General features: G+C 43.4%; 32 protein-coding genes, 1 tRNA gene and 1 other RNA gene. 9 read left to right on the forward strand and 25 right to left on the reverse strand.

All coding sequences use genetic code 11. The features are described 5' to 3' along the window. The 7 genes from CAN34_RS07665 to coaD form a co-directional block, all read right to left on the reverse strand. The coding region (locus CAN34_RS07665) for a GTP-binding protein (RefSeq protein WP_121509228.1) at positions 1–968 on the reverse strand (968 nt) is incomplete at its 3' end. Positions 969–1385: 417 nt separating this feature from the next. Continuing rightward, positions 1386–1462: transfer RNA gene (locus CAN34_RS07675), tRNA-Met, on the reverse strand. Between the two features lie 150 nt (positions 1463–1612). Beyond that, an RNA gene (rnpB, locus tag CAN34_RS07680) (RNase P RNA component class A) lies at positions 1613–1995 on the reverse strand. A 66-nt stretch (positions 1996–2061) separates the two neighbouring features. Next, a complete protein-coding gene (gene bioD, locus CAN34_RS07685; protein WP_089555150.1) occupies positions 2062–2781 on the reverse strand; it encodes a dethiobiotin synthase in 720 nt (239 codons plus the stop codon). Further along, the gene (bioA, locus tag CAN34_RS07690) at positions 2778–4115 is read right to left on the reverse strand and encodes an adenosylmethionine--8-amino-7-oxononanoate transaminase (RefSeq protein WP_089555151.1); all 1338 of its coding nucleotides are present in this window, start codon (positions 4113–4115) and stop codon (positions 2778–2780) included. Before bioA ends, bioD begins: the two co-directional genes overlap by 4 nt. A gap of 3 nt (positions 4116–4118) precedes the next feature. Further along, positions 4119–4367 (reverse strand): YfhL family 4Fe-4S dicluster ferredoxin, encoded by a 249-nt coding sequence (locus tag CAN34_RS07695; protein ID WP_011279634.1) that lies wholly within the window; start codon positions 4365–4367, stop codon positions 4119–4121. An 81-nt stretch (positions 4368–4448) separates the two neighbouring features. Further along, positions 4449–4958, reverse strand: a complete 510-nt coding sequence (gene coaD, locus CAN34_RS07700) for a pantetheine-phosphate adenylyltransferase (RefSeq protein WP_089555152.1) — start codon at positions 4956–4958, stop codon at positions 4449–4451. Between the two features lie 252 nt (positions 4959–5210). On the opposite strand from coaD, the gene smpB reads away from it, so the two are divergent. Continuing rightward, positions 5211–5684, forward strand: a complete 474-nt coding sequence (gene smpB / locus CAN34_RS07705) for an SsrA-binding protein SmpB (protein WP_079690859.1) — start codon at positions 5211–5213, stop codon at positions 5682–5684. Between the two features lie 122 nt (positions 5685–5806). Here the strand turns inward: smpB and rarD are convergent, their stop codons facing one another. After that, on the reverse strand, positions 5807–6829 hold the full coding sequence (gene rarD / locus CAN34_RS07710) for an EamA family transporter RarD (protein ID WP_089555153.1): 1023 nt from the start codon (positions 6827–6829) through the stop codon (positions 5807–5809). Between the two features lie 243 nt (positions 6830–7072). On the opposite strand from rarD, the gene CAN34_RS07715 reads away from it, so the two are divergent. From CAN34_RS07715 to CAN34_RS07735, 5 genes are all read left to right on the forward strand, one after another. Further along, positions 7073–7540, forward strand: a complete 468-nt coding sequence (locus CAN34_RS07715; protein ID WP_089555154.1) for an Lrp/AsnC family transcriptional regulator — start codon at positions 7073–7075, stop codon at positions 7538–7540. A gap of 358 nt (positions 7541–7898) precedes the next feature. After that, positions 7899–8657: a hypothetical protein gene (locus tag CAN34_RS07720; protein ID WP_089555155.1), complete on the forward strand. Its 759-nt coding sequence runs from the start codon at positions 7899–7901 to the stop codon at positions 8655–8657. Between the two features lie 231 nt (positions 8658–8888). Next, a complete protein-coding gene (locus CAN34_RS07725; RefSeq protein ID WP_089555156.1) occupies positions 8889–11330 on the forward strand; it encodes a YgiQ family radical SAM protein in 2442 nt (813 codons plus the stop codon). A 360-nt stretch (positions 11331–11690) separates the two neighbouring features. Further along, entirely contained in the window at positions 11691–12101 is a 411-nt protein-coding gene (locus CAN34_RS07730) for a hypothetical protein (protein ID WP_079690854.1), read from the forward strand. Between the two features lie 260 nt (positions 12102–12361). After that, positions 12362–12892: a hypothetical protein gene (locus CAN34_RS07735; protein WP_089555157.1), complete on the forward strand. Its 531-nt coding sequence runs from the start codon at positions 12362–12364 to the stop codon at positions 12890–12892. A 148-nt stretch (positions 12893–13040) separates the two neighbouring features. On the opposite strand, the gene CAN34_RS07740 is transcribed toward CAN34_RS07735, so the two are convergent. From CAN34_RS07740 to CAN34_RS07765, 6 genes are all read right to left on the reverse strand, one after another. Next, the gene (locus CAN34_RS07740; protein ID WP_089555158.1) at positions 13041–14462 is read right to left on the reverse strand and encodes a caspase family protein; all 1422 of its coding nucleotides are present in this window, start codon (positions 14460–14462) and stop codon (positions 13041–13043) included. A gap of 23 nt (positions 14463–14485) precedes the next feature. Beyond that, positions 14486–16588: an NAD-dependent DNA ligase LigA gene (ligA, locus tag CAN34_RS07745; RefSeq protein ID WP_302476514.1), complete on the reverse strand. Its 2103-nt coding sequence runs from the start codon at positions 16586–16588 to the stop codon at positions 14486–14488. Between the two features lie 329 nt (positions 16589–16917). Next, entirely contained in the window at positions 16918–17943 is a 1026-nt protein-coding gene (locus CAN34_RS07750; protein ID WP_089555159.1) for a cell division protein ZipA C-terminal FtsZ-binding domain-containing protein, read from the reverse strand. Between the two features lie 206 nt (positions 17944–18149). Then, positions 18150–22094 carry an AAA family ATPase gene (locus CAN34_RS07755; protein ID WP_089555160.1) on the reverse strand — a complete coding sequence of 1315 codons (3945 nt, stop codon included), beginning with the start codon at positions 22092–22094 and terminating at the stop codon, positions 18150–18152. A 72-nt stretch (positions 22095–22166) separates the two neighbouring features. Continuing rightward, positions 22167–23102 carry a hypothetical protein gene (locus CAN34_RS07760; RefSeq protein WP_089555161.1) on the reverse strand — a complete coding sequence of 312 codons (936 nt, stop codon included), beginning with the start codon at positions 23100–23102 and terminating at the stop codon, positions 22167–22169. Between the two features lie 52 nt (positions 23103–23154). Further along, a complete protein-coding gene (locus CAN34_RS07765; RefSeq protein ID WP_165767628.1) occupies positions 23155–23958 on the reverse strand; it encodes a sulfite exporter TauE/SafE family protein in 804 nt (267 codons plus the stop codon). Between the two features lie 204 nt (positions 23959–24162). On the opposite strand from CAN34_RS07765, the gene CAN34_RS07770 reads away from it, so the two are divergent. Together CAN34_RS07770 and CAN34_RS07775 are read left to right on the forward strand one after the other, a co-directional pair. Beyond that, positions 24163–25152, forward strand: coding sequence for a biotin--[acetyl-CoA-carboxylase] ligase (locus CAN34_RS07770; protein ID WP_089555163.1), 990 nt, complete (start codon positions 24163–24165; stop codon positions 25150–25152). A gap of 37 nt (positions 25153–25189) precedes the next feature. Next, positions 25190–25918 carry a pantothenate kinase gene (locus tag CAN34_RS07775; protein ID WP_089555164.1) on the forward strand — a complete coding sequence of 243 codons (729 nt, stop codon included), beginning with the start codon at positions 25190–25192 and terminating at the stop codon, positions 25916–25918. A gap of 87 nt (positions 25919–26005) precedes the next feature. Here the strand turns inward: CAN34_RS07775 and CAN34_RS07780 are convergent, their stop codons facing one another. The 11 genes from CAN34_RS07780 to CAN34_RS07830 form a co-directional block, all read right to left on the reverse strand. Next, positions 26006–27193 (reverse strand): isovaleryl-CoA dehydrogenase, encoded by a 1188-nt coding sequence (locus CAN34_RS07780; protein ID WP_089555165.1) that lies wholly within the window; start codon positions 27191–27193, stop codon positions 26006–26008. A gap of 224 nt (positions 27194–27417) precedes the next feature. After that, entirely contained in the window at positions 27418–28338 is a 921-nt protein-coding gene (locus CAN34_RS07785) for a hydroxymethylglutaryl-CoA lyase (protein ID WP_089555166.1), read from the reverse strand. Between the two features lie 80 nt (positions 28339–28418). Next, entirely contained in the window at positions 28419–30572 is a 2154-nt protein-coding gene (locus tag CAN34_RS07790) for an acetyl/propionyl/methylcrotonyl-CoA carboxylase subunit alpha (RefSeq protein ID WP_089555167.1), read from the reverse strand. Between the two features lie 202 nt (positions 30573–30774). Further along, positions 30775–31656, reverse strand: coding sequence for an enoyl-CoA hydratase/isomerase family protein (locus CAN34_RS07795; RefSeq protein ID WP_089555168.1), 882 nt, complete (start codon positions 31654–31656; stop codon positions 30775–30777). 92 nt (positions 31657–31748) lie between these two features. Beyond that, positions 31749–33359, reverse strand: coding sequence for a carboxyl transferase domain-containing protein (locus CAN34_RS07800; RefSeq protein ID WP_089555169.1), 1611 nt, complete (start codon positions 33357–33359; stop codon positions 31749–31751). Positions 33360–33468: 109 nt separating this feature from the next. Beyond that, complete coding sequence (locus CAN34_RS07805; protein ID WP_089555170.1) at positions 33469–35226, reverse strand: AMP-binding protein; 1758 nt, start codon at positions 35224–35226, stop codon at positions 33469–33471. 355 nt (positions 35227–35581) lie between these two features. Further along, positions 35582–36826: an FAD-dependent oxidoreductase gene (locus CAN34_RS07810; protein ID WP_089555171.1), complete on the reverse strand. Its 1245-nt coding sequence runs from the start codon at positions 36824–36826 to the stop codon at positions 35582–35584. Between the two features lie 185 nt (positions 36827–37011). Continuing rightward, entirely contained in the window at positions 37012–37731 is a 720-nt protein-coding gene (locus tag CAN34_RS07815) for an amino acid ABC transporter ATP-binding protein (protein ID WP_171996362.1), read from the reverse strand. Between the two features lie 181 nt (positions 37732–37912). Continuing rightward, positions 37913–38584, reverse strand: a complete 672-nt coding sequence (locus CAN34_RS07820) for an ABC transporter permease subunit (protein ID WP_079690836.1) — start codon at positions 38582–38584, stop codon at positions 37913–37915. Then, the gene (locus tag CAN34_RS07825; RefSeq protein ID WP_079690835.1) at positions 38581–39327 is read right to left on the reverse strand and encodes an amino acid ABC transporter permease; all 747 of its coding nucleotides are present in this window, start codon (positions 39325–39327) and stop codon (positions 38581–38583) included. The genes CAN34_RS07820 and CAN34_RS07825 overlap by 4 nt, the downstream gene beginning before the upstream one ends. Positions 39328–39435: 108 nt before the next feature. Then, positions 39436–40431, reverse strand: a complete 996-nt coding sequence (locus CAN34_RS07830; RefSeq protein WP_079690834.1) for a glutamate/aspartate ABC transporter substrate-binding protein — start codon at positions 40429–40431, stop codon at positions 39436–39438. Between the two features lie 379 nt (positions 40432–40810). Between CAN34_RS07830 and CAN34_RS07835 the strand changes: the two genes are divergently transcribed. After that, on the forward strand, positions 40811–41791 hold the full coding sequence (locus CAN34_RS07835) for an Hsp33 family molecular chaperone HslO (protein WP_089555172.1): 981 nt from the start codon (positions 40811–40813) through the stop codon (positions 41789–41791). The last annotated feature ends 55 nt before the right edge of the window (positions 41792–41846 follow it).

A 41846-nucleotide genomic window follows, 5' to 3' on the forward strand; every position in this document is an offset into this window, starting at 1 on the left:
TTAATCTGTAGCTTTTGAAGCGCTTCACGGAATTTTTCGAAATCAGTAGACTCAACAGGGAACATACCGGCATAAACTTGCGGGGTAATCTGTTTAAACCCAGGAATACGCTCAACATCAGGCGTACTGGCATGAGTAATCGTATCACCAACCGGTGCACCAGCAATGTCCTTGATACCCGCAATAATAAAGCCCACTTCACCCGCTTGTAAAATACCCGTATCTACCGGCTTCGGGGTAAAGACACCAATTGAGCCGACTAGATGCGCATCTTTGGTAGATTTAATATAAAGTTTATCGCCTTTTTTTATCGTACCTTGGCGCACACGTACTAATGATACGACGCCTAAATAATTATCAAACCACGAATCAATAATCAACGCTTGTAGCGGGGCGTCACGATCACCCGTTGGCGCAGGGATAAATTCAACCAACGCCTCAAGTAATTTATCAACGCCCAGACCAGATTTTGCTGAAACGCGTGGGGCATCAACGGCATCGATACCGATGATATCTTCAATCTCTTGGATGACACGCTCAGGCTCAACTTGTGGTAAGTCAATCTTATTTAAGACTGCCATTACCTCTAAACCTTGATCAACTGCGGTATAACAGTTGGCAACGGATTGTGCTTCAACGCCTTGCGCCGCATCAACGACCAATAGCGCGCCTTCACAAGCCGCTAGTGAACGCGATACTTCATAAGAAAAATCGACGTGTCCAGGCGTATCAATAAAGTTCAGCTGATAGCGCTCACCATTGGGATGGTCATAATACAGCGTCACCGATTGTGCTTTAATCGTGATACCGCGCTCACGCTCAATATCCATCGAATCAAGGACTTGCGCCTGCATCTCGCGATCTTGCAGCGCGCCACACATCTGAATAAAACGATCAGCAAGGGTCGACTTGCCATGATCAATGTGGGCAATAATAGAAAAGTTACGAATATTGGCTAATGCAGTCACAAAGCGCCTACTAAATAATGGAGGATGGAGTAATGAAAATAAATGCTGTTAGATGGAATCAATAGAATCTCCACTCATACTTAATATCAGCCAATACGCTAATACTACCGTATTAAGTTAAAAAACTATCTTATCAAATTAAAAGCCTATGGCGCTTATTACTAATTAATAGTACTTATTACTACGCGCAGGCATGTGAGAGTATTCTAGCAGTTTTCCACTGTAAAGTAAGGCGATTTTATCAGCAAGATTTTGATTGATAAATGAGTTTAATCAGACTGACTTCAAATACAGAACATTTACTAAGCTAGAACTGATAGATTTTGTGTATAGCCATTTATTATCAGCCATAAAACAGGCAAAAAAAAACCAATCACATAATGATTGGCTTTTTAAATTTGAGCAACTGCATATAAATGGTGGCGATGAAGAGACTTGAACTCTTGACCTCACGATTATGAGTCATGCGCTCTAACCAGCTGAGCTACATCGCCATTTAAGGCTCGGTATTATGCCGATATGAGTGACTTGCGTCAACCCCTAAAAAGCATTTTTTGCAAAAAATATTGAATTAAATTCAAAATAACAGCAATTTTAAAAACCAAGCCTGTACTACAATGTACTTTTAAAAAAAAGCACTAAAAAAAGTTGGTAGACCGATAAGCCGGGTTCTGTCGTGGACAATCATTCCTCTAGGCGTATCATCGCTAATACGCTCAAGCAACCTACCCGCATCGAACGCGGGCCGCGCCATGCCGATGCCTATTTGGTCTTGCTACGCGTGGAGTTTACCATGCCGTGAACTGTTGCCAGCCACGCGGTGCGCTCTTACCGCACCCTTTCACCCTTACCGATGACATGAATATCTTGCGATACCCATATAAGCCAAAGGCGGTCTTCTCTCTGCTGCACTGGTCGTCAAGTTACCCTGCCCAGCCGTTAGCTGGCACGCTGCCCTATGTAGCCCGGACTTTCCTCCCCTGCATGTCTGTTGCCAGTGTGCAGCGGCGATTGCCTAGTCTACCAAGCGCGCTATTATAGCAAAATAAATCCTGCTTTCGGAAAGTTTTTTTAGCTTATTTTTAGCGGTGATTTATATAAAGTCTTGAGGAAGTATATAATCTACATTATTAAAGCCATTATCCTCTTGCACCGGTAAAGACAACCAATGTGCACTTGGATAATGCTGCTGAAGATAACTTTGCAAAAATTCTATCGTACTAGCTGCTATCTGTTCATCCGTCTGAGCAGCATTGTCATGAATGTGGTTGTAAATAACACTATGAACGTTTAAACCACGTGACTTTATCGCTTCCAAACTCAGCAAGGTATGATTGATACTACCCAAGCGGCCGGAAGTAAGCAAAATAATTGGATAGCCTACTTCAGCAACATAATCTAAGGTTAATAACTGCTCAGTGATTGGGACTAACAACCCGCCCGCTCCTTCTAATAACACCACGTCATAATCCACTTGTAGACTTTTTGTGGCGCTCGTAATCACATCGGTATTAAGAAGTTCGTTAGCAAGTCTTGCAGATAAATGCGGTGACGCAGGCTTCTCATAACGATAAGGACACGTCGTGTTATCAAGGTCACATGGCTGTAGCGGAATGCCCATCAATTGGCGATGAGTAATAATATCGTCGGCAATATCCATTTCGCCAGTATGTGGATTAACTGTCACGCCCGTTTGTACCAGCTTTTGGGTGATGACATTAATACCTTGCTGCATCAGCGCTTTAGCAATCGTCCCAGTAGCATAAGTCTTGCCAATATCGGTATCTATACCAGAGATAAACAGCACACTCATAATTGACCTTTTTCAGTCAAAGAATTTTGCGCTAAATAAATACTGACCACTGTTAATAGCGCTTGGCAAAGGGTAATAAGTTCATCATCAGTAATCACATAAGGCGGCATGATATAAACTAATTTACCAAAGGGTCTAACCCAAATGCCATTTTCAATCAGCAAAGATTGAAAGATCGGCATATCGACAGCGTCGTTTAGTTCGATAACGGCAACTGCACCCAAACAACGCACTTCTTTAACACCTTCTAGCCTTGCAGCTGGGTTAAGTTGCTGCTCCATGACAGCTTGCATATTTGTGGTGCGCGCTTCGATATCATAAGACACTATCAAATCAATCGATGCACAAGCAACGGCACAAGCCAATGGATTACCCATAAAGGTTGGGCCATGCATAAGGGCTGGATAATCACTTTGGCTAATGGTATCAGCAATTTTTCGCGTACATAATGTCGCTGCAAAGGTCATATAACCGCCAGTCAGCGCTTTGCCTATCGTCATAATGTCAGGGCTAATACCTGCATGCTCACAAGCGAATAATTTACCACTACGACCAAAACCGGTGGCAATTTCATCGGCAATCAGTACTACGTCGTATTTATCACATAGCTGACGCAACAGTTGCAAATACTGAGGACTATAAAAGCGCATGCCACCTGCGCCTTGAATAATCGGCTCGATAATAAAGCCTGCCAGCTTATCGCTATTTTTGGCAAAAAACGCCGTTAATTCATCACGCTCGCTTTGGATCAGCTCACGCTCAAAACCCAGTGGCGGCGCTGCTACAAAATGCTGCATCGGCAATTGATTACCATATAAGCTGTGCATACCAGCAACTGGATCACAAACACTCATCGCATGCCAGGTATCGCCATAGTAGCCAGAATGAGTCGAGGCAAACTGCTGCTTGGTTGGACGCTTAGCCGCTATTTGATATTGCAGCGCCATCTTCAGAGCCACTTCCACTGCGATACTACCACTATCAGAATAAAAGATAGCATCAAGTCCAGCCGGAACGATTGACAGTAGTTTTTTACCCAAGTCTATCGCGGGCTGATGGGTCAAACCGCCAAACATGACATGCGCCATTTTGCCCAATTGCTCAATAATCGCCGCGTTTAATTTGGGATGATTATAACCATGCACGCTCGCCCACCATGACGACATGCCATCAATCAGGCGCGTACCATCTTCAGTGACGATATAAACACCTTCAGCGTGGTCAATTACGATATTGGGATAACTGGGCGGCAAGCTGGCATAAGGATGCCAGAGATGTTGCTGGTCAAAACTGTTGGCAGATGAAAGTTTCGTAGATAATAGTGATGTTGTCATGTTTTATTTACCGGTAATACGCTTATACTTTGACATTAAATCGCTTTCGGTTTCGACATGATTAGGATCGTGAGGGATACAATCGACGGGGCAAATGACCACGCATTGCGGCTCATCAAAGTGTCCGACACATTCGGTGCATAAATCAGGGTCAATCACATAAATATCATCGCCTTCTGAGATGGCTTCGTTTGGGCAGGCAGGCTCGCACACATCACAGTTGATGCATTCATCCGTAATTAATAACGCCATAAACTGCTCCTTGTTTTTCCATAAGGCATTTGTATCTATTATTTGTATAAAAAACCACGCAATCTAATACAGCTGCGCGACCTACTTACTACCGAGCTTTTGAATAAAAGCTTCAGAAACACAAGGTGGCACAAATTTGGTCACATCACCGCCAAGCTTGGCAATTTCACGAATCATAGTCGATGAGATAAAAGAGTAATTTTGCGATGGCGTTAAAAACACCGCTTCAAAATTTTCATCAAGCTCGCGATTCATATTGGCAAGTTGAAACTCATATTCAAAGTCTGACATCGCACGCAAACCACGTAAGACCGCTGTGGCATTCTTTTCACGCATAAAGTCTACCAGCAACCCTTCAAAGCCAATTACTGATACTTGCGGTAAATCGGCAAATACCGTTTCGACCAAAGTAACACGCTCTTCAAAGTCGAATAATGGCTTTTTATGATGACCAGATGCCACCGCAATCACCACCTCATCAAACAGTTTGGTCGCGCGCGTGACTAAGTCCACATGACCATTGGTAATCGGGTCAAAGGTGCCAGGATATAAAATTTTGGTATGCAATTTTGAAGAAGTAGGAAGGCTCATAGCAGGACCAATATGGTTGGTGATAACGTGGTTGGTAATAATAAGGTATATGCTAGCAAATTTTGCCCAAACTTAATACTTATCTGCTACATTTGTCCTAACAGCCGACTTACCTTTACACCGACTGCTTTGCTACAATAGTCGGTTCGACTCATCCCTCTTATTACTTAATAAAAGACAATCCATATTAAAGGGTTCGGATGAGGACTGTTAGACAAGGGCAATATGTTTTGAAGTCCTTATGGAGAAATTATGTCAAAAAAATCAAAAAAACCGGAAAATCAAATATGTGCCAATAAAAAAGCTCGTCACGAGTATTTTATTGAAGAGACTTTTGAGGCAGGACTGTCGTTACAAGGCTGGGAAGTGAAAGCCATTCGCGCGGGTAAAATGACCATTACCGAAGCGTATATTATTTTTCGTAATAATGAAGCTTTCATATTTGGCGCGCATATTCAGCCGTTGCTGAGTAGCTCAACGCACGTCAGTCCTGACAGTATCCGTACGCGTAAGCTATTGCTTAATCGCCGCGAAATCGAAAAGTTAATGGGTGCGGTCAATCAAAAAGGTTATGCTTGCGTGCCGTTATCCTGCTATTGGAAAAACTCGCTGGTGAAATGTCAGATTGCTTTAGCACTGGGTAAAAAGCAGCACGATAAACGCAAAACGCTTAAAGACCGTGATTGGGAACGTGATAAGCAGCGCGGCTTTAAAAATGCCGACTAAATTTATTGGTTTAATACTACTGTCTTAAGTTAATTATTTTTAGCGCAATAAAAAAGGACGATTCAACCAATTGGCTGAATCGTCCTTTTTTTATTTGCTTTACTCATCGCTTGTATAAACGCTTAAGCCGTGTGAGAAACTTTTATCATTTTCGATTGTTTATGAGAACGGCGCAATTGGCGAACCCCGTGCACGATTAGAAAGACAATCCCAAGCCAAATGAGCCCATAGCTATAGATCATCGCTGACTCAAATGGATTGCCAAGTACTGTGATTGCCAAAATAAATAATAACGCCGGTTCTATATAGCTCATCATGCCATAGACGTTGACGGGTAGCATTTGACTGGCATCGACGTTGGTTTTCATCGCTAGCACGCTCAATATGCCCAGTCCTGTCAGCATCATGATAAAAAAACCAGAGCCGCTGACCAAGCTTAAACTACTCGGTGCAATAAAGAATAGATACGCCAAAGCAAACGGTGCAAAAATGGTTAAATCGACCAATAAGCCAGTAATCGCACTGATACCTTGCAGACGACGTAAAATATAATAAATAGGATAGGTTCCGCAGACCCAAAGCGTCGCCCATGAAACGCTTTGCGTGCGTACAATCTCGCTGCCAACGCCTAGTGCGGCGAAGCCAACCGCCAACCATTGCAAACGACTTAACTTTTCGCCAAATAACACGCAACCAAACACCACCATCATCAGTGGGAATAAAAAATATCCCATTGCTGTCTGTACGCCTTGCCCATTTACTGGTGCCCACATGAATAACCAAAACTGACTTAAAAATATTGGTGTCGGCAATAATAACCAAGCCCATTGCTTAATAGAGCCTAAGGCTTTTAGTTTGTCGATATGAATGCCTAAACGCCCACTGATGAGCAAATATCCTATCAATGCCGCCCACATCGCTAGCATACGCCAGATAAATACTTGCGTACCGGATAACGGTGCTAAAAAGCTGCTGTAGGCATAAAGCACGCCAAATAAGACGTTTGATAATATCGCCAGCATCACACCCATGATTAAGGTGCGTTGCTGCGCGCTACCCGTTGTCCAAACTGTAGGCAACGGCAAACGCGAAACGGTGGTTGCTAGCGTATTCGTGAGTACAGTAGATAGGACTGAGGTTGACATAAAAAGCACCGTAAATAGTAGACCTTCAACAAACCAACTATTGATGGTTGTGTTTGTTGGTCAGCTTTGATTGATATGGTGTATTTTAATGTAGTGCTATGAGATATAATTTCTATATAATATTTATTATGAATATAATTATCATTACCTACATCAAATCTTAAATATTTTCTCATAAAATTATTTATAGTGATGATAGCGATAGATAAATATTTGACACCATACTATTTAGGAAAAAATACTGTGAGCCAGCTTTTAGATGATACTGATAAAGCAATTTTAAACTTGCTACAAGCAGATGCGACACTGCCACTGAAAACCGTGGCAGCACAAGTTCACGTCTCTATCGCGACCGCCCAGCGCCGCATTCAAGCATTAACTGACAACGGCGTGATTACCAAGCAAGTCGCTATCGTTGATCCAAATAAGGTGGGATATGGGCTAACAGCGGTGGTGATGATAGAGATGTTACGTTCTAATAATTCAATGCAGCATCGATTTGAGCGTTTGATGCACGACCAGCCGCGAGTAATGAGCTGTTATGAAGTGTCGGGTGATGCGGATTTTATGTTGATGGTCAATGCCAAGAATATGAATGATTATCATGAATTTACCCGTAATCTGCTGACGTACGAGAATAATGTGCGCAGCTTTAAAAGCCAGTTTGTGATGAACTTTACCAAGAGTGGCACTAAAATTTTACTGGATTAAGTTGGTTGAGGGAAATATCACTATAGTAGATTCATTTTAAAAACGATACAGTGCTATTGACTATAGATTTTTTGCAGCCTCTGTCACGCCTGCGAACAGCAAGCAAGAAAAAAATATAGCAATAGCACGTATTACAATCGTATCGCTTTTATTTTGAACTGAATATATAGGTTATTAATAACTGCTAATATAAATTATAAGTAGATATCTGCAAACCAAACAAGGTACGATATCAACGAATATTCAAGAAATTTACAAGCCTGAAATTTACAAGCCTAGAAATAGTCGTTAAAAAATCAAAGCTAACCCAAGTAACTGTATTAGCTCTCATGAATAACGTAGACAAGGAAGCCTTACCATGACTAAGCACACAGGTTATATCGATAAACAAAAAACGACTCACATATTGCTGAAACGAGTAAGCCCAAAAACTGTAATGTCAGGCGCTTTGTTTGCCGCCTTGCTAGCCAGCTCAGGCTGTGCCACCAGCTCATTATTAGAAAACAATAATCAGGTCAGCAGCACGCCTAGCAATAATGTCTTATCCGAAGATCAAATCGTCGCTTTTGGTCGTCCTGCACAAGCATTACCAAAGATGCCAAACGCTACGATGGTCATCGTCGGTGAAAAAAACAGCTATGTGCTGACTCAAGGGGGAACGGAGATGGTGAATTTATTGACCAATCTAACCCCAAAAAACATCCAAGTCGATAATGAGATGAAGTTTTATGTACCCAACAATGATGGTTATTTTCAAGGAGAAATGAAGCTTTCTTACGCCAAATTAAAGGATGAGTTTAAGCGTTCTGACTATCAGTTCTTTTTACAAAATAGCGGCAAAGAATGCACGTCAGCCAGCGATCAGCGCATCAATGCTCAGCGCTTTTGTTTTAGCGTTCCTGTGAAAGGCGCCATCTACCCACAAGTGAGTAACTTAAGCTTAATTCAGTCAAATTATCGCGCCTTAAGCAAACCTTATATGGTGAGCTTTTACACCCAAACCCAGCAGACTCAAGTCTCGCGTAATGGACCCAATAGCGCTCAAAAACTGGTTTTACTACCCTTTGCTCTTGCTTTTGACGTGATTACTTTCCCTTTCCAGCTACTAGAGCAATAAATTTACTCTACTAAAGACTGTTTAAAATAAGGAGTTTTCTAATTTTTTAGAAGCCTCCTTACTGGTATATTATCTTACGCTATCAATAACTTATCACCCATCCTTTATAATCGTTTATGACATCGTGAGTGCAATTCATGTTAAAATGAGCGCTTTTAATTTAGCCATTATTATCCTTTGTTAATAGGGGCTATATTTTCAGTGCAATTTTTCTAATTAACAGGTCCGCTCATGTCTGCCGATACCATCGCCCGCACCGCCTTTAAACAAGGTACTAAACCCCTTTACGACTACGACAAACATTGGGCGAGCTGCTACGAGCCTGCGCCTTATCTACCGATGAGCCGCGCTGAGATGGATGAGCTTGGCTGGGATGCCTGTGACGTCATTATCATCTCAGGCGATGCGTATGTCGATCATCCAAGCTTCGGCATGGCGATTATCGGTCGTTTGTTAGAAGCACAAGGCTTTCGCGTTGGTATCATTGCTCAGCCAGATTGGAAAAGTAAAGACGCCTTTATGGAGCTTGGTAAGCCGGTCTATGCTTACGGCGTGACTGCCGGTAATATGGACAGCATGATTAACCGTTATACCGCTGATCGTAAAATTCGTAGTGATGACGCTTATTCACCGGGTAACGTCGCTGACAAACGCCCTGATCGCGCCGCTATTGTCTATAGCCAGCGCTGCCGTGAAGCCTATCCTGATGTCCCTATTATCTTGGGCGGTATCGAAGGTAGTCTGCGCCGTATCGCGCATTATGACTACTGGTCGGATAAAGTGCGTCGTAGTATTTTGATGGATGCCCGTGCCGATGTTTTATTATATGGTAATGCCGAGCGCGCCATCGTCGATGTAGTACACGGTCTATCAAAAGGTTATAGCTTTGAGCAAATGAGTAGCTTACGTGGTACATCTTATTTATTGACCCCAACCCGTCGTCATTGGCAAGCAGGCATGACCGAAGTTGCTAGTAATGATGTCGATACCGTCGGTCGTGTTGATCCAATTATCAACCCATATGTGATGACTGAAGACGTTGATCAATGCTCAATTGAGCAAGATAAACCTTCTGATTCACCTGTTGGGCAAGCCATGTCGGGAATGACAGGAATGGCAGGGCAATATCCGGGCTTTGTGTCTGAGCCTGTGACCAATAAAATATTGAATGCTGACCAAGTTGACGAAGAAACCCAAGTGGTACAAATGCGCGGCTTTGATAAACCACAAACCGCTCGTAAGCATAAATTCAAAATGCCGCCGCGCGAGCAAACTGTTATTCGACTGCCCGATTACGAGCATGTCAAATCCGACCCTGTGCTTTATGCCCATGCCAGCCGTATTTTACACCTTGAGACCAATCCGGGTAATGCACGCGCGCTGGTACAACGTCATAGTAGCGGCGCGGGTAACTCGCACACCTCTATCGATGTATGGCTAAATCCGCCACCGATTCCACTCTCAACTGAAGAGATGGATTACGTGTTTGACTTACCGTACGCGCGACTGCCGCATCCAAGTTATGGCGATGCGCGTATTCCTGCTTATGACATGATCAAATTTTCGGTCAATATCATGCGCGGCTGTTTTGGTGGTTGTACTTTTTGCTCTATCACCGAGCACGAAGGGCGTATTATCCAAAACCGCTCAGAAGAATCCATCTTACGTGAAGTCGAAGCGATTCGTGATACTGCGCCAAACTTTACTGGGGTGATATCTGACCTCGGTGGGCCAACCGCTAATATGTATCGCCTAAACTGTAAAGACGAGACTATTGAAAAGAACTGCCGTAAGCCATCATGCGTTTATCCTGATGTTTGCGAAAATCTGATTACCGATCACAGTAATTTGACGAAGTTATACCGTAAAGCGCGTGATATCAAAGGCGTGAAAAAAATCCTTATCGCCTCAGGTCTGCGTTATGACTTGGCGATTAAAGACCCTGAATATGTCAAAGAATTGGTCAGTCATCATGTCGGCGGTTATCTAAAAATTGCCCCTGAGCATTCAGAAGAAAACGTGCTATCAAAAATGATGAAACCTGGCATGGGCAATTATGACAAGTTTAAAGCCATGTTTGAGCAGTACAGCCAAGAGGCGGGCAAAGAGCAGTATTTGATTCCTTACTTTATCGCCGCCCATCCGGGCACCAAAGATGAAGATATGATGAATCTAGCGCTATGGCTAAAAAGCAATGGCTACCGCGCTGACCAAGTACAAGCGTTTTACCCAAGTCCGATGGCGACCGCGACGACTATGTATCACACTCATAAAGACCCACTACATAAAATCAGCCGTGACGAAGGTGATATGGATATCGTCAAATCTGGTAAGCAGCGCAAATTGCATAAAGCCTTCTTACGCTATCACGATCCTAAAAACTGGGTAATGTTACGTAAAGCGCTGCAAGATATGGGCCGTGGTGATTTGATTGGTAAAAATCGTGGCTGCTTAATTCCACCATTTAATGCCAGCTTAGAAGGGCGTGAGGCCGCACAAGATAGCTATCAATCGGCACGTAAAAAGAACAGCCGCTTAGGTAATGATTCTGTAAAGCGCAATAATAATAGCGCGAGCGCGGCGAAAAACACTTCGGGTAGAAATGCTAAAAAAGTAACTAAAGGTAATTTCCAAACTCAGCATACCGGTCTACCGCCACGCAAAACTAAGTAGCTAATATGGTAGATCATACTGCCAAATTAAGTCGTTTTTAAAGCAGTCACAACGTCTTAAGTCCGTTCAATAATAAGCGTCTATCGGCTCTCCAGTCGATAGACGCTTTCTTATTTAAAATTAATTATGTTTGAACGCATTCATTGTTCAGGTTGTTAACACTTAGCGGTTTTTAAACACCTTAAATAATAAACATCTTAAATAAAGCGTTACATTATTCAGTCGTTAAGTAACTAAATGAACACGTAACAAACAATTTCTAACATTATTTAAGTGCTGTTTTCGTTAGTATATGCGCTATATGCTTAACGCATAGTTAATAACAAATACATGATAGCTTTTATACCTTTGGAGAAAACCATGAACACCCTCACTAAAATTGCTACTGCTCTACCTGCCCTCGCTCTACTAAGCGCCTGTGCCACTACTGCGCCTACTACGCCAAATACTCCTGCTTCAGAAAGCGTAACTGACGCATCTTATGACCGTATGGCACCAGCACCTTATACCTGTACTGATGGCAGCACTATCAACGCAAAACAGTCAATCAACAAAAAACAAGTAATGCTAAACGCCACATTGCCTAAAGTAAACTGGGCAAATCAGCCAGTTATCTTAAATGGCGCAGTACAAGGCGATACAGCAAGCTACGTGAATGAGTCAAACCCAGAAGTAGTCTATGCATGGCACATGAAAGGCGACAAAGGTATCTTTGCGATGAAATGGGCTGACGGTAAAGAATACCAAGTGAATTGCCAAGTGGGTAGATAATAATTTCGGTTTAATCGTGCATTTATAACGATAAACCTATAATTGTTACACTTAGCATTACTATAAACAGTCATCATTTGGTGGCTGTTTTTTTATGCCTACCATTTTAAATAGTCTTATAGATGACGATACGCATTATTTAATTTTACGATAATAAGAATCAGTATTCTGACGCATTTAGCTAGAGAAGCGCCAAGAAAGCTGTCAAAATAGCCCATGTATAAAAACATCTTATGATAAACAATAGAGAGAATACGTCGATGTCAAAGCGCCTAACGAATATAGTAATAATCGCTGCTGCAAGCATGTGGGCGCTAACCGGCTGCGATAATAGCGCTGATACTGCTAATAAAAACTCTGACGCAGCGGTAACGACGGCAGACGCAGCGGCGGCAAATACGGTTGACTGGTCAGCAATGGCAACTAGTGAACAGGCAGCCGATCTCGCTAACTATGAGTATCCGTTTGCGCTCGATAGCCAAAATGTCCGCGACTACGCCGATTACTTCAAGGTTGATAACGCCACTGCTCAGCATAACCTAACGGTAAGTATGGCAAGTAACGAGGCGCTGTCAAAAGCATTGGATCAGCTAAGTGAAAGCTATGTCTCACATCAGCTGACCGATGATAAAGACATGACGCTTATCATTCATACCACACCCGATGTCGCTGCCAGCAGCTATGATTATGTGTTGGCTGGTGCCTTTGCAAAAGGACTGGTATTACCTATCGTGATTCAGCCGGATGGTAAGAAAAGTGATGTGAAGGGGCATGGTGAGGTGCAGGAGTAGAATTTTTAATAACTTAACAACACGGGTAGAAAAAACAGATGTAATGCTTAGAAATAATTAAATTATTATATATCTATAGTAAGCTAGTTTTGCTTCTCTACGCACATTCCATCCGTTTATTCTGTCATTCTCTATAACTTGAGTTTAATCACTCTATGAGACCTTCAATATCAATGACTATTTCACGATCTAGTGTTAATAATAAGCCTTTAAAGAAAGTATATAAAGCCTCATCAGGCTTGAAAGACTTAGTATTTACCCACCAAGAGTTTTTGGATTCTAATTTATTATGATCCCAGCTCAAATCTTTATATTTTTCAAACTTACTAAAAGTTGTTATCTTACTTTTTGACACAACATAAGTGATAAACATGTCATATCTCGGTAAGAATTCCAATTTTGGCACCAAAGTAATTACTGTCACGTTATTACACTCAAGATAAGTTGAATCATAACTACTAAGTACATCCGCATAGTATTTTTCTTTTGCACCAGTACCTGTTATAGCTCCAATAGCATCTACAAACCTCTCTTTTTCTTTTCTAGAAAAATTTAAATGGATGAAATAATCATCATTTTCATCCTTGAGCCACTTTGCTATTTTTTGTTTATCAGGGATTTTACTTAAATCATTAGAGTGTATGATATTTATGTCAAAAAGCTCGTTAAGCTCTTTGCTAAATTCAAAGTTATTAGTGATATTATCTAAGTTATTAAGAATCGATGTCGCTTCATCTCTAGAACAATAATTTTTATTTGCCTCTCTAACTCTATCAATCAAACTTGAATCTACACTATCTATTACAGCAACATCTTCAGTATTATCTACGAAATATGGAAACTCATTCTTTATACTAGGAATATCAATATTATTAACATCAATGAATATTTCCGTTTGATTAGCCTGAGTTACAAAATAAGGGTTCTGATTGACTTTTGGACTGCTAAGATCATCTGTTATAAAGTTCACTAAATCCTGATATCGAATACTAGATTTTTCAAAACTAAATACAGCTGTTACAAAGCTTCTAGTAAATAAGCTGATATCTCTAAATGCTATAGAAGTCTCATTCCTTGTAGATGAAAACAAAAAGTATACTTTCTCGAATTTCTTTTCCTGAAGTGACTTATCAAATATATTAGAGATATTATATGAACTTTTTATATATTCAGTACCAGCAAAACAGGCATCTACTACTTTTACCGTTAATGTAGGATTAAGGGACTTCAAAATCTCATCTAACTCATCGTTTGATAATGCTGTTGTATGAATATTATTGTTATCAAAATCTGACAACACATACCAGAAATCATCATTAATGCGTGTACCATGTCCACTAAAGTAGAAAAATATCTCTTCTACTTTTTGATTTTCGTGATTTCTAACAAACTCTGAAATCTTCGATTTAATATCCCTACCTCTTACATAGCCCTCGATCTTTAAAATACTATCAAACTTTTTTGACTCTGATAAAATGCTATGTATTATTTGAGCGTCGTTTTTACATGCAAGTAAAGTCTCTTGATCATCATACTCACTAACACCTATGACAATTGCTAAATTAGACATATCTATCTCCAAAATTATTTATATTAATTTACCAATGCCAAAAACTCTTCCTCATCCACTACCTTTACACCCAATTTTTCAGCCTTAGCCATCTTTGAGCCAGCCTTTTCTCCTGCCAGTAGCGCAGTGGTTTTTGCCGAGATGCTACCGGATACTTTTGCACCGAGCGCTTGTAGTCTGGCTTTGGCTTCATCGCGCGCCATGCTATCAAGCGCACCCGTAATGACCCACGTTTGCCCATCAAGTGGTAAATCACTAGATACTTTTTGCTCGACTTTATCCCAATGAACGCCAGCTTCACGTAATGCGGTAATGACTTCGATATTATGCGGTGCACGGAAGAACTTATAGGCGAGCTCAGCGGTAATAGCGCCCACATCTGGCGTAAGTAGCAGCTTTTCGATACTGGCAGACATTAAACTGTCAAGATCGCCAAATTGCTGAGCGAGGTTTTGCGCAGTCGTCTCACCGACACCGCGAATACCAAGCGCATAGATAAAACGCGCCAGTGTCGTATGTTTACTGGCTTCGATAGCGCTGATAATATTTTGCACCGACTTTTCGCCTAGTTTCTCAAGCGTAACCAATTCTTCTTGATGATTGTGCAACTGATAGATATCAGCGACCGTCTTGACCAAACCATGCTCAAAGAAGCTAATCAACCAACTTGCGCCTAAGCCATCGATATCCATCGCCCGACGCGAGACAAAGTGAATAAGCGCTTCTTGCTGCTGCGCGGGACAAAACAGTCCACCGGTACAGCGAGCTAAGGCTTCATCTTTGGGTAATACCACTGGAGAATCGCACACTGGACAAGTCGACGGTAGCTTTACAGGCTCGGAATCAGCGGGACGCTGCTCATGCCAGACGCGGGTGACTTTGGGGATGACGTCGCCAGCACGATGGACGCTGACCATGTCGCCTGCGCGTACATCAAGGCGCTGAATCTCACCAAAGTTATGCAAGGTGACATTGCTGACGGTAACACCGCCGACTTTTACTGGCTCAAGTTTACCAACTGGGGTAATCGCGCCGGTACGCCCAACTTGCCATTCGATAGAGTGCAAGCGCGTCATGACGGTTTCAGCAGGGAATTTATAGGCAGTTGCCCAGCGCGGCTCACGGGATAAAAAGCCGAGCTGTTGTTGCAGCGCTAAGCTATTGACCTTGATGACCAAGCCATCAATCTCAAACGGCAAATCTGCGCGTGTCTTTATCACTGACTCATAATAAGCTTGCGCCTCGCGTGGGTTCTGCACCACCTCAACCGCACTAACGGTAAAGCCGATGTCTTTTAGCCAAGCTAAGGCTGCTGATTGGGTTTCAATGGCAATTGGTAGCCCTTGATTCACTGAATAACAATAGAAGGCTAGCGGACGGCTGGCGGCTATACTTGGGTCAAGTTGGCGTAAACTACCAGCAGCAGCATTGCGCGGATTGGCAAAAGTCTTTTCTTCTTTCTCTGCAGCAAGTCGATTAAGGCGCTCAAAGCCTGCCTTCGGCATTAATACTTCACCACGTACTTCTAACAGCGGGATATCAGTAGCAGCAGCAAGCCATAGCGGCAAATTACGAATGGTTTTGGCATTTTGGGTAATATCCTCACCCGTTTGCCCATCGCCACGCGTTACCGCTTGTACAAACTGTCCATACTCGTATTTTAGTGAGACCGCCAAACCATCAAGCTTTAGCTCTATTTCATATTCAGGACTTTGTTGCGCGACACTTAAGCGGTCATTGACACGGCGCATAAAATCGCGCAAATCATCATATTCAAAGACATTACCAAGCGATAGCATCGGCACATCATGCCTGACTTGGGTAAAAGCAGATAGCGGCATATCGCCAACTTGATTGACCGGACTATCGGGCTGCACCAAATCTGGGTATTCTTCTTCAAGCTCCAATAAAGAGCGACGCAACTGATCGTATTCGCTGTCTTCTAAGATGGGATTATCGAGCACATAATAAGCATAGTTATGGGTTTTGAGCGACGCAATAAGCGTGCGCATCTGGGCAACGATTTCGTTTTGAGCATTGTCAGTATCGATTTCATTGGCAGGTTGCGCAGTCGTTTTTTGATTGTTTTTAGTGTGAGCAGCGGTTGATAAGATAGGATCAGTCATAGTCGGCGTCTTTTTCTTTGCAATTCAAGATGCCGATATGATAACAAGTTTGCAGGATACTCGGATATCATTTTGTAGAAAATTAGAATGTACTTAGTGTTTTACAAATAAAACGCAGCGCTGCTGGGATAGATTTTTCGAAGCCTTTGGAGTGCATAGCACACAGCAAGCGAGGAAAATCTATCCCAGTAAAGCGATGTTAAATGGGCGACTTTTTTATTTTAAACTGACTAGTAAGTAAAAATAAAAAAAGACAAATAACGTCAATCGCTATTTGCCTTTTAGAAAACTGTTAGTATTTACCAATTTTTGATTAATCTTGGTAACGCTTAACCTTCGTAGTCGCGGACTTGATTACGCAATTGCTGCTTATATTCAGGTGTGATTGGTTCATTCTCTTCATCAAGCATAATCGCATCTAAATCGCTTGCCATCATATACGCAACGCTCATCATACTGTCAAAGCTGCGCAGCGCTTGCGGATGCGGCAAAGATAAGAAAACCACCACACCGTTATAACTATTGGTCGCTACGCTATGCGGATCAAAAGGCGCAATACCACTATCGGTGATGCCCATCATACTGAACCATAGCATGCCTGTACCGTCTTTTTGCTCATAGCGATGGAACATATTCATCGCCCCATAGCGCAGACCATATTTATCAATTAACGCCAATAAATCACGACCACGAATCACCGCTGCTGGACGGTCGCGATACTGATGCGGCAAAATGGTGATATTGATATTGTCTTTAGCGTTGATTAATGGCGCGTTTTGAACGTCATCAACAGGCTCTGACAGATGCTGGTCGAGTATCGGGCTATTATCATTAAAGCTTGGCTCTTCTGCCGTATCAATCGATGGCATCAGACTGTCCGTCGCAGACATAAGGCTAGAAAACGCATCAGGCTCTTGCTCGATATGCATTTGCTGAGCCGCTTCTGCAAACTCAGTATTATCGGCATAGTGTTGCTCATCCTGCCAGCGCGCATAATCCTCATTATTTACATGGTTATTATCGTTATTCACATTGCCGCTTATAGGATTGTGGGCAGCCGTCAGCTGTGCATCGATATTGGTATGGGGTTGGGTCAAAGGCTCTTCTTCAACGACCGCATTTAAATAACTGCGATCAGGGCCGATGCTCGTCTCGCCTGCGACCGTATCATCCAAGTCTGGCTGATCGACGATATTGCGCTCATGACGCGGTATAATTGGAATACCGTTTTTATCATAATTAACCGCTAAAGCTTCAGCGTTTTTGCGGCGCTTAAAGCTACGAATGACCATAAATAGCCCTGCAAGCACAATAAATGCGGCAATGGCAATCAATATAAACTGAATAGCGGTCATGAGAAATACATCCTAATATATGACAAAAGGGAATACACAAGAGGGGATAAATGGCAATAGTCTAGCATGGCTAATTAATATCGTCACCATCTAGTCATCGTTTACCGTCAGCCCGACATACTTGCGTTACGTTATAGCCTTAGCCCTAACTATAACACTAGCAGTGGCTGCCAGTTATCAATTATTTTTGCTACTCAGCAATGCTCTTAATCAGAAAGGTAACGTGCCGCCTCATCGAGCGAAACGCTGACCAAAGTAGAAATCCCCGCGCTTGGCATCGTAACGCCTTTTAGCTCATCCGCAATCTGCATCGTCAGCTTATTATGACTGATGAAAATAAATTGCAAATCATCTGCCAACTCATGAATCAAGCTAGTAAAGCGAGCAACGTTGGCATCATCAAGTGGCGCATCGACTTCATCAAGCACACAAAACGGCGCAGGATGCTGCTTGAATATCGCAAAAATTAAGCTCAGCGCGGTCAAGGTTTTTTCACCACCTGACAGGACAGCGAGGCGACTATTACGTTTGCCCTTTGGTTGCGCCATTAAAGTTAAACCTGCGCGCCACTGCTCTGACTTATGTTTATCAGCGGGTATATTGGCTGGCATATCGTCAGTGTTCAAGGTCAAACTGGCTTGCCCACCGCCAAAGACTTTGGCAAATAAATTGGCAAGCTCATTATTAACCGCATCGAGCGTCTGCATAAATAGCGTCTTGGTGGTTTCATCAATAGAAGCAATCGCTTCGGTCAACGTCTGCATACTTGCCGCAATATCTGCTGTCTGCTGCGCCAGTGGCTCTAGACGCTCATTAACCTCCGCCAATTCAGCCACTGCTGCTAGATTGACCGCGCCTATTTTACTTAATTGCTGCTCAAGCTTGCTACGCTCAGACTCAAGCTCAGCGATTTTGTCTGGACGTACACGGCGATCATGGGCAATAAAATCTGCTAATAAGTTTGAGACACTCATCGTTTGCTGCGGATGCTGCGATATGTCCGATTGCGCTTTATATTTATGACTGACGCGATAGTATGCGTCTAGGGCATCTTGCGTATGGCTACTGGCATCATCCAATCTTGCGGCGCTTAGTGCCAACTCGGTGGCATGATGAGCAAGCTTACTTTGTTGATTTTGCAATGACTGTTGTAGCTTATCTAACTCAGTCTGCTGTTGCGCATAATCTTGCTTAAGCGCGTTCAATGCTGTCTCGCGCGTCGTCAATAACGTTTGCTGCTCATTGCGCGCGGTTTGTGCCGTTTGCAATGCGGTCTGCAAAGCGGGCAGCTTATGTTGCTGCTGCTCATAAGTTGCTTTTAAGCTCTGCTCGCTTTGTAATGACTTGTCATGTTGTGCGGTCGCACGCGCGAGACTGCTAACGCTGTGCTCTAACCGCATTTCGCTCTGCTGAATACGCAGTTGTAATGCCTGCCAAGCATTGTCATCTGCTTGGCGTCTGTGATTTAATTCATTGCGCTCCGCTTGCAATTGCTGACTGGTTGCCCGCGCATCGGTTATTTTAGGCGTCAGCGCTGTTATCTCGCTTTGGATATATTGCTGCTCATCATTAAGCGCTTGTTGTTCTTGTTCTAATTCTTGTTGCTCTTGCTCAAGTGCGGCTTTATCAGTATTTAGGCGCTGGCTATCTGCTTGCAAGCGCTCAGCGTTAGCTTGTTTGGTGGTGAGTTGCTGTTGATAGTGATGTTTATCGCGGGTCAACTGTTCAGCTTGGGCACGCGTTTCTTGCAGATTGACCGTTAATGCATCATTGTCACGCTGGTTTTTGGTAATAGCCTTTTGCTGCTCTTGTATTTTAGTTTCAAATTCATCAAGCAATTCTTCTAATGTTTGTAAACGAGTGCGCTGCTGCAAACGCTGTGTTAGGAACTGACTACTGCTATCATTTTGACCATTTTGCGCGCCAGCAAACTTGCTTAGATTAATCGTACCTTGACGACTGATAAGCCAACCGTCAGACGTTAGCAGAATGGCTGACGATGGCAATACTTGTAAGATATCGGCAATTTCTTTGAGAGTTTGTTTATTATCGCTCTCAGGTTGGGCGATATATAAATAACACTGCTGCCAAAGCGCTAAGCTAGGTGCAGTAATCAGCTGAGATAAAGGCTGTACTTTATCAATTAAGCTGTCTGGTAAGGCGCTGATAAATGGTGTTGCATCGATATTATTTTGCGTAGCAGATAACCATAAGCTATGACCCGTTTCTATTGACGACTTATCTTTAATATTAACATTCTGGTTTTGCATAGCTTGATACGTAAACACATCAGTTAAATCTTGCTCAAGCGCCTGCCATAAGCTACTCACTTTTTGAGAGTCATTGTCTGCGTTATTAACGCTTGATTGGTTGGCTTGACTTGCAACCAGCACATGACTATCCAGCCATAGCGCCAATATACTATCGAGTAGCTGCGAGTACTCACGTCCTTTTTCACTTAGTTCAATCTGCTCACGTAAGGTGGTAATCGCTAATACGTTATAGTCGTTTACTTCTTTATTTTCTAAGTTAGTTTTTACATGATTAGCTTGCAGCTGAGATTTAGGATGCAATATCTGCTGTAAGGTATCGTATTCACTTGCCAATACAGCGTGGCGTTTTTCAGACTCACTCAATTCGCGCTGCTGCGTGTTTAAGCGCTGTTGTAAATCATACGCTTGCGGTTGTAGCTCTGATAATCGCTCAGCAACGCTGTCTTGTTGCCGCTCAATCTGTTGCAATTGCTTATTTAGCTCAGTAACCTGCGTCTCTAAGGTCTGCTGTAAATTGTTCGCATCAATTTTCTCGCGCCCATCAGCACCACTATTAGTATCAATAGGCAATAGGGACTGTTGTAACTGCTGCCATAAATTCTGCCAATGTTGCTGACGGCGCTGCCACTTATCATCGCTTTGCTGGTGGCGCTTTTGTGCTTGTGTGTTAATAGCTTGCTGCTGCTCAAGTGTGCGGGCATTATCTTGCAAACGTGATAGCTGGTTTTGCGCTTCATGCCAAGCGCGCTGTAATGGTTGCTCGTTACGTTTGTGCGATTCACGTTTGCTTGTCAACTCAGTAAGCTTGGGACGCAATTCTTCTAATATATCCTGCTGCTCAGCTTGCTCAAATTTTAAGCGCTCAATCTCATTGACTGTCTGTGCACGCTGCTCATCCAAACTGGCGAGTTGCTGCTCAATGACGGTCAGTTGTGACCTTGCATCATTAAGTTGATGCTCGGCTTGTTGATAGCTTAGCTGCTGCTGATAGTGGGCACTTTGGGCATCGTCTTTGAGCCATTGTTCTTGATTGATATGCGTTGCAAGCTTATCTTGCTGAGCTTTTAGCGTTTCATAGTTCGCTTGCAGGGCTGCGACTTCGGTAGCGCTACGCTCGTGGGCTATTTTTTGCTGCTGCTGGGTATGCTTAGCTTGATATAACTGCTGAATGGCGAGCTGTTGCTTAATATCAGCAAGGGTTAAGGCTAGCGCTTCGTAACGCTGAGCACCTGCTGCTTGTTTGGACAATCGCTTTTGTTGGCTGACCAGCTCGCTTTGCATATCATACAGGCGCGCTAAGTTATCTTGGGTCTTTTCTAACTTCTTTTGTGTTTCTTCGCGGCGCGCTTGATAGCGTGACACCCCTGCCGCCTCTTCAATAAATTCACGCAGCTGCATGGGGCTAGACTCAACAATTCGCCCAATCATGCCTTGCTCGATGACTGCATAGCTGCGTGCGCCAAGCCCCGTGCCCAAGAACACATCGACGACATCTCGGCGGCGACAGCGCGTGCCATTGATAAAATAGTCCGAGCGACCGTCTTTATTTACCTGACGGCGAACAGAGAGTTCTTGATATAAATTAAACTCATGTCTTATGCCATTTTGCTCATCTTGCGTATGCTCAAAAGTTAGCTCGACACTGGCGACACTTTTGGCGGCTTTATCTTGCGTACCAGCAAAGATGACATCACTCATCGCCCCGCCACGTAACTGCTTAGCCGAGGTCTCGCCAAGCACCCAACGAATAGCATCAATCACGTTAGATTTGCCGCAGCCGTTCGGTCCGACAATGGCGGTAATGCCATGACGAAAGGTAAAGGTGGTTGGATTGGCAAAGGATTTAAAGCCTGCCAGCTTTAGGGATTTTAGACGCATGAAGGATCAGTAAACTTAGCAAAAACAGGCGGCTATTCTACCTTAAATTGTGGGGAATTTTTAGGGTTAAAATTATAAGTGCATAAACGATTTTGATTGAATGCTTTGATTGAATCCTTGTAGTAGTTTTTGCTCTACTTGGCAAACCTCATGTTCATTCAAGTAACAGTTATTAAACTCTATTAGAGATTGCCACGTGATACTGGCAATCTCTAAATGTGCCACTACCTCTAGCAATTCATCTCTTAGTAGATGCTGATATTTTTCGGGCTTGCTTTGACACATGGCTATTTCTTTATCAACAAGGCTTTGCTTATCTTCTTTTAGAGCACTGCCACCAATGAATAGTAGTAAAAACTTTGTACCTTTATCAATGAAACCTATCTCTAATAAATACTCGTACATCAAACAGTACTTTAATATTTGGTCAGCATTTTTTTGACCATTAAGCTTTAATTCATTTGCCACCATTACATTAGCCTCATGGTTATAGGATAAATTATCCATAAACATAGCATTTAGTTCGGTACTATATTCAAAGATGCCACTATTGCCATGTGTCGACCATGAACCGCTTTGGTCGAAATTAATGAATTGCGCATATAATAGGTTTAGATAACTATCACTACATAAATTGAGGAAAATATCAAATTCTTTATTCAGGTAATCCTCAGAAAAAAACTTCACACGGCGAACAGCTTCCCTAGCATTACAAATACCAGTCGTCTGTGTTGAATAAGTTTCTAACTGCTCAGACTCACTCATTTTTTGAATAAGTTTTTTACTGATAACTTTCTCAACTTCTTCAATACTTTTATTTTCCAATTCTGGAAGCCTTGCCCACTCAATAATTTGGCGTACATATTGCTTTTTACTAATGCCAAGAACACGCTGCGGTTCCCATACCAAAAACTCTACCATATTAGATAAACCAGTCGTCCATGGTATCTGATCTTTTAAATGGCTAATTGAACCAAAAACACGACGATATTTTTCTGCTGCTTTCATACTGATAGTGTCCCGCAGTTAGCGTTCTGATTTTTATTGAAGTCTGAAAATTTTATAACACCCCAATCCCACTTAATAACAACTGCCCACCAGCAAACAATAACAGTACCCCAAAGGCGCGTTTAAGCATTAGAGCTGGTAGTTTGTAAGCAAGCTTTGCACCGACTTTTGCCATAGCGAAGCTGGCAACCGAAATAAATATAAAGCCTGTGATATGGACAAAGCCTATCGTGCCTTCAGGTAGGTTGACCACGTCTTGACCAAACCATGCAAAACCTACCGCGCCAGCCAGCGCAATCGGTAGACCGCAAGCCGCTGAAGTACCGACCGATTGCTTCATCGGTAGCCCCGCCCAGTTTAAAAACGGTACGGTCAAACTACCACCACCAATCCCAAAGATAGACGATGCCATACCAATACCCGTACCCGCACCAAACTGCACGCCCGTAGACGGTAACGGCTTGCCCAATTGCTCTTTATTAGAGAAAAATAGCATTTTTATAGCGACTAATAACGCACCGATACCAATGATGGCTTGTAATGCCTTGCCGTCAATCATATCGGCGATACCGGCACCGACCAAACTACCGATGACCAATCCCAATGCCATTTTGCGCCACACTTCCCAGCGTACGCCGTCGCGCTTATTATGCGCAGTCATTGAGCTGATTGAGGTCACAACGATGGTCGCTAAAGAAGTTCCGATTGCCAAATGGGTAACCACTTCAGGCGGAAAATTATAAGCGGTAAAAATCCATACCAGCGCCGGTACAATAATCATGCCGCCACCGACGCCAAACAAACCAGCGCTAACACCAGCAAATGCCCCAGCAATAACAAACCACACATATAACATCATAGAACGAACCTTTTATAATAATCTCGTATTGCGCTTATTTTATCTCGTACTTATTCGTGGATCAGTGTTTTCAATTGCATTTGCCAAATCGTAACCTGAGCTTTATGCTGTCTACTTGATAGTGCTTATTGGCGACAATCGCTCAGTATATCAAAGATTACCCATGTTACATTTGCTACATTAATCACATCGACTAAACTTATGACGTCACTTGCCAGCTTGTCTCGCCAGCTACCCGAGCTTAACCATCGCCATCTAACAACTAGCGCCTCGACCAATACTGAGCTCATAGAAGCAGTGCAAAACGGTACGCTAAATGCAGCAGTCATGCACCTATTAACGGCTGAGAGCCAAAGCGCAGGACGCGGGCAACGAGGACGCTCATGGCAATCGCCGCGCGGCAACGTCTATCTGTCGTTATATCATCCAGTGCATATGCCGATTAGTGGTTTATTATCGTTAATCATCGGCGTCGAGCTGGCAAAAATGCCCATTATCCAAACGCTAAATACGCAATTGCGGGCGCAAGGTTTGACACCAATCGGTGTCAAGTGGGCAAATGACTTAGGTTTTTATCAACATCGAAATCACAATCGACATCAGCATCAATATCAATATCAATATCAATATCAATATCAATCTGCCGTGGATAAATCTTTATTGGATAACCAAACACTGCCCTTTAATAAACTCGCTGGTATTCTGATAGAGCCAGTATCACAAGCGGGAAAATTGGTCGGCGTGGTGATGGGCGTTGGTCTCAATGTCCAAGCCACACCAAAGCTAACCGCGCAAACGTGCGAAGGCATGAGTTATCAAGCGATTAGCTTACAGGATATTGAACAGATGCTGGAGCCAAAACAACAAGCTAGCAGTCTGCCAAGCTTACAAGTGATTTATCAGCAAATGAGCAAAGCGTTAATGGCGGCTATGACGCGCTTTGAGCATTTAGGGTTAGAGAAGCCGACTGGTCAAACGTATAATTTGGACAGCTTCTTAAAGCAATTTGACTCGATGGATGCGCTGGCAGGTCTGCGCTTGCATGTCACCCAAGACCATAATAGTGAAGAGCAAATAATGACCGGTCATGCTTGCGGTATCGATACACATGGATGTTTGCAATTAAGGCAAGATAACGGTAATATTTCTGCGCTTTTTACCGGACGCATTGACGTTATTGATAAGGCTTAAAGCACTTACTTAACGAGCGCTATATAAAGGGACTTTTATGCTCTGGCTTGATCTTGGAAATACCCGCCTTAAATACTGGCTTACCGATGATATCGGACAAATAGTCTCGCATGATGCCAAGCAGCATTTGCAAGCGCCTGCTGAATTACTTATGGGTCTAACCGATCGCTTTGAGCGTTATGCGCCTAGTTTTATCGGTATCTCATCGGTGCTGGGCGATGACCTTAACATGAAGGTATCAGAGACTTTAGGTCAGCTTAATATTCCGTTTGAATTTGTTCATGTCGATGCTGAGCACGCTTTGATGAAAAGCGCTTATAATGATGAACAGTTAGGCTGTGATCGCTGGCTACAAATGCTGGGTGCCGTTGATAAGACAAAACGTCAATGCGTGATTGGCTGCGGTACAGCGGTAACGATTGATTTGATCGATCATGCTGAGCATTTGGGCGGCTATATTTTCCCTAGTATTTATCTACAACGCGAATCATTATTTTCTGGTACCAAGCAAATTACTATCTCTAATGGCACCTTTGATAGTGTCGGTCAGGGCGTTACCACAAAAGATGCGGTACATCGCGGGATTATGCTGTCTATCGTCGGTGCAATTAACGAGATTAGCACGCGCCATCCCAACTTCGAGATCATAATGACCGGTGGCGACGCAGCCATTATCGCCCAACACGTCAACCGTCCGGTGCGACTGCGTGATGACTTATTGTTAAATGGTCTTGCACGCTATTTTGACCATAGCAAACGATTTTAAGAATTTGACCGCCTTTATAAAATAAACATTAAAAAAGCAGGACGCTTAAAACGTCCTGCTTTTTTATTAACTCAAACCACACTACTTTTATTTGGTCTCGTTAAACAATTCACGACCGATTAGCATACGGCGAATCTCGCTGGTGCCCGCGCCAATCTCATAAAGCTTGGCATCGCGCCAGTAGCGACCAAGCGGATACTCGTTGGTATAGCCATTACCACCAAAGATTTGAATGCCTTCGCCTGCCATCCACGTGGCTTTTTCAGCACACCATAAAATGACGCTGGCGCAATCTTTACGTACTTCTCGGCTGTGACCTGCGCCGCGTTGATCTAACATATCAAGGTTTTTTCCGACCGTATATAAAAAGCTACGACCTGCTTGCAAAATGGTATACATGTCTGCGACTTTACCTTGAATCAGCTGAAACTCACCGATAGCCTGTCCAAACTGTTTACGATCATGGATATAAGGGACGACATTGTCCATCACCGCTTGCATGATACCAATAGGACCGGCTGCCAAAACTGCGCGCTCATAATCTAAGCCACTCATCAATACTTTAACGCCGCTATTCAATTCACCTAAGATATTTTCTTTAGGAACCTCAACGTTATCAAAGGTCATTTCACCAGTATGGCTACCGCGCATGCCGAGCTTATCGAGCTTTTGCGCCGTACCAAAGCCTGCCATACCTTTTTCAACGATAAAGGCAGTCATACCTTTAGCGCCAAGCTCAGGATTGGTCTTAGCATAAACCACCATCACATCCGCATCAGGACCATTGGTAATCCACATTTTACTGCCGTTTAAAATATAGCTACCGTCTTTTTCTTCGGCTTTCAGCTTCATACTAGTAACGTCAGAACCGGCTCCAGTTTCACTCATGGCAAGTGCGCCAATAAATTCGCCACTGAGTAGCTTAGGCAGGTATTTTTGTTTTTGTGCTTCACTGCCATTACGTTTAATCTGATTGATACATAAATTTGAATGGGCGCCATAGCTGAGCGCAACCGAAGCCGACGCGCGGCTAATCTCCTCCATCACGACCATATGCGCGACGTAGCCCATATCGACACCGCCGTAAGCTTCTGGAACGGTGATACCATGCAGACCTAAATCACCCATTTTTTGCCATAAGTCCATTGGGAACTGATCGCTGCTATCAATCTCAGCAGCACGCGGGGCAATTTCATTCGCAGCAAATTTTTGCACCATATCACGTAGCGCATCGATATCTTCGCCAAGCTGAAAATCTAATCCGGGTAAACTCATAACTATTCCTTGTATGTTGAGGTTTAATTTCTTAATAGCGTTGGGTCAATTTAAAAAGAGACAATATAGCTAAAATAATATGGCTGGGACAAATTTTTTGAAGCATCTGGAGTGACGAAGTCGCACAGCAAGTGAGAAAATTTGTCCCAGCTATAAATCCATATAACTATTCATTTAGCTTAGATTACTTATATTATGGTTAACTGTATTTGTAATGCTATTTCTTAAGACTGACGTTTATTAATCAATGCTCGTGAGACGTTTGAGCCATTAGGACGACCCAAAAACTCACTGATACGCTCACCAGCAACAACCAACTTATCCAAATCAATACCGGTACTGATGCCCATGCCGTGTAGCATATAAACCACGTCTTCAGTCGCTACATTACCCGTTGCACCCTTGGCATAGGGACAGCCACCAAGTCCGGCAACGGAAGTATCAAACTCACTTACGCCCATTTGCAAGGCTGCTAAAGTGTTGCTTAGTGCCTGACCATAAGTATCATGAAAATGACCAGATATTGCCGCTATATCAACGTATTCAAGGGCTGCTTGTAGAGCACGCTGAACTTTGATGGGTGTACCAACACCAATCGTATCAGCAATACCAATTTGCTCAGCGCCAATTTCAACCAGACGCTTGGTCACGTACGCTACTTGGCTGGGATCAATCTCACCTTCATAAGGACAGCCGACGGTACAGGAAATGACACCACGTACTTTGATACCTTGCGCTTTTGCCGCAGCAGCAACGGGCGCAAAACGCTCAATACTCTCATCAATACTACAGTTAATATTTTTTTGGCTAAAGGTTTCACTTGCTGAACCAAAAATCACGATTTCATCAGGAAGATGCAAAATCGCATTTTCAAAGCCGCGCATATTAGGTACTAACACGGAATAACAAACATCATCATGCCGTGTGGGTTTAAGCGCATCCAACAGCGCGCTATTATCACCCATTTGCGGTACCCATTTTGGCGAGACAAAACTAGTCACTTCGAGCTTTTTAATCCCAGCGGCAATCAGGTCTTCGATCAGTGTTTGCTTGATGGCAGTCGGTACGGTTTTGGACTCATTTTGTAAACCATCACGCGGACTGACGTCAACGATCAAGACGTGATCGGGGTACGAATGATTCATGCTTGCCACCCTTTTATTAATGTATTTATTAAGCCGAAATCTATCGTTTTGAAATTATAATGAAGCTTATACTTGAGGGTTTATGCCTCAACCACACTCTCAAGCCGCAACAACTCATCACCATCAGCAACCAAATCACCTGCTGCAAATAACAATTCTGCAACTACGCCATCGGTTGGTGCCGTAATAGTATGTTCGATTTTCATCGCTTCGATGACAGCTAATGGCTCGCCTTGCTTGACCATATCGCCAACCGCTACTTTAAAGGCAATAACTTGCCCGGGCATTGGTGATTTTAAGCTACCAACGGCAGCATTATCTTCGCCGACATGCGCCATAATATCAATCAGTTTGATCTGATCGCGCCCAGCATCCGTAAAGATATGAACCGTTTCATTATGAAGCCAGCTTTGTACCTGTACGCGGCTTTTATCTAACCATAACGTATGGTTATGAGCATCATCGCTGATATAACTGACCTGACCATTATGCAAAATATTGCATAGTGGTTTGGTTTGGTCGGTGGTTTGATTATTAGGGCTGATTTGATGAGCAGTACTTTGGACATCATTGTTGGTCGTATGCTGCTCAATAACGATATTAAACTGGCTGATTTTATCATTGGTTTTATCACTAGCATTAGCAGCATTGTGCCAATCACTAATCAGCGCCAGATAAGACTGCTCGTTATACACCAAGCTAAACTGCCGCGTATAATCGGTATAAGCACGGAATCCTGAAGGCTGACTAAAAGGATCTAGAGAATTGACATCGGATTTGACCGACTCGCTAGCTAGCTGTTGTACTACTGCCGTTGCAACAAGCGTCGATAGTTCAAGAGGATGCTGATCAAAAAGATTTGCTTGCTCACGCTCAATCAAGGCGGTATCTAAGTTAGCCTGACTAAATGAATCGGTATTAATAATATAGCGTAAGAACGCCACGTTATTCGGTAGCCCAACGATGCGCGTTTGCGCCAGCGCCCTATCAAGCTTCGCTAATGCTTGCTCACGGCTTGGCGCATGGACAATGAGTTTTGCAATCATCGAATCATAAAACGGGCTGATAACATCGCCTTCGCGGACACCATCATCGATGCGCACATCGTTGCCACGGTTTGTAATAGAAAAGGTACTGTGCTCAGGTTTTTGATAAGTAAATAACGTCCCTGTCGCTGGCAGAAAATCATTGTCAGGGTTTTCGGCGCAGATACGCGCTTCAATAGCATGACCATTGATAACCAGCTGATCTTGGGTTTTTGGTAGTGGCTTGCCAGCAGCAACCAAGAGCTGCCATTCAACCAAATCCAAACCAGTAATCGCTTCAGTGACCGGATGTTCAACTTGCAAACGGGTATTCATCTCCATGAAGTAAAAATGCATGGATGTCTCACGCTGCTCAACGATAAACTCAACCGTTCCTGCGCCGACATAATTCACTGCGCGCGCCGCTTCAATAGCTGCGGCACCCATCTCATCGCGCATGCTGACATCAACGCCGGGTGCTGGTGCCTCCTCTAACACTTTTTGATGGCGGCGCTGAACCGAACAATCACGCTCAAATAAATGTACGTAATTGCCATGGCTATCGCCAAATACTTGGATTTCGATATGACGCGGTTTTAAGGCATATTTTTCAATCAATACTTGATCATTACCAAAACTGGTAATCGCTTCACGGCGGCAAGATTCTAGTAAGCCGATAAAATCCGCGCTTTGCTCGACGATACGCATACCTTTGCCGCCGCCGCCAGCACTGGCTTTTATTAATACCGGATAGCCGATTTCATCAGCTTGCGCCTGTAAGAATGCACCATCTTGATTGTCGCCATGATAACCAGGAATGAGTGGCACGCCAGCGATTTCCATTAAGCGCTTAGACTCAGATTTACCACCCATAGCACGAATAGCAGCAGCCGATGGACCAATAAATACGATGCCTGCATCCTGACATGCTTGGGCAAAATCAGCATTTTCACTCAGAAACCCATAACCCGGATGAATCGCCTGCGCGCCAACTTCAAGAGCAATCGCAATAATAGCATCGCCTTTTAAATAGCTATCTTTTGGGGCAGAGCCGCCCAAATAAACCGCTTCGTCACAGACAGCGACGTGTTTAGCATGGCGGTCTGCATCAGAGTAAACCGCAACCGTACTGACACCCATACGCTTCGCCGTTGCTGCTACTCGGCAGGCAATTTCACCGCGATTGGCGATCAAAATTTTAGAAAACATAACTATCCTTATTATTTTGCCCTATATTTTTTATCGAGCATCAGTTTTCATTGATAGACTTCCCTGACTTGTCGATGCTGATTATTTAATACTAATTTGGTTAATATCTATCTACTTAGCGCTTATCTACTTAGTGCCTATCTACTTAGTGCCTATCTGCTTAGCAAGCATGTGGATTTCATTATTCATAATTTACTGTTGATTATTTATCTTCAGCTTGCCAACTAGGCTTACGTTTTTGTAAAAAGGCTTGTACACCCTCTTTACCTTGTTCGGAGGCGCGAATATCGGCGATTCCTTTGACCGTACGCTTAATAAGATTTTCAGTAATAGGTTGTTCGGCTACTTCATGAAGTAAGGTTTTGCAGGTTTTTACCGCGTCTGGACTGTTTTTGACAACATTTTTACAGAACGTTGCTACCACATCATCAAGCCATTCTTCGCTAACGCGCTCATGAATAAATCCAAGCTGACGCGCTTTTTTGGCATCAAAGACTTCCGCACTTAAGAAGTAACGCTGCGCTGCTCTAGCACCCATCGCGCGAATAACATACGGGCTAATCGTTGCTGGCGCAAGACCTAGTCGCACTTCACTTAAACAGAAATTAGCAATTTTAACGGCAAATGCAACATCGCATGCTGCTACCAAGCCCATACCGCCAGCATAAACATCACCCTGAATAGCGGCAATCGTTGGCTTTGGACATTGGTAAATAGTTTTAAGCATTTGCGCTAATTTATCGGCATCGGCTAAGTTTTCTTCATAGCTATAATCTGCCATCGCGCGCATCCAATTGAGATCCGCGCCAGCACAAAATGCTTTTCCAGCAGCCGCTAAAACGATGACACGTACCTCGTCATTAGCACCAAGCTTATTAAATACCTCGGTCAACTCAGCAATCATCTCATCATTAAAAGCATTACGTATTTCAGGACGATTTAAAGTAACCGCTGCAACGTGTTGATCAATAGTGACCAGTAGACTTTTATAATTATTTCCAGATTCAACACTTTTTATCGGAGCGGCTGCTTTAGCCTTATCAATAGCTGATGATTGCGTTTTATTTTTGATATCGTTTACCATGAATGTCTCTTTAACTTTAAATCGTGATGAAGGTTTTGGCATATTATTATGCATCTAACAGTGGTCTAACCAGACACTGTATACCTTACATATTACATTCTAAAGACACCGAAAGTCGTCTCTTCAATCGGGGCGTTATGAGCCGCACTAAGCGCTAATGCCAACACGTTACGCGTATCAGCAGGATCAATTACCCCGTCATCCCATAAACGTGCAGTGGCATAATAGGGATGACCTTGCTCTTCGTACATGTCACGAATCGGCGCTTTAAACGCTGCTTCATCTTCGTCGCTCCACGCTTCGCCTTTACGATCAAAGTTGTCGCGCTTGACGGTCGCGAGTACGGAAGCTGCTTGCTCACCGCCCATTACAGAAATACGCGCATTTGGCCACATCCATAAGAAACGAGGACTATAAGCACGGCCACACATGCCGTAGTTACCCGCACCGAATGAACCACCGACGATGACGGTGAATTTTGGTACTTTGGCATTGGCAACCGCCATTACCATCTTGGCACCATGACGAGCGATACCTTCGTTTTCGTACTTGCGGCCAACCATAAAGCCGGTGATATTTTGCAGGAACACCAATGGGATTTTGCGCTTACAGCACAGTTCAATAAAGTGCGTGCCCTTTTGCGCCGACTCACTAAATAAAATACCGTTATTAGCAATAATCCCGACTGGCATCCCTTCGATATGCGCAAAACCACAGACTAAGGTATTACCAAAACGCGCTTTAAATTCATCAAAGGCGCTATCGTCAACGATACGAGTAATAATCTCTTTAATATCAAATGGCTTACGCGTATCAGTAGGGATAACGCCATATAGCTCTTTAGCATCATAGCGCGGTGGACGTGGAGTAATTTGATTGGCAATTTGTTTGGCTGGACGATTAAGATGACTGACGATATTACGCGTTAACGATAACGCATGGGTATCGTTTTGCGCTAAATGATCGACGACACCTGACAGACGCGTATGTACATCAGCACCGCCTAAATCTTCGGCTGTCACTTCTTCACCAGTGGCGGCTTTTACCAGTGGCGGACCACCCAAAAAGATAGTCCCTTGGTCTTTGACAATAATAGATTCATCGCTCATTGCTGGTACATAAGCGCCGCCTGCGGTACAGCTACCCATTACCACGGCAATTTGCGGAATACCTGCTGCACTCAAATTGGCTTGATTAAAGAAGATACGGCCGAAATGTTCTTTATCTGGAAACACCTCATCTTGATTGGGTAGATTTGCGCCACCCGAATCCACTAAATAGACACACGGCAGATGATTTTCTTGGGCTATTTCTTGGGCACGCAAATGTTTTTTAACGGTCATCGGAAAATACGTACCGCCTTTTACCGTGGCATCATTACAGATAATCATACATTCAGTACCGTTGATACGACCGATACCTGCAAATAGGACAGCAGCAGGAATATATTCGCAATATAGATCGTATGCCGCCATCGGAGCCACTTCTAAAAATGGTGTGCCAACATCAAGCAAACGCTCAACACGCTCACGTGGTAGCAACTTGCCACGAGCTAGATGCTTGGCGCGCGCGCGCTCCGATCCACCTTGGGCAATTTTACGCAAATGCTCATGTAGATCGTCGACAACCACTTGCATGGCGGCGCTGTTTTGCTGAAATTCAGCAGCGTTTGGACTCAATTTACTGGTTATGATGGCGCTCATGGTATCCCTTTTTATACTTGTCTTTTAATTATGATCTAGTGACGTTACCTTTTTACAGTGGCTTATTCTTATTGACTGCTAACAGTTATTAGCAGCCGATAGCAGCCGTCTAGGTCAAGCCCAACTCCGCTTTCATCTGTTCAACGATTTTAAATTTTTGAATTTTACCGGTAATGGTCATTGGATATTCGGTCACGAAGCGATAATAGGTCGGAACTTTATAATGGGCAATATGCTCACTACAGAACTGACGCACTTCTTCTTCGGTCAAGGTGTCAGGATATTTAGGGATAATCCATGCTGCCAGCACCTCACCATAGCGCTCATCAGGTATACCAACGATTTGCACGTCACGAATCTTGGGATGACGGTATAAATAGTTCTCAATCTCGACAGGATAGATATTTTCGCCGCCACGGATGACCATATCTTTACTACGACCAACGATTTTGACATAACCATCTTCATCCATGGTCGCCAAATCGCCAGTATGCATCCAGCCATCTTGAATCGCTTCACGCGATTTAAAGCGACTGCCCCAATAGCCTTTCATCACCGAATAGCCACGGGTTAATAGCTCACCCGTCTCACCAATTGGTACGATTTTGCCGGTTTCGCTATCGATAACTTTTACTTCAAGCGCTGGTTGTACCAGTCCGACTGTCGAGACCTGCTTATCAAGCGGCGTATGTTCATTGGTCTGGCAAGAAACCGGACTGGTTTCAGTCATACCATAAGCAATCGTGACTTCGCTCATATGCATCTTATCAATGACGCGGCGCATCACCTCAATCGGACAGCTAGAGCCAGCCATAATGCCGGTACGTAAAGTGGATAAATCAAAGGTAGCAAAATCCGGATGGTCGAGCATCGCGATAAACATCGTCGGTACGCCATGCAACGCAGTACATTTCTCTTCTTCAACCGTTTGTAATACGGTAAGCGGATCAAAGCCGTCATTCGGGTAAAGAATACAACCGCCATGGGTTAATACCGCTAAGTTACCGAGCACCATACCAAAACAATGATAGAGCGGCACTGGAATACACAATCTATCTTTTTCGGTTAGGTTCATTGCCTCACCGATAAAATAGCCGTTATTAAGAATATTACGATGGCTCAAGGTCGCACCTTTCGGCGTACCCGTGGTGCCGCTAGTGAACTGCACATTAATAGAATCGGTATTTTTAAGCTGCGCTTGCCGCTCTGCTACTCGCGGATCGTTGGCATCGCCCTCGGCCATCCAAGCAGAGAACTTTTGCATAAAATTAAAGTTTTCATCACTATCAGGCTCATCAATCCAAATGATACGCTCAATCGTAGGAATTTCGACCAGATCCAACTGTTGATAGTTTTTATGATAAATCTCAGGGCATAACTCACGGATAAGCTGCGCGTAATCGCTACTTTTAAAATGGCGCATCAATACTAACGCTGAGCAGCCTAATTTATTTAGCGCATACTGTAGCTCAAAGGTACGATAGGCGGGATTGATATTAACCAAAATCACGCCAACTTTGGCAGTTGCCAACTGTATCAGTAGCCATTCAGCATTATTGTGCGACCAGATTCCGAGACGATCACCAATCTCAAGCCCCATCTCAATCATGCTACTCGCCAATTGATTGACCTGCTGTTGTAGCTCACGGTAGGTCCAACGAATATTTTGATGACGGGAGACCAACGCTTCTCGCTCAGGATATTTGGCAACAATGGCATCAAAAAAATCACCGATGGTTGCTTCAATCAGTGGTACATCAGGACCTTTGTCATAGCTTTGGGTGAGTGGCGCATTTGCTGAGCGTGCACCCATATTGATACTGGGAATATTATTTAGAATGCTATCGAAGTCAATAGTTTGAGTCATAACGAGTCCTTTCGTTTTACTTTTTACGGCACTTATTAATCGTGCTTATTAATCGCCTGTAGACAAGTCTTTCTTCCTTGAATAGGTCTTACATCGTGTGAACTACTATAACGCTATCAATGAAAGCCTGTCAATCATAGCAATACAATATGTATCATTTAATTAGCATTAAATACTAAAGCCTTTATTAAAGATAGCATAAAAATATGGTAGATATTTGATACAAAAAAGCCAGTCACGCTATTGATACGTGGCTGGCTTTTCAGTTAGGACTAAATTTCAGAATATTCTTAACTTAAAAATATGTGGCAGATTAAAAAGCCAAGACAGTTGACTAAAGGCATTTTTACAATTATTAAGCTGATACTATTGGTGGCGCTTTAATAGTAACTGTCGCACTGACTTCATTATTATCATCTAACAAATTCATGATAAGCTCATCATCACTTTCAGTGGTTACTTGCCAATTGCCATTCGCTTGCGGTACACCTGTTACCATCACCGAAATCGCTTTATTTTTTAGGCGAATCATCGGTGGTTTATGGTCATAGCCGCGATGCTCTAACCCTAAGATATCATCAGCAATGGTGGCGGCTTGTGCGCGTAGCGGTGCGACATAACGGCAAGCAACGCCATTGATGGACATACAATCGCCAATCGCATAAATATTATCAGTAGTGGTACGCAGCGTCGGCGCATCAACCTCGATACCAGTGCGGCGATTAAACTCAACCCCTGCTGCGGTTGGCAATTTATCATCAACAGTCAGGCCCGTACTGGCAATCACATGATCAACGATTAATGTCTCAGACTGCGCAGCCTCTGCATTTTCTGTGCTAGAAACAACTGGCTTATAGCTAACCTGCAACTCACCTTTACTATTACGAATAACACTAGAGACCTGACAACCACCCAAAAAGTTAATACCTTGTGATTTCACTGCTTGGGCAATACGTGCAGTCGCTTTTGGCGGTAGCATTTGCGATAGCGGCGCATCATTTAAATCAATCAGCGTCACATGATGACCGGCTTTTAACAAGTCTTCAGCAATTTCAGTGCCTACCATACCGGCACCAATAATGGCGACGCGCTGACAGCCAACTGCCAGCTGCTCTTGTAGCTGCCCAAAGCGCTCAATATGGTTAACATGCCAGACTAGCTCTTCTGGTAAGCTTTTTGGAAAGATAGGATGGGCACCCATTGCCAAGACCAGCTTGTCATAGTTGATAGTTGCATAATTGGTGTAAACCGGATCTGAGCGCAGCGCAGAGATAAGCTGTAATTGTTGCGTGGCAGGGTCAATATCGCTGACATTGGTATTCGCCAATAAAGTTATCCCTGCTGCTGTTGCGGCATCAACGCCAGTCGCTCGCACTAAATCCGATGCACGCTTATTTTGGCTAATCGCCATGGTCAGCATGGGCTTATGATAACGATCGCCATTATCGGCAGTAATCAAGGTAATTGGGATGTCTTTATCTTTTGCGCGAATCGCATCAATGACATGCCAGCCTGCTAAGCCTGCGCCAATGATAACAATACCTTCAGACGATGTATTAGACGATGAGGTCGATGACATGGACAGATTTTCTACACTCATATTAGCTCCAATAAAGTTGACGAATTATTTTAATTATCAGAATATTGACCGATATTATATCAGTAAACAGACATTCACTCACACTCACATTAACATTAACATTCATATTAAATATATAAATTAATTACAACAAAAAAAGCGCCTATCTATAGACGCTTCTCATGATAAAAAATCTAACTTATACGCTAATGATTGAGAATTTTCGATAAGAACATTTGCGCGCGGTCGCTTTTTGCACTTTCAAAAAATTCATCCTTACTACAGTTTTCGACGATATGACCTTCATCCATAAAGATAATACGATTGGCAACCTGATTGGCAAAGCCCATCTCATGGGTCACGCACATCATGGTCATGCCATCACGGGTGAGCTCAACCATAACATCAAGCACTTCTTGAATCATCTCAGGGTCGAGTGCTGAGGTTGGCTCATCAAAGAGCATCGCCACAGGATCCATCGCTAATGCGCGGGCAATCGCTACGCGCTGCTGCTGACCACCGGATAGCTCAGCTGGATATTTCGCCGCCTGAACCGTTAGCCCTACTCGATCTAAATAGGCCATAGCCTTCTTTTTAGCTTCGTCTTCTTTACGACCTAATACTTTGATTTGAGCAACGGTCAAATTGTCAATAATCGTCAGATGCGGGAACAACTCAAAGTGCTGAAACACCATCCCAACTTGACTACGTAGCTTAGGCAAATTAGTTTTCGGCGCACCCACTGAGATACCGCTAACCATTATCTCGCCCTTTTGAAAAGGCTCAAGCCCATTGACGGTTTTTATCAAGGTCGATTTACCACTGCCCGATGGACCACAGACCACCACGACATCGCCTTTATGCACATGCGCGGTACAGCCAGTCATCACCTGAAAGTCGCCATACCATTTACTGACATCGGTCATTTTGATGACAATCTCATCGCTTGCATGACCATTGTCGGTGACCAGTCCACCAAATTCATTTATATACGTGTCAGCGTTATTTATCACCGGCTCATTCATCACTGGCTCCTAACCACATTATTTTCGTAATTATTAAATAAAGCTATTCTTACGCAGGTTTCAATACAGAGGTAGCAAAACCTTAAAACCTTAGACGTTTTTGCAATTGTTGCACACCAATAGAGGCACTCAAACTGATGATAAAATAGACCGCCCCTGCCCCAAGTATATATGGTGTCAGTAAGCCCATCAGCTCACCGCGTACATAAGCGGCACGGAAAAAATCCGTCAAGCCAATGGCAAAAACCAATGTCGTATCTTGGAATAAAATAATACATTGCTGCAAAATCAGCGGCAACATCTTGCGAAACGCTTGCGGTAAAATAATCAAGCGCATTGTCTGCCCATAAGTCATGCCCAGTGCTTTGGCAGCATTAACCTGACCACTGCCGATGGATTGAATACCGGCGCGTACCACCTCTGAAAAATAAGCTGCCTCAAACATCATAAAGGCGACCACACAAGAGGTAAAGGCTGTATCTAGTTGTAGATATTTACCCGCTATCCAAAAGTAAATCATTGGTACGGCGAAATAAAACCACAGTAGCACGAGTAATAATGGCACAGAACGAAAGTAGTTGACGTATAGCTTAGCGGGTATCTCAAGCGCTTTGATACCAGATAGCCGCATCAAGGCCAATACCGTTCCTAAGCTGATACCACCTAAGATAGCTAAAAACAATACCTTTAAAGTGGTGAGCATACCGCCCATCAAGCCTGGATATGCGGTTGCAAGTTCAGTCATCATATTCATTTTTGACTCCCTGCAATCAGCCCAGGTACGCGCAATTTACGTTCAATCAAACCCATAATGGCAATCAAAGACAGATTAAACACCAAGTAGATAATAGTCGCGTAAGTATAAATCTCGAGACTGTTTTGGGTATATTCACTGATGGTTTTGGTTTGGCTAATCAGCTCCATTACCCCCACTAAAGACGCTACCGACGCATTTTTAAAGCAGTTGGTCAGCTCCGAGCTCATTGGCGGTAAGATAATCCGAAACGCTTGCGGCAGCAGCACTTCTTTGTAGGCTTGCGGGATACTAAAACCGAGCGCATAAGCGGCATTGATTTGTCCTTTTGGTAGCGACTCGATACCGGTACGTACTTGTTCGACAATACGGGCAGCGGTAAATAAACCAAGACCGATACTAGCTGATAGCATGGCGGAAGTATTTGGAGACAAGTCTTTATACCACCACTCTTGTATGGATGGCGTCAGCCAACCGGGGGCGATATAGAACCAGAAAAACAATTGTACTAATAAAGGAATATTACGGAAAAAAGTCACATAAGCAGTGCCAATAGCACGCGCGCCTTTATTTGGCAAGGTACGCATAATACCAAAGATGGTACCAACCACCATGGCAATTGCCCACGCAATACTACCAATCAATAACAGCCAGCCAAGACCCGTAATCATCCAATGGATATACAGCTCATTACCGATACCGGTCTGCTCAAAGAGCACACCCCAGTTCCAGCTATAATTCATAATTGTCTCTCCGAGCAACGGTTAAAAAGCTCACGCCTCAGACTGCCATCAAGAAATTTGACAAACAATCTGAACGCGTAAGCATGCTATGTTGAGGGACAAGGATGGTTATTGCGCAGTCGCTACTTTTGGCTGATCGCTATCATGTGGATTGGCAATCAAAGCTTTTAAGTTATCTGACATCTCAAACTTTAGATTGACGTTTTTCGGTGGAATAGGATTCATAAACCATTTGTCATAAATAGTATTAATTTCGCCTGATTTAAAGACATTGGCTAATGCTTCATCGACCACCGCTTTAAATTCAGGGTCGTCTTTACGCATCATACAACCATAAATCTCAAATGACTGTGGCGTACCAACGATAACCCAATCATCAGGGTTTTTAGCTTTGGCTTTTTCACCCGCGAGTAGTACGTCATCCATCATAAACGCATCAGCACGACCGTTCTCTAACATCAAGAAGCCTTCGCCATGGTCTTTTGCTGAGATAATGTTGGTATTCATCTTTTTATCATCATTATACTGACGGATATAACGCTCTGAGGTAGTACCAGCAGTCGTCACTAAAGTCTTACCTTTCAGGTCTTCGAAGTCTTTAATACCAGAGTCTTTTTTGGTTAATAGACGCGTACCGATTTCAAAGAAGCCGTTAGAGAATGCCACTTGTTTTTGGCGCTCTTCATTGTTGGTCGTTGAACCACACTCAAAATCTACCGTGCCGTTTTGTACTAATGGAATACGGGTTTGTGAGGTGATTAGGTTATAGCGAATTTTTAGATCCGGCATATTCAATTTTTCTTTTACTGCTTCAACCACTTTCATCTCTAAATCATGGGCATAACCGATAGGCTGATTAGGGTCGTCAGCGATATAAGAAAACGGAATAGAGGAGTCACGGTGACCGACCACGATAGTGCCTGAATCTTTGATCTTTTTTAAGGTACCATTGGCATTTGCTGCCGCTTCTGTGGTCGCTTCGCCATCTGCTGGTGTAGCCTCAGAGGTAGTTTGATTACTGTTGTTACAGCCTGCCAATCCTAGCGCCATAAAGGCAACCAATGTTAAGGGTTTGGAAATAGAGGTAGAAAGAGAGTAAGTCATGAGATACATCCTTTTATCACATTATCATAAAATTTGAAGGGGACTTAGGCGTTATAGATTTGTTGTAATCCAATTTATCGCCATGCGTCCGTGCTGTTGCTGTTATTTATCACTATGCAACTCAATGTTACTGTACAACAAAATGACTGGTGGGGGTAAACTTTTTTTACTTAGGCGACTATTTTAAAGGTTTCTATTTTTCAAACTTAAATGACCACCAACAAAAATGAGCTTTGGCGCAAATAATACGTATAGTGATTAAGACGAGTATTTATCCTTAATAAACGCCCTAAAACTGTCAAGCAATCTAGCAAATATGATTGATAAATCCGTATCAATCCCCATAAAGCTAGCAACTTCTTAATCTTATAAATGACCTATGAAACAAGATACTCAAGCCCCAAACTCCGCTGACCAAACTGTTGGCAATACTCCCGATAACGACTTACGCCAGCGCTTTTTTATCGAAGACTCGCCGGTGCGCGGTGATGTGGTACGCCTATCACGCAGCTATGCGACGACGATTGCGCAAAAGCCCTATCCTGAAGCAATTAAACGCTTATTGGGTGAAATGCTGACGGCAGCAAGTTTGCTTATCAGTACCGTTAAAATCGATGGTCGCTTGTCGATTCAATTACAATCATCAGATAGCGATAGCTTGCTCAATTGGGCGATGGCTGAATGCGATCAAAACGGTATCATCCGCGCCCTTGCCAGCTGGAAAGGCGAAACTGATGAGCAGATACAAGCGTGGGACCAGATGACCCATGCCAAAGAAGCCTTTGCTGAACTTGGCGCTATGGGTCAAGGCGTATTATTTATTAATATCCAGCCTGATGGTGGCGAGCCGTACCAAGGTATCGTTGAGCGTAGCCATGACAACTTGGCTGACTGCTTAGCACATTATCAAAAGCAATCGGCGCAGATTCCTACGCTGATTAATTTGGCATCTGATGGGTTGCAAGCAGGTGGTATATTGGTACAAATGCTACCTCGTACGGCCGAAGAAACCTATGAAGTCGAGCAAAATGCAGACGCTGGTATCGATGATGATTTGTGGACACGCTTGTCTGTATTGACACGCACGCTAAAAGCGGAAGAGTTGACCACGCTGGATACCAACGAGATTCTTTATCGCTTATATAATGAAGAAAAAGTCGTTGCTCCTGACCCTGCTTCTTTGTCATTTGGTTGCACCTGTTCACGTGAAAAGTGTGAAATGGCAATCGAGCAAATCGGTGAAACGGAAGCATTGGATATCGTTGCAGAACAGAACGGTACTTTTGAGATGGATTGCGGATTTTGCGGTGAAATTTACAAATTTAACAAAGATGATGTTGCGGTAATTTTTGCTGAATAGTCTTTAGTTTGATTTGCTTGGCCATTTGGCCATAAAAAAACCCTCAAAGCCCATT

It is taken from the genome of Psychrobacter sp. DAB_AL32B (assembly GCF_002224105.1).
GTDB lineage: Bacteria > Pseudomonadota > Gammaproteobacteria > Pseudomonadales > Moraxellaceae > Psychrobacter.

Coding starts and splice junctions, on each gene's coding strand:
- CAN34_RS07770 (WP_089555163.1), top strand. CDS start 24,163: ATGACGTCACTTGCCAGCTTGTCTCGCCAGCTACCCGAGCTTAACCAT.
- CAN34_RS07725 (WP_089555156.1), top strand. CDS start 8,889: ATGTCTGCCGATACCATCGCCCGCACCGCCTTTAAACAAGGTACTAAA.
- CAN34_RS07750 (WP_089555159.1), bottom strand. CDS start 17,943: ATGACCGCTATTCAGTTTATATTGATTGCCATTGCCGCATTTATTGTG.
- CAN34_RS07795 (WP_089555168.1), bottom strand. CDS start 31,656: ATGGTAAACGATATCAAAAATAAAACGCAATCATCAGCTATTGATAAG.
- CAN34_RS07805 (WP_089555170.1), bottom strand. CDS start 35,226: ATGACTCAAACTATTGACTTCGATAGCATTCTAAATAATATTCCCAGT.
- bioA (WP_089555151.1), bottom strand. CDS start 4,115: ATGACAACATCACTATTATCTACGAAACTTTCATCTGCCAACAGTTTT.
- CAN34_RS07730 (WP_079690854.1), top strand. CDS start 11,691: ATGAACACCCTCACTAAAATTGCTACTGCTCTACCTGCCCTCGCTCTA.
- CAN34_RS07780 (WP_089555165.1), bottom strand. CDS start 27,193: ATGAGTTTACCCGGATTAGATTTTCAGCTTGGCGAAGATATCGATGCG.
- coaD (WP_089555152.1), bottom strand. CDS start 4,958: ATGAGCCTTCCTACTTCTTCAAAATTGCATACCAAAATTTTATATCCT.
- rarD (WP_089555153.1), bottom strand. CDS start 6,829: ATGTCAACCTCAGTCCTATCTACTGTACTCACGAATACGCTAGCAACC.
- CAN34_RS07810 (WP_089555171.1), bottom strand. CDS start 36,826: ATGAGTGTAGAAAATCTGTCCATGTCATCGACCTCATCGTCTAATACA.
- CAN34_RS07820 (WP_079690836.1), bottom strand. CDS start 38,584: ATGAATATGATGACTGAACTTGCAACCGCATATCCAGGCTTGATGGGC.
- CAN34_RS07755 (WP_089555160.1), bottom strand. CDS start 22,094: ATGCGTCTAAAATCCCTAAAGCTGGCAGGCTTTAAATCCTTTGCCAAT.
- CAN34_RS07720 (WP_089555155.1), top strand. CDS start 7,899: ATGACTAAGCACACAGGTTATATCGATAAACAAAAAACGACTCACATA.
- smpB (WP_079690859.1), top strand. CDS start 5,211: ATGTCAAAAAAATCAAAAAAACCGGAAAATCAAATATGTGCCAATAAA.
- CAN34_RS07695 (WP_011279634.1), bottom strand. CDS start 4,367: ATGGCGTTATTAATTACGGATGAATGCATCAACTGTGATGTGTGCGAG.
- CAN34_RS07765 (WP_165767628.1), bottom strand. CDS start 23,958: ATGTTATATGTGTGGTTTGTTATTGCTGGGGCATTTGCTGGTGTTAGC.
- CAN34_RS07735 (WP_089555157.1), top strand. CDS start 12,362: ATGTCAAAGCGCCTAACGAATATAGTAATAATCGCTGCTGCAAGCATG.
- ligA (WP_302476514.1), bottom strand. CDS start 16,588: ATGACTGATCCTATCTTATCAACCGCTGCTCACACTAAAAACAATCAA.
- CAN34_RS07815 (WP_171996362.1), bottom strand. CDS start 37,731: ATGACCGATGTCAGTAAATGGTATGGCGACTTTCAGGTGATGACTGGC.
- CAN34_RS07740 (WP_089555158.1), bottom strand. CDS start 14,462: ATGTCTAATTTAGCAATTGTCATAGGTGTTAGTGAGTATGATGATCAA.
- CAN34_RS07775 (WP_089555164.1), top strand. CDS start 25,190: ATGCTCTGGCTTGATCTTGGAAATACCCGCCTTAAATACTGGCTTACC.
- CAN34_RS07785 (WP_089555166.1), bottom strand. CDS start 28,338: ATGAATCATTCGTACCCCGATCACGTCTTGATCGTTGACGTCAGTCCG.
- CAN34_RS07790 (WP_089555167.1), bottom strand. CDS start 30,572: ATGTTTTCTAAAATTTTGATCGCCAATCGCGGTGAAATTGCCTGCCGA.
- CAN34_RS07760 (WP_089555161.1), bottom strand. CDS start 23,102: ATGAAAGCAGCAGAAAAATATCGTCGTGTTTTTGGTTCAATTAGCCAT.
- bioD (WP_089555150.1), bottom strand. CDS start 2,781: ATGAGTGTGCTGTTTATCTCTGGTATAGATACCGATATTGGCAAGACT.
- CAN34_RS07825 (WP_079690835.1), bottom strand. CDS start 39,327: ATGAATTATAGCTGGAACTGGGGTGTGCTCTTTGAGCAGACCGGTATC.
- CAN34_RS07835 (WP_089555172.1), top strand. CDS start 40,811: ATGAAACAAGATACTCAAGCCCCAAACTCCGCTGACCAAACTGTTGGC.
- CAN34_RS07800 (WP_089555169.1), bottom strand. CDS start 33,359: ATGAGCGCCATCATAACCAGTAAATTGAGTCCAAACGCTGCTGAATTT.
- CAN34_RS07830 (WP_079690834.1), bottom strand. CDS start 40,431: ATGACTTACTCTCTTTCTACCTCTATTTCCAAACCCTTAACATTGGTT.